This window comes from Sphingomonas sp. AOB5 (assembly GCF_029433115.1).
Lineage (GTDB): Bacteria > Pseudomonadota > Alphaproteobacteria > Sphingomonadales > Sphingomonadaceae > Sphingomonas.
This window is the reverse complement of record NZ_JARNTV010000014.1, coordinates 1-57671: the sequence shown is the minus strand read 5'-3', so window position 1 is coordinate 57671 and position 57671 is coordinate 1. Positions and strand designations below refer to the sequence as shown.

Here is a 57671-nt window from a genome sequence, read left to right as displayed (position 1 = left end):
TTGCGGATGAAACCGCGCACCGCGTCGAGCCCGGCGTCGAGATAGAAGGCGCCGATCAGCGCCTCCATCACATCGCCCAGCACATTGTCGCTGTCATGCGCGCCATCCTCGCGCGCCTGCTTGCCGAGCTTCAGATAGGGAACGACGCCCAGATCGCGCGCGACATCCGCGCACACAGCGCCGGTCACCAGCGCGTTCAGCCGACGCGACAGCGCGCCTTCGGGTTCCTCGGCGAAACGTTCGAACAGCCATTCGGCGATGGCCAGCCCGAGCACCCGGTCGCCGAGAAACTCAAGCCGCTCGTAATTGGCCGCGGCCTGGCTGCCATGGGTCAGCGCGCGCTCATAGGGCCCGAGATTGCCGGGCGCGTGTCCAAAGGTCCGTTCGATCCACCCCCCGAGGGAGGCCGTCAAAACCCTTCCCCGATGCGGTTCCAGCGCGCGGCGCTGAACCAGGTCCATGGCAGGAACCAGTTGGCGCTGCCGTCGGTCGACCAGAAGCTGAGCACCGCCTTGCCCTGCAGATTCTCCATCGGGACATAGCCGATGCCCTGCTGCGAATGCGGGAAGCGGCTGTCGGCGCTGTCGTCGCGATTGTCGCCCATCAGGAACACGCTGCCCGCGGGCACGGTGTAGAGGTCGGTATTGTCGGGGCAGACGCGGGTGGGGATGAAACAGGTCTGCATCCCCTGATCGAGCACTTCATAGCTCTTGCCGTTGGGCAGGGTCTCGCGGAAGCGCGGGATGCGGCAGAGCGTGGGATCGTTCTTGTCGATGAAATCGCCGCACTTCTCGGCTGTGAAATTGGGCGATATCGGCAGCACGAAATCGGCGATCGGCTCCTTCGGGATCGCCTTGCCGTTCAGGATCAACTGGCCATCGCGCATCTGCACCGTGTCGCCGGGCAGGCCGATCACGCGCTTGATCCAGTCGGTATTGTTCTGCGGCGGCGCCTTGAACACCACCACGTCGCCGCGCTCGGGCGTGCCGGGGAACACGCGGCCGGGGATCAGCGGGATGCTGAACGGCAGCGAGTGCTTGGAATAGCCATAGTTCCACTTGGTGATGAACAGATAGTCGCCGATCAGCAGTCGCGGCAGCATCGATTCGGAGGGGATGCTGAAGGGCGAGAAGATGAAGCTGCGGACGATGAAGACCACGATCGCGAGCTTGAGCAGGAACGACGCCAGATCGCGCCATTCGGACTGCGGTTTCTCCGGTGCGAGCGGATCGACGGTATAGCCTTTTTCCATGGCGCGTAGCTCTGCTCGGGCGGACTGTTGGCGTCAAGCGGATCAATCCCTGAACCGGTCTTGTGAAGCGGCGACTGTGCGGCGATAGGACAGGAGCGGTACGACAGGAGTGAGTGAGATGGCGACGCCCGACTGGTCTGCAATCCGAGCATTGGAAGACAAGCCGCTGACGGCGCTGTTCGCGGAGGATCCGGGCCGGCTGGACCGGCTGTCCGCGGAGGTGAGCGGAATCCGCTTCGACTGGTCGAAGACGCACCTGACGGCGGAGGCCGTTGCTGCCTTTGCCGGAATCGCCGAATCGATGGACCTGACGGGCAAGCGCGACGCGCTGTACGCGGGCGAGACGATCAACGTGACCGAAGGCCGCGCCGCCGAACATGGCGCCGAGCGCGGCGAGGGGGCGCCGGAAAGCGTGGTGCAGGCGCGGATGTTCCATGCGCGGATGCGCGGGCTGATCGATGCGATCGAGGCCGAGGCGCTGGGGCCGGTGCGCCACATCCTGCATATCGGCATCGGCGGATCGGCGCTGGGGCCGGACCTGCTGGTCGACGCGCTGGGCCGCGATTACGACCGGTACGACGTCGCGATCGTCTCCAACGTCGATGGCGTGGCGATCGAGGATGCGATGGACCGCTTCGATCCGCAGGCGACCATCGTCGCCATCGCGTCGAAGACCTTCACCACCACCGAGACGCTGCTCAACGCACAGAGCGCGCTGTCCTGGCTTCAGGCCGGCGGGGTCGAGGATCCCTATGGCCGCATGGTCGCGCTGACCGCGGCACCCGACAAGGCGGTCGAATGGGGCATCGACGAGACGCGCGTGCTGCCCTTCAGCGAAAGCGTTGGCGGGCGGTATTCGCTATGGTCGTCGATCGGCTTCCCCGCGGCGCTGGCGCTGGGTTGGGACGCGTTCGAGGAACTGCTCGAAGGTGCGGCCGAGATGGACCGGCACTTCCGCTTCACCGAGCTTTCGAAGAACGCCCCGGTGCTCGCGGCGTTCGCGGACCTCTATTACACCCAGAAGCGCGGCTGCGAGACGCGCGCGGTGTTCGCATACGACCAGCGGCTCAAGCTGCTGCCTTCCTATCTCCAGCAGCTCGAGATGGAATCGAACGGCAAGCGCGTGACGGCGGAAGGCGAGCCGATCGACGGTCCGACCGCACCGATCACCTGGGGCGGCGTCGGCACCGATGCCCAGCATGCCGTGTTCCAGCTGCTCCATCAGGGCACGCATCTGGTGCCGGTCGAATTCGTCGCCTCCATCGAGGCCGGCGATGCGCAGGATCCCGATCATCATCGCCAGTTGCTGGTGAACGCCTTCGCGCAGGGCGCGGCGCTGATGGCCGGGCGTGGCCATGCCGATGCGGCGCGCGCCTATCCGGGCGACCGGCCGTCGAGCACCCTGCTGCTCGACCGCGTCGATCCGCGCACGCTCGGCGCGCTGATCGCATTCTACGAGGCGCGCACCTTCGCCAATGCCGCGATGCTGGGGATCAATCCGTTCGATCAGTTCGGGGTCGAGCTGGGCAAGGAAATGGCCAAGGCGGCGGATCGCGGCGGGCAGGATTTCGACGCCTCGACCAGCGACCTGATCGCCCGCGCGTTCGGCTGAGGCTGGCGCGAAGGCTAGGCCGACCCTATCTGCCGGATCGATACAGACCGGGTCCTCGTGTTCGCGGGGATGACGAATGCGGGGAAATGCGATGGCGACCTACGACTATGATCTCTTCGTCATCGGTGCCGGTTCGGGCGGTGTGCGTGCCTCGCGGGTCTCGGCAGCCTATGGCGCGAAAGTGGCGGTGGCCGAGGAATATCGCGTCGGCGGCACCTGCGTCATCCGCGGCTGCGTCCCCAAGAAGCTGCTCGTCTATGGCGCGCATTTCGCCGAGGATCTGAAGGACGCACGCAAGTTCGGCTGGGACGTGCCCGAATGCGGGTTCGACTGGCCGCTGCTGCGCGACAATGTGCTGGGCGAAGTCGACCGGCTGAACGGCCTGTACAACCAGACGCTGGAGAATAACGGCGTCGAGGTGATCCTCGAGCGTGCCACCGTGACCGGCCCGCACGAAGTGACGCTGGCCTCGGGCAAGACGGTCACCGCCAAATATATCCTGATCGCCACCGGCGCGCATCCGCATGTGCCGGGCTGCCCGGGGCATGAGCTGGGTATCACCTCGAACGAAGTCTTCCATCTGGAGGCCCTGCCCAAGCGCGTGCTGATCGCGGGCGCGGGCTATATCGCCAACGAGTTCGCCGGGATCTTCAACGAGTTCGGATCGAAGGTGACGCTGATCAACCGCAGCGACCAGATCCTGCGCGGCTATGACGAATCGATCCGCGACCGGCTGCTCCAGATCTCGATGACCAAGGGGATCGAGTTCCGCTTCAACGCCGAGTTCAAGGGCATCGAGAAGGTCAAGGGCGGGCTGAAGGTCGAGATGACCAATCACGAGCCGATGGAAGTCGATTGCGTGATGTTCGCCACCGGCCGCGTGCCGAACACCACCGGGCTGGGCCTTGCCGATGCGGGCGTCGAGCTGGACGCGGCGGGCGCGGTGAAGGTCGATGCCGACAACAAGTCGAGCGTCGATTCGATCTATGCGGTGGGCGACGTGACCAACCGGGTCCAGCTGACCCCGGTGGCGATCCGCGAGGGTCAGGCCTTTGCCGACACGATCTTCGGCAAGAAGCCGCACCAGGTGGATTACGAGAATATCCCGAGTGCGGTGTTCAGCCATCCGCCGATGGCCGGGGTCGGCATGACCGAGAGCCAGGCGCGAAACAAGCTGGGCGCATGCAAGGTCTATACGTCGGACTTCCGCGCGATGAAGAATGTGCTGGCGGGCCGCAACGAGCGCGCGCTCTACAAGATGGTGTGCGATCCCCATACGAACCGCGTGGTCGGGCTGCACATGATCGGCCCGGACGCGCCGGAAATCCTTCAGGCGGCGGCGATCGCGGTGAAGGCCGGGCTGACCAAGGACGCGTTCGACCAGACCGTCGCGCTGCACCCGAGCATGGCGGAAGAGCTGGTGCTGCTGAAGTAAGCGGGCCGGCGGTCGAAGCGGCGAATCAGCCCGAAACCGCTTCCGCGTCCACCGCGTCCGGCCCGGCCGTGTCCGCCTCCGGCGCTTCGGCTTCGATTGCCTTGGGCTTCATCGTCTTCCCGCCGGCGGCCTTGCGGACCATCTTCACCAGCGCCCTGGGGTCCTTGAGGATCTCGGACTTCACGAAGAAGCCCATCGCGCCGCGTTCGATTGCGTCCTTCGCCGCTTCGGCGCGGCTGGTCAGCATTATGGCGTTGGTGGTCAGGTGGATCGTGTCGAGCAGGCTGAGGCCGTCCATTCCGGGCATAGCGATATCGAGCGTGGCGACATGCGGGCGCAGCTCGTGCACCATCCGGATCGCCGACATGGCATCGGCCGCCAGCCCGACGATCTGAATGTCGGTCTCGCGTCCCAGCACTTCCTCGAGCATGGCGCGGATCGTGACGGAATCGTCGACGACCAGCACGCGAATCGGCACCATGTTCCACTCCTTCGAGCCTCCGCCTTACGGCGACAACGCACGAGGGGGCAGTTCGGGAAACCCCGGGGCGGACGCTTAAGAGTCTGTTTTGATTACATCCTGCTGCAGCAGCGCATCGGCTTCGCTCATTTCGACCTTGCCCGCACCGCGCTTGAGCCATGCCGTGGTGGCCAGATCCCAGGTCACGTTGCCCACCGTCCGCATGATATCCGGCAACGTTTCGACCGCGACGAGCAGCCCGAGCGGCGACAGCGGCGCGCCGATGGTCGAGGAAACCGGGGCGATGGCGCTGACATAGCTCACCGTGCCCGGCAGGCTCACCGAACCGAGCGAGGTCAGCGTCGCCACGATCGCGCCGATCGCCAGCGTCGCGGGGGTGAGCGGAATGCCGAACCAGGTGGCGACATAGATCGCGACCGCGAAGTTCATCGCCGGCCCCGTCGCGCGGAAGATCGCGACCGCCAGCGGCAAGGTCACGCCCGACACCGCAACCGGCACCTCCAGCTCCGCCGCGCCCTCGATCATCACCGGTAGCGTCGCGAGCGAGGATTGCGTGCTGAGCGCCACGGCCTGGCTGGGCAGGGCGGCGCGGGCATAGCGCACGAACGCAATCCGCCCGCCGAAGATCGCGACCGGATAGGCGAAGAGCGTGACGACGAAGCCGACCCCCGAAACCGTCACGATATAGTGGATCAGCGCGCCGAACGCGCCGGTGCCCGCCTCGGCGCCGACCACCATCGCCAGCGCGAACACGCCGATCGGTCCGACCCACAGCACCCAGTTGATCACCACCAGCATCACGTCCCGGATCGCCTCGAAGAAACCGACCAGCAGCTTGCGCGGCTCGTCCGGCACGCGGGTCATCGCGAAGGCGAAGATCAGCGAGAAGATGATGAGCGACAGGAACGCATTCTCCGCCGCCGCCTTGATGATGTTGGCCGGGATGATCGCCGCGAAGAAATCGCCCAGCGGCGGCATCGGTCCGACCTGTTCGGCGCTCGAAAGGGCCGCGCGCAGGCTCGCCGCCGATTCCTGCGGCAGCGGCCACAGTTCGAGGAACAGGGGCGTGAGGATCGCCGCGGCGACCGCCGACAGGAACAGTACCGTGACATAGAGCGCGATCGCGCGCCCCGCGAGCTTGCCCGCCCGCGCGGCTTCGGCAGTGGCGGTCACGCCGGTGATCAGCAGTGCGACGACCAGCGGCACGATCGTCATCTGCAGCCCGTTCAGCCACGCCTTTCCGACCGGATGCACCCAATCGGCGATCGGCAGGCCGGTGTGCGGCACCACCAGCGCTCCGGCGAGCAGGCCGATGACCAGGCCTAGCAGGATGCGCACCGGCTGCGGCTTGCTCGCGCTGCCCAGGAGCACGCGCACGATCGAATTCAATATGCCCAGCAACAGCGACATGCTCGCCCTCTTCATGTTTCGGCGCTATTCAGTCGCGCGGCCGGGCGTAACAAGGCCGCGAGAGACGGGGCATGGCAAGAAAATATTTCGGTACCGACGGAATCCGGGGCGCGACGAACCTCTCGCCGATGACTGCGGCGATGGCGATGAAGGTCGGCATGGCCGCCGGCGCGCATTTCGTCCGCGGCGATCACAAGCATCGCGTGGTGATCGGCAAGGACACGCGCCTGTCCGGTTACATGATCGAGAATGCGATGGTCGCGGGCTTCACCAGCGTCGGCATGGACGTGGTGCTGGTGGGGCCGATGCCCACCCCGGCGGTGGCGATGCTCACCCGGTCGATGCGTGCCGATATCGGCGTGATGATCTCGGCCAGCCATAACCCCTATGCCGATAACGGCATCAAGCTGTTCGGCCCCGACGGCTATAAACTGAGCGACGAGGACGAACTGGCGATCGAGGCGCTGATCGATGGCGAGGTCGCGCTGGCCGCGTCGGAGAATATCGGCCGGGCACGCCGCGTGGAGGATGCCCGCGGGCGCTATATCCACGCCGCCAAATCGACTTTCCCCGACGATCTGCGGCTCGACGGGCTGAAGATCGTGGTCGATTGCGCCAATGGCGCGGCGTACCAGGTCGCCCCCTCGGCATTGTGGGAACTGGGCGCCGAAGTGGTCGCCATCGGCGTTTCGCCCAACGGCAAGAACATCAATGCCGGGGTCGGTTCGACCGCGCCGGACACGCTGTGCGAGACGGTGGTGGGATCGGGCGCGGCAATCGGGATCGCGCTGGATGGCGATGCCGACCGGCTGATCGTGGTCGATGAGACCGGACGCGTGATCGACGGCGACCAGCTGATGGCGCTGATCGCAGGCGGCTGGGCTCGGCAGGGGCGGCTGACCGGCGGCGGGCTGGTGACGACGGTGATGTCGAACCTGGGGCTGGAGCGCCATCTGGCCGCGCAGGGGCTGGGCATGGTCCGCACTGCGGTGGGCGACCGGCACGTGCTCGAGAAGATGCGCTCGTCGGGCTATAATGTCGGCGGCGAGCAGAGCGGCCATATTATCCTGTCCGATTACGCGACCACCGGCGACGGCCTTGTCGCGGCGCTGCAGGTGCTGGCCGAACTGGTGCGCGCCGGGGCGCCTGCCAGCGAAGTGCTCCACCGCTTCGATCCGCTCCCGCAACTGCTCAAGAATGTCCGCTTCAAGGGCGGCAAGCCGCTGGAGGACGGCGCGGTCAAGGACGTCATCGCTGCCGCCGAAGCCGAGCTGGCAGGCATTGGCCGCCTCGTCATCCGCCCCTCGGGCACCGAACCGGTGATCCGTGTGATGGCCGAGGGTGACGACAAGGCGCAGGTCGAAGCCGTGGTAGACCGCATCTGCGACGCGGTGCGGAAAGCAGCCGCCTGATGCTAGAGATGCGCCCCGATTGCGAACGCTGCGGCACCGATCTTCCGGCCGCACAGGCAGGTGCGTTCATCTGCTCGTTCGAATGCACCTTCTGCGCATTGTGCGCCGATGCGCTGGACGAACGCTGCCCCAATTGCGGCGGCGAACTGCTCGACCGGCCGACCCGGATCGGCGCGGCGCTGGCGCGGCATCCGGCCAGCACGGAACGCAAGTTCGGCGGCGAGTGATGGTTCCGCGCGTCCTGATCATTGCGGGCTCGGACTCCGGCGGCGGGGCGGGTATCCAGGCGGATATCAAGGCCGTCACCATGCTGGGCGGCCATGCGATGACCGCCATCGCCGCGATCACCGCACAGAACACGCTGGGCGTCGACGGCGTCCACGCGATCCCGACCGAAATGGTGATCGCCCAGATCGATGCGGTCGTCCGCGATATCGGCGTCGACGCGGTAAAGATCGGCATGATCGGGTCCGCCCGCACCGCGCTGGCGGTGGCGGAGAAGCTGGAGGAGCTGCGCGGCATCCCGATCGTGTTCGATCCGGTGATGGTCGCCAGCTCCGGCGCGGCGCTGGCAGACGATGCCACCATCGCCGCGTTCGAGCGGCTGATGCGGATCTGCACCGTCTGCACGCCCAATTTGCCCGAGCTGAAGGCGCTGTCGGGCATGTCGGTGATGGACAAGGAGCGCCAGCGCGAGGCTGCTCGCTCGCTGGTCAGCCGCCGCGGTTGCGCGGTGCTGGTCAAGGGTGGCCATGCCAAGGGGCGGCAGGTGACCGACCGGCTGTTCGCGCCCGCCACCAGCGATCATCCGCCCGAGACCGAATGGACCGAAGCGCGGATCGACAGCGAGAGCACCCACGGCACCGGCTGCACGCTGGCAAGCGCGATTGCAACCGAGCTGGCGAAGGACTGGAGCCTGGTCGAAGCCGTCACCCGCGCGCGGCGCTTCGTCCGCATGGCGATGCTCGAAGCGCCGGGGCTGGGCGGCGGCCATGGGCCGATGGGTCAGCAGGCGGTGCGGCTCGATCTCAACCTCAGCCGCTTCTCGCCGATGCTCAATCAGGTGACCGTGCCCGCGACCGACCTGACCGCGAGCGAGCATTTCTATCGCGCGCTGGGCCTGCGCCAGATCGTCCAGTCCAGGCCGCGCTATGCCCGGTTCGAGACCGAGGGCGGGGCGACCTTTTCGGTCGCGACCGACGAAAGCTATACCGGCCCGGTCGTCTATTTCGAATGCGGCGATCTCGACACGACCGTCACCTTCCTCAAGCAGCAGGGTATCGCGTTCGAACGCGAGCCGCAGGACGAGACCTGGGGCTGGCGCGAAGCGCGGCTGCGCGATCCGGCGGGCAATGCGGTGTGCCTCTATCAGGCGGGCGAGATGCGTCGCTTCCCGCCATGGCGGATCGATGATGCCTGATTATTCGCGCGAAGTCCGGCATTCGGGACCAGTCGCGGGCGTGGACGAAGCAGGCCGCGGGCCGCTCGCCGGACCGGTGGTCGCGGCAGCGGTGGTGCTCGATCCCGACTGTATCCCCGAGGGGCTGAACGATTCGAAGCAATTGAGCGCGGCGAAACGCGCGGCGCTCTGTGCCCGGTTGCTCGAATGCGCGAAGGTGGGTGTCGGCATCGCCACGGTTGAGGAGATCGACGAACTCAACATACTCTGGGCGACGATGCTGGCGATGACCCGCGCGGTCGATGCGCTGGGTTTTGCGCCGGCGATGGTGCTGGTCGACGGCAATCGCTGCCCGCGCTGGCATCACAAAAGCGAAGCGGTGATCGGCGGCGACGCGCTATGCCTTTCTATCGCTGCGGCCTCGATTGTCGCCAAGCATCGCCGCGATACGATGATGCTCGAATATGACCTGATCTATCCGGGCTATGGCTGGGCCAGCAACAAGGGCTATGGCGCGAAAGTGCATATGGAGGCGCTGCGGGTGCAGGGCCCGACCCCGCTCCACCGCAAGAGTTTCGCCCCCGTCGCGCAGGCGCTGCTCGACCTTTAAGCGTCGGTCTTCAACGCTTCGCCCAGCCAGCCGGGCACCAGCGCATCGCCGAGCGCTTCCACACGGCGGAATTCCACCATCAGGCCAAGTTCGGGATAGGATGCGCGGGTCCGGTCGCCCGGCTCGCCCAGCGGGGCCACCACCAGCCGGCGATTGACCTTGGCGCGCCAGTTCATCCGCGCGGTATTCTCCTGCCCGACATAGCAACCCTTGGTGAAGCTGACGCCGTTCAGCTCGGCGGCGTTGCATTCCAGCCAGAGCGTCTTGTCCTGCCCCAGCTCGGCAACGCCCTCGGTCACACCGAGCGACAGGCGATGCGCCAGCCAGCCGGTGGCGATTTCCCCTTCGCCCATACCCAGCCAGCGGCGGCCCAGCGCGGCAAGGCGCGGATCGGCCACGCCTTGATCACCGTCCGGCGCCCAATGGACACCGCCCTCGACCGGCTCGATCCGGATCGGGCGGCGCAGTCGGTAGAGGGTCAGCCGCTTCGCCAGCGCCTCGCGCTGATCGGCTTCGCAGTCGATCAGGATATCGTCGCCATCGGCCCACAGGATGAAGTCGAACAGAGCCTTGCCCTGCGCGCTCAGTAGCCCGGCCCATTGCGGCGCGCCCGGCGTCACCGCGTTCAGGTCCTGCGTGAGCAGCCCCTGAAGGAACCCGCGGACATCTTCGCCCGTAATGCGGAGCAGGGCGCGATTCGGCAGCAGGGTGGCATCGGTCATCGCCAAGAGGTAGGAGGCCGCACACTCCAGTGAAAGAGGCAGATATGGCCAGCGTCGATCTCAAGCTGACGGGCGGGACGGTCCATCTTCCGGGCGGTCCTGCGCAAGTCGATGTGGGTGTCTCCGGCGGCAAGATCGTCGCGATCGGCAATGTCGGCGATGCGGGCGAGACGATCGACTGCGCCGGGCTCGACGTGCTGCCCGGCGTGATCGACAGCCAGGTCCATTTCCGCGAGCCCGGACTCGAAGCCAAGGAGGATCTGGAAAGCGGCGCGCGCGCGGCGGTGCTGGGCGGCGTGACCGCGGTGTTCGAAATGCCGAATACCAAGCCCAACACCGATTCGGCCGATGCGGTGAACGACAAGCTGGCCCGCGCCGCCAATCGCATGTGGTGCGATCACGCCTTTTACGTGGGCGCGACCAATCACAATGCCGCGAGCCTTGCAGAGCTGGAGCGGATGCCGGGGACGGCGGGCGTAAAGATCTTCATGGGCGCCTCGACCGGCGACCTGCTGGTGTCGGACGACGACAATCTCGCCCGCGTGCTGGCGAGTGGACACCGCCGCGTCGCAATCCATGCCGAGGACGAGTTCCGCATGCAGGACCGGCTCGGCGAACGGGTGACCGGCGATCCCGCGTCACATCCCGTCTGGCGCGACGACGAAAGCGCGATGTTGGCGACCCAGCGTATCCTGAGGCTGGCGCGCGCGGCCAAGCGGCGCATCCATATCCTGCACGTCACCACGCCTGCCGAGCTGGAACTGATCGGCCAGCACAAGGATATCGCCACCTGCGAGGTTACGCCCCAGCATCTGACACTGGCAGGCGAGGACGCCTATCCGCGCCTCGGCAGTTTCGCCCAGATGAACCCGCCGATCCGATCGGGCGCGCATCGCGACGGGCTGTTCGAATGGCTGCGCCAGGGCGTGCCCGACGTGATCGGATCGGACCACGCGCCGCACACCCGCGACGAGAAGGCCAAGCCCTATCCCGATTCGCCCAGCGGCATGCCCGGCGTGCAGACGCTGCTGCCGCTGATGCTCAACCATGTCGCAGAAGGCCGGCTAACCTTGCAGCGGCTGATCGACATGACCAGCGCGGGGCCGCAGCGCATCTTCGGGATTGCCGGCAAGGGCCGCATCGCGGTCGGTTACGACGCCGATTTCTCGGTCGTCGACCTCAAGGCACGCTGGACCATCGAGGAAAGCTGGCTCGCCTCGCGCTGCGGCTGGTCGCCGTTTACGGGGATGCAGATCACCGGCAAGCCGATCGGCACCATCATCCGCGGCAACCGCGTGATGTGGGAAGCGCAGCTCGCCGACGCCGCCATCGGCCAGCCGGTTCGCTTCGAATCCGTCGATTTCGGCTGATCGAACCGGGATGACCGACGAGACCGGCCGCAAGCGCACGGACACGGCATTCCGCGAGATCGCCGCGACGCCGCGCGCCATCTATGCCGCGCTGACCGATTCGGACGCGATGGCGCAATGGCTCCCGCCCGAGGGCATGACCGGCCGGATCGAAGCGTTCGACCTGCGCACCGGCGGCGCCTATCGCATGGTGCTGACCTATTCCGACGGTCCGGACGATGCGGCCAAGTCGAGCGAGGACAGCGACATTGCCGAGGGCGTGTTCGTCGAACTGGTGCCCGGAGTCCGTATGGTCCAGCGCGTCGAATTCGCCTCTGACGACCCGGCATTCGCGGGCGCGATGACGATCACCTGGCGGCTCGATCCGCTGGAGGACGGCACCCGCGTGACGGTCACCGCCCAGGACGTCCCGGTCGGCATCCGCAAGAAGGACCATCTCGACGGCCTGCGCTCGACGCTGGCGAACCTGGCGGCGTTCGTCTCAGGCTAACCACGCGATCAGCGCCCCTGCCTGCGCTACCGCGATCGCCCACAGCCACCCCGTGAAGGGCTGCTTCCGCGTCTTGTGCCGGAACAGTGTGCGGGCAAGGAACGCGCCGGGAGTCCCGCCGATCAGCGCCAGACCCAGCAGCTCGCGTTCGGGAATGCGCCGCGCGCCCTTCACCGCACGTTGCTTGTCCTGACCGAAACGCAGGATCGTCCAGAGATTGACCGCGGCCAGCGCGATCAGAAGGGCAGCCAGCGGCGCTTCTCGGTGAACTTCATATAGCCGATATTGACGCCGATCCGTGATCCGACGCCCAGCCGCACCGGGATCAGCACGGTATTGCCGCTGCGCAGATAGGCTGCGGAGAAGCCGCCGACCACGAACACGCGGCCCTCGCCTGCCGGGAAGCGTTTGTAGAGTTCCTGACTGTCATAGAGATTATAGACCAGCACGAAGACGTTGCTGGCGTCGCCGCCCACGTCGAAGCCGATCGACGGGCCGGTCCAATAGACTTTCCGCTGGCCCTCGACCTTGTGGAACAGCGTGCCCGAGCCATAGCGCAGGCCCAGCGCGATCGCCCCGCCGGCTTCGCGACCGGCGATATAGGCGTTTGGTTCGCCCTGTTCCTTCAGGATATCCTCGATGATCCCGGCCAGGCCCGATGCGCCCTTGCCGAACACGCCTTCGGCAGCACCGATCAGGTCGTCGCGCTGGAAGGTGCCGGTCGCCTGCGCACGCGCGCCGACGGCAGGCGCGTTCATCGGCTGGGTGGGGGTGGATGGAGCGGCCGGGGCATTGGGATCCTGATAGGGATCGTCCACCGGCGACATGTCCTGCGGGACCTGACGGACCGGCGGGGGCGGGGCGTCGATATCCGAATCGATCTGCGTGTTCGGATCGATTCGCGTCACCTGCGCGGCGGCAGGCACCGCGCTCAATCCGAGCGAAGCAGCAGCTGCCCACAGCATCAGCGAACCCAGTCGCATACCCATCCCCACGCTAAATACCGGTGAAAAGGCTAGGACTCGCCACCTGACGCGGCAATGAACGGGCGACGACCCGAGTCGAAAACGAGCCGGAGCGGGCGTTTCGCGCCCGGAACGTCGCTGGAAGAGCGTACCCTATCGATCTTGCGACCGATCCGCCAGAAAACGACGCGACTCCGGTTGAACGATCGAATTTCGCCTTCTATAGGCCCTTTCTTCTAGCCAGGCCGGAGACGTGGGTGAGTGGCTGAAACCAACGCTTTGCTAAAGCGTCGTACGGGAAACCGTACCGAGGGTTCGAATCCCTCCGTCTCCGCCATCCCCTTTTTGCAGATCCTCGCATAGGCTCGGGCGGCCGTTCGGCCTTGCGAACCCTTGCGGGTTCGGCTCCCATCCTTCGCCGTTCCGTGTGGGTCAGCGCAGCGCGGTGATCATCTCGAGGCTGCCGTCGAGATAGCCGGTCTCGGCGCAGCCCTTCTTCGCGGTGGTGGCGGTCGCCTCATAGGTGTTGTGGGCATAGGCTGCGTCGTCGACCACGAAGCGCACCGGGCCGAAGGTGAGGGCGACGATCCAGGTGTTCGCCACCGGCGTCATGCGCTGAAGCCGGGCGCCCAGCGCCGGGGTGACGTTCGCGTCGGTATGGACGATCGCGAGGTCGCCGATGCGCAGCACGCCGCGCTCGAGCTTCACCGGATCGGCATCGCGCTCGACGAAATTGCACGCGGGCAGCTTCGAATCGGGCGAATAGGCACAGCGATCGGGCAGGTTGAACGGCGTGGTCGCCTTGCCGGGACAGATCAGCGGCATGGCCCGCCCGCCGATGGTCACCGCGTCGGCGCTGGTCCGCATCGTGCCGGCCGTGGCCAGCGCTTCCTCGGCAAGGATCTGGCCATAGGCCTGAATCAGCCGCAGCGCATGGGCGCGGCGGTCCGGCTCGGGCGTATCGTCGGCGCGGTAGAGCGGGACGCCAGCGGCGCCGATGGTGAACAATGCGGGCGCGCCGCCGCTGCGTTCCTCGATGATCCGCGCCGCCGCGCCGGGCACGTCGCCGCTGATCTCGGACTTGATCGCCATCGCGATCACCGGCTCGATCGCATAGTTGAGCAGGAAGGCGATGGGCTGGCCGTCGAGGCTCTCGAACTTGACCACGCCCAGCGTCGAATCGACCGGCTCGGTGCCGGTGCGGTCCACGTCGGAAATGTAGCGGCCATGCGTGGGCGACCAGATATTGCGGTTGCCGATCAGATGCGCGCTGCCCTTGGCGATGCCTGCACGCGCCGGCTGGAGCTTCGCGACCGCTTCGCGCACGGCCTTCACCATTGCCGCGGTCACCTGTTCGACGAATTTCGGCGAGCCGGGCAGGATGATGCCGCGGGTGTTGGGATCGACGCGGATCGCATTATGGGTGTGGGTGGTACCCAGCACGATCTGCTCGCGCGGCACCTTCGCTTCGGCGGCGATGCGGCCGATCAGGTCGGCGGAGACCGGCGCGCTGATGGTCGGCACGTCGGCGATGACGATCACCGCGCGGCGCCCGCCGCTTTCGACCACCACCGCGCGCAGATAGATCGGATCGGCCACCGATGTGAACGGCGCGGGCAGCTCGTCGAGCGGCGGGGTGATCTCGACCCGGGCCGCGCCGACCTTCAGCCCCGAAACGGGTGCGGGCGGCGCGGTGGACACAGTCAGCGCCAGCGTTCCGAACGCCAGCATCAGCAGGCCCAGCGTGCGCTTGATCATCATGCTTCAGCCTTTGGTTCGATCAGCATCATCGCGCCGCCGGTGTGCGAGATCGGCGCGTGATAGACGCTCGACACCACATCGACTGCGCCCGCCACGGCGCCGCGCATCGCGATCCAGGTCATCAGCTCCAGCCCCTGCGCACCGGCCAGATCGACGATCTCGTCATTGGTGTAGCGGGTGAGGGCTTCGGGATCGGCGACGATCTTGTCCATCGTCATCCGGTCGAACGGCTGGTTGATCTTCCCGAACTCGCCCAGCTCGTGCGACAGGCCGCCGCTGCCGACGATCAGCACGCCGATATCCTGTCCGAACGATGCGACGGCACGGCCGATCGCCTGGCCGAGCTTGTAGCAGCGCAGCGGCGTGGGCAGCGGCGGCTGGACCGCGTTGATGACGATGGGGATCACCGCCACCGGCACGTCATGGCCGGGATAGAGCAGGTCGAGCGCGGTGATGCCGGCATGGTCGAACAGCATCTCGCGGCAGACGCTGGGATCGAACTCGTCGGCGACGAGCGACTGGATCAGGTGCCAGGAAAGTTCGGGTGCGCCGCGGAAACTGCGCGGTTCCGGTTCGCCCCAGCCTTCGTCGGCATTGCGATATTCGCCCGCCGCACCGATCGCGAAGGTCGGCATATTGTCGAGCGCGAAATTGAGGCCGTGATCATTGTAGAACACGATCGCCACGTCCGGCTTGCGCTCGCCCAGCCAGCGATGGACCGGAACATAGCCGTCGAAAAAGGGTGCGAACGAGACTTCGGCCTGGGTGCCCGCGGCGATGGTGCGGCCGATCATGGGCACGTGCGAGGTGCCGAGGCCGCCGGTGATGCGCGCCATCAGTTCGCCTCCGCTTTCTTCACCCGGTCGAGCTTGGCCAGGAAATACATATTGCCGCCCAGCGCGAAGAGGCGCGGCTTGTCGCGCGCCTGCACGGCGGCGGACTCTTCATCGGTAAGCCCGAACCGCGCGCAATAGCCCGCTTCGTCGGCCGAAAAGGCGGCGCGGGCATCGGCCCGGTTGAGCGTGTGGCACATCTTGTTGAGCGCATAGCCCCTGAGCGCCGCGTCCAGATTGAACTTGCCCGGCTCGACCTTGACCATCTTCACCTCGACTGGCTGCGCTCCCGCCCGGGGGCTGCGGGCGGGAGCATAGCGGTTCAGAACTTCATCTTGACCCCTGCGGTCCAGTAACGGCCGCGCACATCGTCGCCATAGGCATAGCCGTCGCGAAGACCGGCACGCGTGCCGTTCCCGGTGAAGCCGCCGATCGGCGGCGTCGCGTCGAAGATGTTCTGGACGTTCACATAGAACTCCATCTCGGACTTGGACGGGACGCTCCAGCTCAGATTGATACTGGTCGTGCCGAACGCTTCCATGCGGTTGCTGCCGGCGGCGAAGATGCCTTCGTTCTGCAGCTTCATCGCGTTGCGCCAGCGCTGCATGATGTCGACGGTGAAATTCTCCACCGGCTTCAGCCGGACGAAGCCGGTGAGGCGCACCGTCGGCGTGGCGGCGAAGCCGACCGGACCGAACGCGGCACCCGCCTGATCGCGGCTCGCCACGTTGGGCTGGCGGAACCACAGATGCGGCTGATAGGCGCCGAGCAGGCGGACATTGACCGGCATGCCGAACAGGCGACCATTATAGTTGATCTCCGCATCGACACCCCAGGTCTTGATCTCCGAGATGTTGAACAGGCCGTTGTACACCGCGGTCCACGCATTCGCGGCCGAGGCGTCGGTGAAGCTGCCCGGGCGGCGCTGCAGGTCGCAATAGGGCGAGGTGCCGTTGCTGGCATAGCAGGCCGCCTGGAACGAAGGCTCGCCGCCATTCACGGCCAGGATCGCGTCGGTCACCTGGATCTGATAGCCGTCGATCGCGAAGGTGAGCTGCGGCGTTGCCTTCCACACCACGCCGCCGGTCAGCGTCTTGCCGATTTCCGCCTTCAGGTTCGGATTGCCGCCGTTGATCGACGGGATGATCGGGCTGAGGCCGGTCAGCAGGTCGGTGCCGTTGACGTTCACCACAAAGCGTTCGGCGAACAGCTCGTACAGCGTTGGCGCGCGGATATCGCGCGACCATGTGCCGCGGAAGCGCAGATTGTCGGTCAGGTGCCAGTTGCCGCTGACCTTCCACGTCCAGTAATCGCCGCTGGTGTTGTAGCGGGTGAAGCGCACCGCACCGCTGACATCGACCAGTTTGGCGATCGCCGAATCGCGCAGCAGCGGCACGTTCATTTCGCCGGCCACTTCCCACACCGTCTGGCTGACCTTCGGGTTGGCCGGCAACGTGAGATAATAGACGGTCTGCGTCGCGGCGCAGTTGTAGCGGATGCCCGCGCAGTTCACGAGATTCTCGGACGTCGCGTCCGAACTCGCGATGAACGACACGCGGCGCCACTCGCCCGACAGCGCGACCGTCAGCGGACCCGCCCAGGTATCGAACGGCGATCCCGAGATGCTGCCCGAGATATCGTCCATCGTCGTGACGGCGCGATAATGGGTGGTGCCATAGATGTAATCGAGCGCCGCCTGGCTCTCCGAGGTCGGACCGAACGGGTTGAGCGGCACGCAATTGCCATAGCCCGAGGGATTGGCGATCGATGCCTGGCAGACGATCTGGCCGCTGGTCGGGTGGATCACCGCGTCCAGCGCCGCCGCCAGCCGCTGCTGGTTCATGTTGTTCTCGACGCGGGTGGTCAGCGTCGCGCGGCCATGGACATAGTCGAGGCCCCAGTCGAAGCCGCCGATGCTGCCCGCCAGCCCGGCATTGACCATCCACTGATCCGAATCCGACAGCGAATGCTGGCGCCGGTCGGGCCCGTCGCTCATCGTCTTGCGGAAGCGGAAGGTGGTGCCGCCGCCGGCCAGCGCGGTCTGCTGCGCCAGTGTCAGGAACGGATTGTTGCTGGTCAGCTGGACGTTGTTGAGGCGGAAATATTCCGCGTAATTTTCGTTCTGCTTGAACGTGCCGGAGAACTGCACATAGGCGCGCGTCGTGCTCGAGAAATCATAGTCGAGCCGGGCGAACAACTGGTGCGATTCGAGTGGCTGGAGCAGCGACGAATCCCAGGTGCCGCCATCGCCGCCGACCTGAAGCGCGGCGGTGCCGGTCGCCGTGCCGTTGGTGAAGGGGCTGAGCACGCCGTTGGTCTTGAACACCTGATTGGTCAGCGGACCGGTGGTGATCACGCCGCCCGCGGGATAATCGCGCTGGCGCAGATTGCTGTAGAGCGTGAACGGATTGGCCGTGGTGCCCGCGCCGGCAACGCCGACCAGATTCATCCACGGGCGATCCGAGCGGCGCAGGATGCCGCTGCCGTCATGATATTGGTAGCTGGCCTCGAAATGGGCGTTCTCGCCCAGATTGGTGCCCCATGCGATGCCGGCGTCGATCTGGCGCGCATCGCCATATTCGGAAACGCCCGAGCTGGCCTCGAGCTTCAGCCCGGTGAAGTTGCGGTCGAGCACATAATTGACCACGCCGGTCACCGCGTCCGAGCCATAGACGGCCGAGGCGCCGCCGGTCACCACGTCGACGCGCTGGACCAGCATCTGCGGGATCAGGTCGACGTCGACCGCGCCGTTGAACAGCGTCGGCGGAATGCGCAGCCCGTCCATCAGCACCAGCGTGCGGGTGATGCCCAGGTTGCGCAGGTTGAGCTGGTTGGCCGATCCGTTGCCGCCCGATGCGCTGCCGCCGGTGCTGGGATTGCTGCCAGCACCACGCGAACCGGCGAACACCGGCAGCACGTTGAGCGCATCGGCAAGGTTCGCGCCGGGCTGGGTGGTAAGCAGGTCGCTGGTCTGCACGACGGTGACCGGCGACGGGCTGTTGTTGCCGTTCTTGATGACGCGCGAGCCGGTGACGACCAGTTCGGGTTCGGCCGGCGTATCTGCCTGTTCGGTGTCTGCGGCGGGTGCGTCCTGCGCCTGGGCTGCGCTCGCAAGTCCGAGCATGGATGCGCCGCCGAGCAGCAGAGCGTAACGGATCGAGCTTTTCATATGCCTCCCCTGGTCCGATTATCTGCGACCGATCCGTGCTGCGCCGGTCTTGTGCCGGGGCCGGATCATCGGGGCGGTTCGTGACCGCCCATCATCCCTATGAATGCCCGGTTGCCGAATTGGCGCATTGGATTGTTGCGGTCAGCGATAAACTTTGACGCGGGGGGCAAGCCCGCAATTCTGCTTAATAGCCCGCCAGCTCGCGACCCTGCCCGACGACGCCATAGCTTCGCGTCGGCGCGGACATCAGGAAGCGATATCCCTCGTTGAGCAGCCGCTCGACATTCTTCGCGCCGACATGCGGATTGCCGACCACGACCTTGTGCTTGTGGCAGGTCTCGGCAATGCGGCGCATCGCATCGACCACTTCGGGATGCTCGTACTGGCGCGGATAGCCGAGCGCCTGCGACAGATCGCCTTCGCCGATCAGGCAGAAGCCGATGCCGGGGACATTGGCGAGGATATCGTCGAGATTCTCGATCGCTTCGGGGCTCTCGATCATCAGCCCGACCAGCAACTCGCCATGCGGCGCGAGCGGCCACACATCGGCCTTGGCATAATATTCGCTCTGGGTGAGACCCCAATAACGCGCCGCGGTGGCCGGACCATCGCCGCGTACGCCCTTGGGTTCGTACAGCGCCGCGCCGGTCGGCTTGGCATAGCGGCACGAGGCGACGGCGTTGTACGCCTGTTCGACGGTCGCGACATGTGGGGTGATCACGCCATAGACGCCGCGATCGAGCACCTGCTTGGCGAAGCTCTGGTTCATCTCGACGCCATTGGCCGGGATGCGCGCCAGCGGGGTCACCGCAGGCGCGACCGATCCGCTCTCGGCGATCTTCTTGCGGTTGAGCATATACTGGAGCGCGTCGCCCAAAGCGGCGACGTCGTACGGGTTATGCTCCATCTCATAGACCACGCCATCATAGGGTGCGTCGGTCAGTTCCTGCGCGGTCAGCTTGTCGACCTTGGCGAAGCAGGTGAAGGCCGGCTTGCCCGCTTCCCATGCGCGGATGATACCGTTGAGGCGCTGATCGGTCATTGGTTCTTCGCATCCCAGTACATGAAACCCATTCCTTCGCCGGTGCCCGCGGGCGTCCGCCAGCACGGCACATAATCGACGAGAGTCATTTCCGCGCCCGTCTGCTGGAGCGCCATCATCACGATGCTGTAGATCTTCACCTCGGACGTGCCCGACTGGTAATAGCCGTTCGGGATCGCCGAGAGGCCCTCATAGTCGTACGAGGCCAGCTTCCCCATCACGTCGCGGTCGAATTCCTCGTCATTGACGAAGTGCGACAGGCCGCCCGAAGCGATCACCGCCACGCGCACGTCCTGCGGCCATGCCTCGATCGCGTCGCGCAGCACCCGGCCGAACTCGATGCAGCGCTTCATCGAAGGCTGGGTCGGCGGGTAGAACAGGTTGAACAGCACCGGCACGTGTGGCGGCGGATTGTCGCCCATGATCTGGTGGTAGACGAAGCTGTAGGCGTGCGGGACGACCGGATAATCCGGCCGCATCCCCTGACGCTGTGCCATCCACACATTTTCCGGCCAGGCCTGGAGATCGTTCAGGTCGAAGCCCTGCTCCTGAAACGTGTCGATCAGATAGGTCGCCAGCTCGGGATAGGCCTTGTGCACGACATGGTGATCGGGCGCATAGACCGGGCGCTGGGGCGGGCCGTTATGCACGTCCTCGCCGGTATAGATGGTGATCGAGGGCGACTGGTCGGGCCAGATCTCCTTCTGGTCCTTGCCCAGGATGATCGCGACATCGACATTGGCGCGCTTGTACGCCTCGGCCATCTCGTCGAGCGCCGCGCGGCAGCGGGTGGCGCGTTCGGTGCGCTCCTCGATGGTCAGGAACGGCTCGAACGCCGCGCCGCGCTCGGCTTCCAGCTCGGGATAGGTCCAGGTGCGGTTGCGATACCACAGCTCGGGATTCTTGCGGTCGCGCTCGCCGTTAGTCAGCCAGTCCTCGGGGGCCTGGCCCAGCATGCCGCTGTGCGGCACGGCCATGCCGAATACGATCTTCGCCATTGTTCAGTCCTCAATCGGCAATCTGGGTGACTTTGGGCGACCATTTCGGGCGCAGCAGGCTGACGCAGGCCGCGGCCCCGATCATCAGGAACACCACGATCACCATCATCGGCGCGGTGTAGCTGCCGGTCGTATGAAGCAGCCATCCCGACAGGGTCGCCGCGACGCCGCCGGAAGCGGTGCCCGCCACCTGCTGCACGCCGACCGACAGGCCGATGGCCGGCGGCGGGATCAGCGTGATCTTGCACAAGGCGAGATTGTTCGCTGTGGCGAGGCCCAGGCACGACAGCGAGAACACGTTCCAGAACAGCGCCCATTCCAGGCTGTGTGCGAACGCGCCCAGCAGCACCGTGCAGGCCCCGAAAAAGCCGGCGACGATGAACACCTTGCGGGTGACGATCGGATCGTAGCCGCGCGCGATCAGCCGGTCCGCGGCCCAGCCCGCGACGATCGCGACGATGGCGATCCCGGCAAAGCTGAAAAAGGTGTAGAGGCCCGATTGCTGCAGCGAGAGACCCTGCGCGTCGACCAGATAGGCCGGCATCCAGGTCATGCAGTAGAATGAGAAATAGCCGTAGCAGAAGTTGACGATCATCGCCCCCCAGATGACCGGCGAGGAGATGATGCTGCGGAAGGTCACCGCGCCGGTCTTGCGCTGCGCGGCGCGGATCTCGCCCTTCTTGAGATAGTCGGACTTCACCAGCAGCATCCACGGGATCAGCCAGACCAGCCCGGCGAGACCCGACAGGATGAACATCAGCCGCCAGTCGAAGGTCACGATCAGCCAGGCGGCGATCGGCGCGCCGATGGCGATGCCGATCTTGTTGCCCATGGCAAAGATGCCGACTGCGGTGCCCGCATGGCTCTCCGGCATGTTCAGGCGGATCCAGCGATAGCTGGCGGGGGTCACGATCGCTTCGGTCAGCCCGACGACCAGGCGCATGATGAACAGGCCGATCACGGCGGTCATCAGTCCGGTCGCGGCGGTGGCGAGGCACCACAAGGCGAAGCAGATCGCATAGGTGTATTTCACGCCATAGCGATCGACCAGCCAGCCCATCGGCATCTGCATCGCCATGTACGACCAGAAGAACGCCCCGGCGACGAAGCCGCGATCGGCGTTGGTCATGCCGAAATGCTCGACGAACGGCTTGTCGGCCAGTGCCGAGGAAATGCTCGTCCGGTCGAAATAGGCGATCAGCACGCCGACCGTCAGCAGCGCGAGGATGCCCCACGGCGCGGCCGCAGCCGCGACAGACTTGGTATCGACACTCGCCGGTGGCGCGGCGCCTTCAGCTACAGCACTCATTGCGACCTCTCCTCAGCCAGCGCGCGCGATCCGCGTCTCTGTTGTCAGTTGCGGGTATAGCGTCCGGGCGGTCCCGCCGAAAATCCATTCGCGATCCTCTGCGCTCAGGCAGGCGAGCCGGCCCTGCGCCGTGGCGAGGATCTCGGCCAGCGTGCCGGGCGATGTGGGATAGTTGGAGCCCCAGGCCATGCGCCGCGCGCCGAACGTCTCCGCCAGCTTCGGGAACAAGGTCTCCGGGGTCGCTTCACCCTTCACGCAATCGCCCATGATCCGCGGGGTGAGCTTGAGATAGATCGAACCGATCTCTGCGAGGTCGAACAGGCTCTGCGCCGCGGCATAGGGCGGACCATCGGTAACGTCGGGGCGGCCGAGATGATCGAGGATGATCGGTACAGTGGGAAAGCGCTTCGCCAGCGCGGTGACGGCGGCGAGGCCGACCGGGCCGGTCTGGATGCACATGGTCAGGCCCAGCTCGCCGAGCAGTTCCCACGCCGGATAGGCGCGCGGATCGTCCAGCTCGCTGGCATCGAATTCCTTGGTGCTGCCGCCGGTGAAGACGCGCAGCCCGGCCAGTCCCTTGCCGGTCCAGCTGCGGATCGTGTCGGCCGCATCGGGCGCCAGCACATCGACCGATCCGACCGCGATCAGGCGATCAGGATACGCGTTGCACGCATCGACGACGTAGCTGTTGTCGAAGCCATAGGTGGTCGAGCTGTGCACGACTGCGGCCTGGGCCACGCCGGCATCGTCCATCTGGGCGATCAGCGTCTCGACCGTGCTCGGCCTTTCCTGTGACCAGTCCGAACGCTTGCCGAACAGCGGGGCGGGGGGATAGCGATGCTCATCGTCGGAGATTACATGCGGATGGATATCGACGAACGACGAAGGCAACGTCCTGCTCCTGCTACCGGGCAGGTTGACCCGGCCCTTCTCCGATCCTGCTTCGTCCGGATCGGGTCAGGCGAACAGTTGAAGTTCCGCGCCGGGGGATAAGTTCTGAGCCTGCCGCGCGGCGGCGGCGTCAGCGCTTGCGGGGGAAGCGGCAGCCCGCCAGCAACCGTTCGATATTGCCGTGCGCGAGGGCGTGCTGGAGCTTGCGCGGCAACGGCGCGAAGGCCTGGCGCGCGATCGCGATCAGCCTTTCGATATAAGCCGGGCGTTCGGCGCCGGTGATATCCATCGCGAACATGAAGCGATCCGGATGGCGCTCGATCAGCGCGCGCCACTCGGGCAGCAGCGATCCGTCGGCGGCAAGGATCGTGGTCTCGCGCGGCTGGACGAAGCCCGCCGCGGGATCGAGGCGGATCGAAAGATCGGCATAGAGATTGGGATGCGCGTCGAGCAGCCGCCCGAGCACGTCCGGCCCGGCAGACCAGCCGGCATGGGCAAGGATCAGCTTCATCCGCGGATACTCACGCGCGATCCGGCTGACCGCTGCCTCGACCGCGGGCGTATCGATGGTGACATGGATGTTGAGCGGCAGGGCGCGTGCATTCGCCAGTGCATAGACCGGCAGCCGGTCGGGGTTGAACAGCGCGAGATCGTCGCTCGGCTCGGTCGCGGGCACGACCCGCGTCGGCACTTCGCCCAGCCCGCATACGGCGCCTTCGGCTTCGACCGTCGCCATTGCCGCGGCCGCGTTCGGGGTCAGCCGGATGCCCGCCATTTCGGGCAGGCGCGCGATGCTGAGGAACGGGATCACGAAATCGCCATGGCGGCTACCCAGATCGCGCATCGCCGCCGGATCGGGGTTCATGATGACGACCGCACGCAAACCCGAGGCGCGGAACTTCGCGACTTCCTCGTCGGGCGTCAGGTTCGGAACCAGATGCGAATGCGCGTCGACGAACGGGATCTCGCGCGTGGAGGCACAGCCCGCCAGTGCGAGCGCCACGAGGCAGAGCGAGGCCCGCATCGTCAGAACCTTCCCGGCTTGGTCAGCCAGAGCGCGACATGATCGAAGGTCCGCTTCACCGTGTCGCCATATTCGGGCCTGCACGGGCCGAAGAGATGGGTGGCCCCCTCGACCGCGGCATAGCTTTTGTCGCGCGATCCCAGCCGGTCGAAGATGAGCTCGCCGGGGACGAGCAGATAGTGGCAGCTCATCGTCAGCACGAGCGACGGCACGGTGATGCCCGGCGCATTGCCCGGCGCGGACGAGAAGGCCGAGCTCCAGTCGACGCCGGTGATATCGTCTTCGCCAATCGCGAAGTCCTTCGTCCGGATCGCAGCGGTCGCGAGGAAGATGCGGACGCTGGTGTTGTTGCCCATCAGCTCCATCGTGCGCAGCCCGTCTCGGGTCGCCTTGCCGCCCGGCGCGCGGACCGAAGCGATCACGCCTTCGCTATCGCTGCCGTCGGCGCGCAGCAGCAGGTGCGGCGCGCGGGTGTGCGAGAGCATGCTGGTGTCGGGCTGATAGAGCCGCGCGCCCGCGGCATGATGGCCGATGCCGCGGATCACGAACGGCTCATCATCCTCGAACTGGCCTTGCCCCGCTTCGATGACGCGCAGCCGTTCCTGCGCCTGTGCGATCAGCGCATCGCTGCGCCGTGCTTGCCCTGCGGCGAAGCGGCGGCGGAACTCCGCGGGGTAGGCGGCGCGTCCGCTGGCGTCGTCATAGCCATTGGCCGGCGCGAACATGTCGAGCGATGCGTCACGCGTGTCACTGCCGCCCGCCGGATCGATCGAACTCATCTGGTGGAAGGCGCCCAATGTCGGATCGAGCAGCACCACCCCGTCCGCGGGCGCGAGGTCCTTCACCAGATCGGTGCGGCATGGATAGAGTTTCTCCGGTCCGCTGCACGCGCCCGGCCCATGTTCGGCGACATTCTGGTAGAAGGCTGCCAGCGGACCCCCGCCGCTATGCCCGATCAGCACGACCCGCTCGATGCCGGGCAGCGCGCGCATGTGCCGGATCGCCTCCGAGATCGCCCCGGCAAACGCATCGAGCCGTTCGTCCTCGTCACGATGATTGACCATCATGGTCGCATAGCCGCGCCGCGCCATTTCGCGCCCGACCGCGGTATCGAACGTGTTCCCGCTGGGATGCGCATAGACCAGCGCGATCCGCGACCGCGCGCCTGTGGGCTGGTAGATCAGCCCCTCGTCATGCGCCCCGAACGAGACATAGTCGGTGCGCAGGGCAGGTGCGGTCTGCGCCGAGGCAGGCATTGCCGCGAAGGCCAGCAACAGGGCCGCGAGCCGCTTCATCTTCAGGCCCCCAGCGCCGCGGTCACATCGTCGAACAGCTCGTCGACTTCGATCTTGCGCGGAATGATCTTCTGCTCATGTGCCCAGTCGATCGCGAGCTGGATGCCCTTGCGGTTCGCTTCCAGTCCGATCGGCGGATAGATCGCCGGAACGCCGCCCTCGGTCAGCTCGCGGCTGTCGACGATCATGCGGAAGATCTCGCGGACGATGTCGGGCCGCTCGCGGGTCAGGCTCTCATGCACCACGAACATGTGGTTGATGCACACTACGCCTTCGCGCGCATACCAGTCCTTCGCCGCCTCGAACGGGTTCGGCACCAGATATTCGACGCGCGGGTCCTTGGGCAGGTCGACGCCCTGCAGGGTCGCGGCAAGCTCGCCGTCGAGCATCATCTGGCCGATGTCCGAGCCCTTGGGCAACTGCTCGACATTGGCCGGATCGGTGTACTCAAGGAGGTGACCCTCGCCGACCTTGCACCAGGTCACCTTGTCCAGATCGACGCCATATTCGTGCTGGAGGATACCGCGAATCCATAGCCCCGTGGTCTGCGCATAGCTGCGCACGCCGACGCGCTTACCCTCGATATCCTTCGGATTCAGGTGCCCGAACTCGCGATTGAAGCCGGCGCAATGATGCTGGAAACGGCCATTGACCGGCACCGGCAGCGCGACCCAGGGCTTGCCGTAGATCTTGGCCTGAAGCAGCGTGACGATCGCCAGCTCGCCGCAATCGAACGCGCCTTCGCGGATCATCGCCTTGAAGCCGTTGTGCGCCTGTGGCGGTCCGCAGAAATCGAGCGAGACGATATCGGACGTGACGCGCCCGTCCTTCATCGCCTGCGTCACCGGATAATCGGCCAGATTGGTCTTGAGCGTCGTCACGGCTGTGGTGGCCATCGGCCCCTCCCCCTCAGTATAGTTTCACTTCGATCAGCACCGGACCCTCGGCATCGACCGAGCGGACCATCGCGGCGTGGAAATCCTCTGCGGTCGAGACGCTGACGCCCGGCACGCCCATGCTCTTCGCCATCGCGACCCAGTCGATCGTCGGGCGGTCGATATCGATCATCGCCAGCGCCTGCGGACCCGGTGTGCCCGCGCCCATGTTCGCGTATTCGGCCTTCAGGATGGCGTAGCTGTTGTTGGCGAAGATGATCGTGGTGACGGGCAGCCCTTCGCGCGCCTGCGTCCACAGCGACTGGATGGTGTACATCGCGCTGCCGTCGCCAACCATGCAGAAGGTCCGCCGGTCCGGGCAGGCCAGTGCGGTGCCGGTGGCGACGGGCGTGCCGTATCCGATCGATCCGCCCATATTGTTGATCAGGTCGTGTGGTCGCGCGCCCATGGTGAGGCCCATCGATTCACGGCCGGTGGTCAGCGATTCATCGACCAGGATGGCATGTTCGGGCAGCGCCGCGGCGAGCGCATGCGCAATGCTCTGCGGGTTGAGCGCGCCGCTGGGCGGCGGGGTTTCGATCCGCTCCTGAAGCCGCGGCGCGGTGCCCTTCAGGCCCAGCGCGTCGATCAGCATCTCGAACGCGGCTTCGCTGTCCTCGTCGGCATCGGCCAGATTGTGGACGACGGTGCCGGGAGCCTTCAGCAGGCTCGGCTTGTCGGGATAGGCGAAGAAGGCGACCGGTTCCCTGGTCTCGACCGTGATCAGATGCTTGAAGCCGGACAGGAACGTCTGACCCTGCGGCACGGCATAGGGGATGCGCTCCAGCGGCACGCGCCCCGCGCCGCGTTCGATCCGCGCGGTGAAGAACTGGCTGCCCAGACGGCATCCGGTGCCGGCCGCGACCTTGCCGGCGAGTTCGAGCGCGCGGCCGCGGGTGGATTTGTTGGCGAGGATGATCAGCGCGGGTTCGCCCGAACGCAGCACCTCGGCGATCTTGTCGATCCGGGCGGCGTCGGGGGCTTTGCGCGGGGAAGCGGTCACGGCGGGCAGGCGGGGCTGTCCGGCATCCTGCCACGCCGTGTCGCCGGGCAGGATCAGGGTCGCGATCTGGCCCGGATGCTCGCTTGCCTTGGCCACCGCGGTCGCCGCGTCCCAGGCGATCGATCCCGCCGATTCCGCACGCCGCACCCAATGGCTCAGCGGTCGTGCCAGTCCTTCGATGTCCGAAGTCAGCGGCGGATCATATTTGAGATGGCTCGCCGAATGTTCACCGACGATGTTGACCATGCCCACGCTGGCGCGCTTGGCATTGTGGATATTGGCGAGGCCGTTGGCGAGGCCCGGCCCAAGGTGCAGCAGGGTCGAGGCGGGCTTGTCCGCCATCCGGTAATAGCCGTCAGCGGCACCGGTGCAGACGCCTTCGAACAGGCACAGCACGCTCTTCATCCGCGGATTCTCCAGCGCGGCGAGGAAGTGCATTTCCGAGGTGCCGGGATTGGCGAAACAGATTTCGACGCCCTGATCGGCCAGTGTGTTCACAAGGGCTTCGGCGCCGTTCACATGTCTCTCCTTCGTTATGCGAAGGTCAGACCATTTCCGGTGAGGGCGCTCCAATCGAAACGGGCCGGGAAGCGATAGATTCCCGGCCCGTTGGCGATGTCTGGAAGCTCAGAGTCCGCGCTGTTTGAGCAGCGCATCCAGCCGCGGATAGACCCGCCGCGCATTGCCTTCGAACACCTTGGCCTTGTCCCCGGCGGACAAGGGCAGCTGATCGACATATTTCTTGGTGTCGTCGAAATATTCGCCGGTGTTCGGATCGCGCCCGCGCACCGCGCCGATCATCTCGGAGCCGAACAGGACGTTCTCGACCGGGATCACCTTGGTCAGCAGCTCGACGCCGGGCAGATGATAGACGCAGGTATCGAAGAAGATGTTGTCGAGCAGCCCTTCGAGCGGCCGGTCCATCATCTCGAGCGACATGCCGCGATACCGGCCCCAATGGTACGGCACCGCGCCGCCGCCATGCGGGATCACCAGCCGCAGCGTCGGGAAATCCTTGAACAGGTCCGACTGGAGGATCTGCATGAACACCGATGTATCGGCGTTGATGTAGTGCGCGCCGGTGCCGTGGAAGTTCGGGTTACACGATGCCGCGACATGGACCATGCCGGGCACGTCGAGATCGCACATCGCCTCGAACAGCGGATACCATTCGCGATCGGTGAAGGGCTTGCCGGTCCAGTAGCCGCCGGTCGGGTCAGGGTTCACATTGACGCCGACAAAGCCCAGTTCCTCGACGCAGCGGCGCAGCTCCGGAACGCTGTTTGCGGGCGGCGCGCCGGGCGATTGCGGCAGCTGGCAGACCGGCACGAAATTGTCCGGATACAACTCGGTAACGCGCTTGACGTTGTCGTTGGAGACGCGCGCCCATTCCAGACTGGTCCGCTCGTTACCAAGATGATGGCTCATCAGTCCGGCGATCGGCGAGAACAGCGTCAGGTCGCTGCCGCGCTCCTGCTGCAGGCGGAGCTGGCCGCCCTCGATCCCTTCGCGGATCTGGTCGTCGGTCAGGATCGCGCCTTCCTCGGGCTTCGGCGCGTTCGCCGGATCGTTGGCGGCGTCGACCTGACGGGTGCGCCAGTCGCGGAAGGATTTGGGGACGGTCGTGAAATGGCCGTGGCAATCGATAATCATGTTACGCGTCCTGACGGGCGGGGATCGTGGTGGGATCGACGAACAGCTCGTCCATCGACATGCGGCGCGGGGTCAGCCCCTGTTCGAACGCGGTCTTTTCCAGCGCCTCGATCGTCGGCCGGTTGGCTTCGATGCCATAGGGCAGGGGATCGGCGCCGACGATCTTCTGGAGCTTGCGATACTTGTCCGCGCCCGCGCCGGTCGCCTCGCCCGAATTGAGCTTTGCGACCCACTCGTCCTTGGCGCGGGTGAAGGCGTCGTTGAGCGAACGGGCGATCCACGGATGCTCGGCCAGAACCGAATCCTTCACCACGATGGTGCCGTGCATCGGATAGACGCCGGTGCGCGCGTAATATTCGGCCTCGACCGCTTCGGCATTGGGGATCAGGTCGGGATAATTGGCTTCGACTTCCTGCCAGCCGCCGGTCGGCGCGCCGGTGCGGCCGATGCCTGCCGCCGCCTCGACACCCGCCTGAAGCTCGCCCGCGGCGATCATGTCGGCAAGGCTGCGGCCCTCGGGCGCATGGATCACGTTCGACGGCAGCTTGAGCGCCTGCACATGCTCCTCGTCATCGACCACCCAGGTGACCTTCGAATTGTCGAGGCCATATTCGTCGATGAACACCTGACGGATCCACACGCCGGTGGTCACCGAATAGGCGCGCACGCCGACGCGCTTGCCTTCCAGATCCTTGGGCACTGCGATGCCCGCATCGGGGCGCACCAGCATGCCGGCATGGTGGAACCGGCGCACCACGAAGATCGGCAGCGCCACGAACGGTGCGCCATAGGCGCGGGCGATGATATAGGTGGTCGGTGCCAGCTCGCACACGTCGAACTCGACATCGCGCACCATACGGCGGAACGCGCCGATCTGAGGCTTCACCGTGATGAACTCGGCGTCGACACCCTCGATGGGGATTTCGCCGCTGCGGATCGCCGAGGTGTGCGGATGTTCCGCAACCGCGATCTTGAGGTGAACCTTACCGGCCAATGTCGCTCTCCTGAACTGCGCTGGATTTGGAGCCGCCCCGCGGGCGTCCCTTTGCTTGCCCGCAAAAGCAACCCGGGGGTGCCCAGCGTCAATCGGCGCGCCTCAAATCTTGGGTTCCCCAACCCATTTTCTATCGCCGTTCGCGATTGAATCGCTGCGCGGGGTTATAAGTTTTGCGTAGAATTTGGTGATCAATTCCGCGTTTCCGGGACAATTTCACACCTTCGATGCGGGTCGTGTTGCGGTGGATCAAGGCCGGATCGGCGCTATCTTTGAATCGTACATATATCATTGATTTAACAATGAATATACCGATGAGGCAACCGCGATTGCCCGGCCGGACACGGGCGCTTTCGCTGCTTTCCGGCACCGCTCGCAGCCAGTTTCGAGCGATAAGCGCTGCATCGTGCGGGCATTCTCGAAGCGATAATTTTCGGTTATGAGGCCGCAACGGAGAGGAACCAGAGTGATGGACATGGATGCGGAAACCCGCGCCGAATCCCTCAGCTTTCGCCAGCTCAAGCTGTTCGAAAGCGTCGGCCGGCTCAACAGCGTCAGAAAGGCTTCGGAGGAGTGCAACCTCTCCCAGCCGGCAGTGACCCAATCGCTTGCCAAGCTCGAGCAGCAGATCGGCGTGACCCTGCTCGATCGCCGCGCCAGCGGCAGTTATCTCAACGATCTGGGCGAGATCTTCCATCGCCGCACCGCGCGGCTGTTCGCGCAGATCGAACAGGCGCTGATCGATCTGGGCGTCACTGCCGCCGCGGCGCCGGTCATCGCCAAGCGCATCTCGAAATCGCAGGCGCGCAGCCTGATCGCGATCGTCGAGACCGGCTCGTTCGCGCAGGCCGCCCAGCTGCTCGGCCTGTCGCAAGCCTCGCTCCAACGTGCCGCCCGCGACCTCGAAGGCAATCTGCGCAAGTCGCTCTATTACCGCACGGCCGCCGGCGTGATGGTGACCCCGGCCGGGGTCGAGTTCGGCCGCAAGATCAGGCTAGCCACGCAGGAAATCGAGTGGGGGATCAAGGAGATCGAAGCGGCGCAAGGCAGCTTCAACAGCCAGATCGCAGTCGGCGCCATGCCGTTCGGCGGCAGCGTGCTGCTCGCCTCGGTGCTCGACGAATTCGTCTCGGCGCATCCGCAGGCGGACGTGAAGATCGTCAACGAAAGCGCGCCCGAGATGCTCAAGAGCCTGCGCGCGGGCGCGGTCGATTTCGTGATCGGGCTGGTGCAGGAAACCACTGCCGACGATCTCGCCAATCAGGCGCTGGCCAAGACGCCCTATACCGTCGTCGCCCGGCGCGGGCACAAGCTGCTGCGCCAGGGCAAGGTCACGGTCGAGAACCTGCTCGATTATGACTGGGTGGTCGGCACCCCGGGATCGAGCCGCCGCGCCTGTTTCGAGCGGCTGTTCGCGGGCGGCAAGGGTCCCAAGACCTCGATCGCCACCTGCTCGCTGCCGGTGATCCGTCACCTGCTCGCGCGCAGCGACCGGCTGACGCTGATCACGTCGTACGAGCTGATGCACGAGGACGACACGCTGGCCGCGGTGCCGATCGGCACGATCGAGCCGGCGCCGTCGATAGGCATCACCATGCGTGCGGGCTGGCTGCCGACCCAGCTCCACCTCGATTTCATCGAGCTGCTGCGCAAGCGGATGGATGAACGGACGGTGCTGCCGCTGGTTCGCAAGGCAGGCTGAGCGGCGAATTTATACCCCGGAAACACGATATTGGCGGCGTTTTGCGCGCGCGCGCGTTATGCTCGCGTAACGGACATGATGGCGGGAGGCTCGACTTGAAGCTTGGAATGATCGGTGGCGCGCTGGCGCTGGTTCTGGCGACTTCGGCCTGCAACTCCGCCGCGCCCGGCGGCAATGCCGCAGCGGGCGGCGAAAATCCGCGCGAAGCCAAGTTCAAGCAGATCGCCAAGGCCAACAAGGCGATCAACGAGGAACTGAAGAAGGACGCGCCTTCGGTCGAGACGATCAAGGCCAATGCGACCACGCTCGCGGGCCTGTCCGGCCAGGTGCCGAGCTGGTTCCCCGATGGATCGGGTCCGGAATCGGGCATCGAGACCGAAGCCAAGCCTGAGATCTGGCAGGACAAGCCCGGCTTCGCCACCGCCGCGGCCAATTTCGACAATGCGGTGAAGGCGCTCAAGACCGCGACCGACTCCGGCGATCTAGCGGCGATCCGCCCGGCCGCGACTGCCGTCGGCGCGACGTGCAAGGGCTGCCACGACAAGTTCCGCGCGAAGAAGTGAGCGAGGATGCGGTGACGGACGCGCCCGAGGGCGAGTCCGCGCCACCCCCGGCACCGCCAAAGACGCGGCTGTGGGACCTGCCGGTGCGGCTGGTCCATTGGAGCTTCGCGCTGCTGCTCCCCGCTTTGTGGTGGACGTGGAAATCGGGCGACATGTCGACCCACCGGCTGCTGGGCTATGTGACGCTCGGGCTGCTGCTGTTCCGCATCTATTGGGGCTTTGCAGGCAGCTCGACCGCACGTTTCGCCTCGTTCGTCCGCGGGCCGCGTGCGGTTTTCGCCTATGCCAGGGGGCTGTTCTCGAAATCGAGCGACAAGACCATCGGTCACAACCCGATCGGCGCGCTCAGTGTGCTCGCTCTGCTCGGCGCGATGCTGCTGCAGGTCGCGCTGGGCCTGTTCGCGCAGGATACCGACGGGATCGAATCCGGGCCGCTGTCCGATCTGGTGTCGTACGAACTCTCCGATCTGGCGCGCGACCTGCACGAGCAATTGTTCAACATCATCCTCGCGCTGGTCGCGCTGCACCTGCTGGCGATCCTGTTTTACGCACTGGTGAAGCGCGACAATCTGGTCGGCCCGATGATCACCGGCCGCAAGGCGCTGGACGAGTCCGCCGAACCGCCCCGCTTCGCGCCCTTGTGGCGCGGGCTGGTCGGGGTGGCGCTGGCGGCGGGTGTCAGCGGGTGGGTCGCGCAGGGGCTGCCGCTTCCGGGCGTGAACTGACCCGTTCCACCTTCTCTGGCCGTTAGTTCACAACCGGCCTTTTGATATCCCAGCCGACCTCCCGGCAACGGTCTTGCGCGCACAGGCCGCTGTCGATCACTTTCCGTCGAACCCATTCCGCACGAGCCGTCGGGACGCCGGGCTCAAACGCCACAAAGAGACTGCCCGCGTCCCGAGGACGCGCCGCCCATTGCGAGAGGTACGCCTCCAGAGTCGCGTCCTCTATCGGCGCGCTATTCCATGTCAGGCTACCGTCGTGAGCGACGTTCAATGTGAAGCCATCGAGAAACCCGGTGGAATTGTCGAAGGGAAGCGTCGCGGGCTCGATCTCGCGTTGCCCCGGTTCCATGGTATTCGTGCTGGCGCGGTCGCCACACGCGCACAATGCCAGCGCTGCAATCAGCCCGATCATCTTCGACATGCCATCACGATAGGCAGGCTGGGACTCAAAAGAAAATGCCCCCCGGCGCAGGGCCGGGGGGCGAGGAGGGAAGATTGGATGGTGACCGGGCTCAGAACCGGAAGCGGATGCCCGCGGTCCAGTAGCGCCCGATCGGATCGTCGGTGATCGCGAAGCCGCCGAAACCGCCCGGCGAGGTCGCCGTGCCCGGCGAGTTGGCCGGGGGCGGAGCGGCGTTGAACAGGTTCTGCACGTTCACGAACATCTCGGCCTTGCCCGCAGCCGGGATCGGCAATTCCCATCCGACGTTGAGCGATGCCTGGCCGAACGGCGCGATCGTGCCTTCGCCCGGCGCCCACACTACGGTGGGATCGCCCCACAGCTTCATCCGGTTACGCCAGCGATAGGTCATGCCCAGCTTCAGCTTGTCGGTGACGGCATAGTTGACCATGCCGGTCAGGCGCACCGACGGGCTGGCGGTGAGGCCGGCCGAACCGAACGCCACGCCGCCCTGATCGATGGTCGGCACCGAAGGCTGGATGTAACGGATATGCGGCTGATAGGCGGCGAGGCCGCGGATGTTCAGCGCCTGCCCGAACAGCTGGCCGGAATAGTTGACCTCGAAATCGACGCCATAGGTCTTGATCTGCGCCAGGTTCACCGGGCGGACCAGCCAGGCGGTGACGACGTTCGAGGAATTGCGGACGATCAGGTCGCAATAAAGCGCCACGCCGTTGAGGTTGCAGCCATTCTGGATGTTCGGCTGGAAGCCCTGCACCGTGGTGATCGCGCCGTCGATCTGGATATCGTAATAATCGACCGCGAAGCTGAGGCCCGGCGCGAAGCCCGGCTTGTACACCACGCCCACCGTCTTCGTCTTGCCGATCTCGGCGGTCAGGTTCGGGTTGGGCACATTGACCGAAGGCACCTGATTGGTTGCGCCGGTCAGCAGGTCCTGATTGTTGACGATCACGACCGAGGTCGGTGCGTAGAGATCGTTCAGGGTTGGTGCGCGGATGTCGCGCGACAGCGTCCCTCGGACGCGCAGATCGTCGGTGATCTGCCAGTCGGCGCCGGCCTTCCACGTCCAGTAATCGCCGACCGTGTCGTATTTGGTGTAGCGCACCGCGCCGTTGACGCTGAACGAGCGGGCGATCGCCGAATCCTTGAGCAGCGGCAGATTCACTTCGCCCGCGACTTCCCACACAGACTGGTCGATCTGGTCGGTGGCCGGGAAAGTCTGGCGATACAGGAAGGTGCCGGCACCCGTGGTCACGTTCCGCGGCGTGCAATTGTACCGCAGGTTGGTGCAGTCCGCATACATGGACGGGGTGGCCGCGCTGGTCGATTCGAACGTCTGGCGGCGCCATTCGCCCGAAAGCGCGACGGTGACCGGCGCGGCCCAGGTATCGAAGGGCGATCCGGCAATGTCGGCGGTGATATCGTCCTGATTGGTCTTCGCGACGTACAGCGTGTCGTCGAGGATATAGTCGAGCGCGGCGATGCTCGACGCGGTCGGCCCGAACAGGTTGAGCGGCTGACAATCGGCATAGGCCGCCGCGGTCGCCGCCTGCGTCGCCGCATAGCAGACCGGTGCACCGCCCACGCCCGCCACCACGTCCAGCGCGGCCGACAGCTTCTGGTTGTTCACATTGTTGCGCAGCAGCGTCTCGAGCCGTGACGAGCCGCGGGTATAGGCGACGTTCCAGTCGAACTTGCCCGCGCTGCCGGTCAGTCCCGCCACGAACATGATCTGCCGCGATTCGGGCACTGCGTTGGCGCGCTCGGGCTGGGTCAGCATGCGGTTGAAGCTGAAGGTCGCGGTCGGGATCTGCGCCTGATAGGCGGGCGCGAGGAAGAAGTTGGTGCGGCTCAGCGTGATGTTCTGCAGCTGCACCTCGTCGGTGTAGAACGAGTTGCGCTTGAACGTGCCGCTGCCCAGCACGAACAGGCGGACATTGTCGCTGACTTCGAAATCGAAGCGGCCATAGAATTGGTGCATCCGCTGCTCGGCCTTCATCGTCAGGTCGACATAGCCGCCCGAACCACCCACCTGCGTGTTGGCGGTACCGGCATAGGCAGTACCGTTGACGAGCGGGCTGAGCACGCCGTCGGTCGCGAAATACTGGCCGTTGACGGTGCACGCGCCGGTGCAGGTGATGCGGCCGCCAAACGGCAAATTGGCCAGCGTGGCGTTGGTGATCAGGCGATAGGGCGCGGCGGCGGTGCCGCTGCCGACCACCACCGGGCGGCTGTACCAGTCGCGCGCCGAGCGGCGGTCGACGCCCTGATCGTCGCGATATTCGTAGCTGGCGGTGAAATGGCCGCGGCCGCCGAACAGGTCGGTTCCCACCGCGACGCCTGCCGCCATTTGCCCCGCATCGCCATATTCGGACATGCCGCCCTGCATATAGGCGCGCACGCCCTTGAACTTCCGGTTGGTGATGAAGTTGACCACGCCGGTGACCGCGTCCGAGCCATAGACGGCCGATACGCCGCCGGTGACGGTATCGACGCGCTCGATCAGCAGCTGCGGGATCACGTCGGCATCGACGATGTTGCTGATCGAGGTCGGCGGCACGCGGCGGCCGTCCATCAGCACCAGGTTCCGGTTCGCGCCGATGTTGCGCAGGTTGAGCTGCGCGGCGACGCCGTTGCCGCCGCCCACGCCGCCGGTGGCGGAGGGGTTGCTGACCTGGCTGCGCGATCCGGAGAAGACCGGCAGGATCTGCACCGATTCGGTCAGGCTGGTCGGCCGTGCGTTGATCAGCGTCTCGGTCGGGATGACCGTGACCGGCACCGGGCTGGTATTGCCGTTGGTGATGGTGCGCGAGCCGGTGACGACCAGCTCGTTCGAAGTATCGGCCGGGGCAGTATCTTCTTCCGCCGCGGCCAGTGCGTTCTGCGCGAATGCCGCCGGAGCGAATGTGATGGCGCTCGCTCCGCAGAGCAAAGCGGTGATCAGTCGAACCTTCTTCATAGGACGCTCTCCCTGAATTTCACCGCGCCTGTCTTGTCGGTCTGGCGCCCGGCGCGGCTGCATTTACAACGTTGTCATTCCGGTTCGCCGCACTGGTCTTCGCCAGCGATGGACGACCATACTTCCCTGCGGCTGCTCAATGCATCGACGCGCGGCAAACGCCGTCATTGGTTTCCGGTCGGGCTATATTGATTCTGGATGCCGGTGATTTCGGGCGTCCGGGCGAAGTTATCGTGCGGCACGCCAAACCAATGTGGGGCTTTGCGGCACAGCGGCTACACCTATGCGAAAGGCTGGGACGATAGCGCCCGCCATAATCGCCGGAGAGGTCCATGATCCGCACTGTTTTCGCCACCGCCCTTGCGCTGTCGCTGACAACGCTTCCCGGCGGCGGCAGCGCATCGCTCGCGCCGCCCGTGCCCGCGCCGGTCGAGACCGTTCGCATCGATACCGGGCTGCTGTCGGGCGTGGCGGGCCGCGATCCCGCGATCCGGGTGTTCAAGGGCATTCCCTATGCCGCACCGCCGGTCGGCGAGCTGCGCTGGCGCCCGCCTGCGCCTGCCAAGGCGTGGCGCGGCGTGCGCAAGGCGGACGATTTCGGCAATCTCTGCCCGCAGCATGATCCGCGCGTGAAGGACATGCCGATGAGCGAGGATTGCCTGACCGCGAATGTGTGGACCGGCGCGGCTTCGGCGAAGGAACGGCGCCCGGTCTATGTCTGGATCTATGGCGGCGGCTTCAACGAAGGCTTTGGCGCCAATCCGCAGTTCGATGGCGAGGGGCTGGCGAAGAAGGGGGTGATCGTCGTCACCTTCAACTATCGGCTGGGGCCGCTCGGCTTCCTCGCAACCCCCGAACTGAGCAAGGAGTCCGGCCATAACGCCTCGGGCAATTACGGCCTGATGGACGATATCGCGCTGCTCAAATGGGTGCAGCGGAACATCGCGGCGTTCGGCGGCGATCCGAAGCAGGTGACCATCGGCGGCCAGTCGGCCGGGGCAGGATCGGTCGGCTTCCTGTCGATGTCGCCGCTGGCCAAGGGGCTGTTCCATCAGAGCGTGGCGGAGAGCCAGGTCCGCTATCCGCGCGATCTCGAGCTGCGCTACCTCAACACCTCGACCCGGACGATGAAGGGCGCCGAGACTGCGGGCGTGGCCTATGTCGCCGCACGTGGCACGCGATCGCTCAAGGAACTGCGGGCGATGCCGTGGCAGCAGCTGATGGAGGGCAGCGGCGTCGCCGATCCCGACGTCTATACCGGCAGCCCCTCGCGCCCGCCCTTGTTCCGTCCGGTGGTGGATGGCTGGATCGTGCCGCGCACCTATGGCGAGACGCTGTCGGGCGGCACGCAGAACCATGTCGGCTATGTCGCGGGCAACAACAAGGACGAGAGCGGCGCGGTGCCCGAGACGGCGTTCGAGACGCTGCGCGCCAACCCGCCTATCAACCGGCCGGGCATGCCGCACACCAGCGTGACGCTGTCGGTCTATGTGAACTGGGCGAAGACCAAGTTCGGGCCCATGGCCGGCGAGTTCCTGAAACTCTATCCCGCCACTAATGATCAGGAAGCGGCGCTCGCCAACAACGACGCGGTGCGCGACAATTCGCGCGTCTCGACCTGGATGTGGGCGCGCGAATGGACGAAGACGGTGAGACAGCCGGTCTTCACCTATTTCTGGAGTCATGCTCTGGTGGGGCCGACCCGGCTGACGCGCGGGGCATTTCATGGGTCCGAGATCATGTACATGTTCAACAGCCTCGATGCGAACGACCTGCCCTGGACCGACGAGGATCGCCGGATCGCGGACATCATGTCCTCCTATCTCGCCAACATCGTGAAGCGCGGCGATCCGAACGGCCCGGGCCTGCCGCTCTGGCCCGCATTCGATGCAAGCAAGCCGCAGGTGATGGAGGTGGGCGACCGGTTCGCGCCGATCGCCATCGCGTCGCCCGAAAAGCTCGATTTCTGGCAGCGCTTCTTCGCGACGCAGGACGCATGGTGAGCCTCTCGCGCCGCAGCTTCGCCGCGGGGCTGGCGCATGCCGCGCTCGCCGCGCCCGCTGCCTTCGCCCAGACCGCGCCGGGCCGGATCGTCTATATCGGCACGCAGGCCAGCGAGCCGGGGCAGGGCATCTTCGCCGCGCGGCTCGATACGCGCGCGGGCAAGCTGATCCCCATCGGCGTCGCGTTCGAAAGCAAGCGGCCGACCTGGGTCGAGGCGCATCCGGACCGGCCCTTGCTTTATACGGTGGTCGAGGCCGGCAATGAAAGCGGCGGCGAACTGATCGCGCTTGCCTCTGCGCCGGGCACCGGCGCGCTACGCCTGCTCAATCGCGTGCCTTCGGGTGGCGGCGGGCCGACCCATCTGGCGCTCGATACGCGCTCGAACACTTTGTTCGCCGCGCATTATGGCAGCGGCCATGTGAGCGCGGTGCCGATCGGTCCCGACGGATCGCTCGCACCGCCCGCATCGATGGCGCAGAATCAGGGCACCGGTCCGCACCGGCGTCAGGCGGGTCCGCATGCCCATGCCGTGCTGCTCGATCCGTCACGGCGCTTTGTGCTGTCCGCCGATCTCGGTGCCGACAAGATCTTCGTCTACCGCTTCGACCCGGCAAGCCGCGCGCTGACGCCCGCCGATCCGCCGTCCGAAGCCGTGACGCCGGGCCATGGCCCGCGTCACCTCGCTTTCCGCCCCGACGGCAAATTCCTGTATTTGATCACCGAGCTGGTGCCGGAGGTCCATGCCTATCGCTGGAATGCGGGCCGGCTGGTGCCGGTGCAGACCGTGCCGATTGCCATCGACGAAGCGAAACGCGCGACCAGCAGCGGCGCGGAGATCGCCACCAGCAGCGATGGCCGCTTCCTTTATGTCTCGATCCGCGGCGAGGATGTGATCCTGGCCTATGCCGTCGACAAGCGCACTGGCGCGCTGACCGAGATCCAGCGGATCGGTTCGGGCGGGCAGCGGCCGTGGAGCTTCGCGATCGATCCGAGCGGGCGCTGGATGCTGGTGGCGAACCAGACCTCGAGCAATGTCGCGCTGTTCGCCCGCGATCCCCGCACCGGCAAGCTGCGCGATACCGGCAGCAGTATCGCCGTGCCCAAGCCGACCAGCTTCGCCTTCCCGCGCTAGACCTGAAACCCCTCGGCGCGGCGCAGCGCCGGAAACAGCTTCGCCCAGAGCAGGGCGATGGCGACGGCTCCCGCGCCGCCCGCCACTACCGCGGCGACCGGCCCGATCAGCGCGGCGAGGAAGCCCGATTCCGCTTCGCCCAGTTCGTTCGAAGCCGAGATGAACAGCGTCGAGACCGCCCCCACGCGTCCCCGCATTTCGTTCGGCGTCGAGATCTGGATCAGCGACTGGCGGACATAGACCGAGAACATGTCGGCCGCGCCCAGAACCGCGAGGCAGGCGAGCGACAGCGGAAACCAGCGCGACAGCCCGAAGCCGACCGTCGCCACCCCGAAGACACCGACCGCCGCCAGCATCTTCACGCCCACGCCCTTCGACAGCGGCGCCCATGAGAACCACAAGGCGATCAGCATCGCGCCTACCGCCGGGGCTGCGCGCAGATGGCCGAGACCCGCTGGGCCGACATGCAGTATGTCGCGCGCGAAGATAGGCAGCATCGCGGTCGCGCCGCCCAGCAGCACCGCGAACAGATCGAGCGAGATCGCGCCCAGCACCAGCCGGTTGTGGATCACATAGCTGAGCCCCTCGACCATCTGCCGCCACGGATTGCGCGATCCGTCGATCCCGGTGCGGGCGATGGGGCGGATCATCAGCATGCAGAACAGCGATCCGCCGAGCAGGAACGCCGCGACCATATAAGGCATGTGCGGCGCCCCCGCGTAGAGATAGCCGCCCATCGCCGGCCCCGCGATCCCGCCGACGCGCCCCGCGATCGCCGTGGTCGCCACCGCGCGCGGCAGCAGGGCAGGGGGCACGAGGTTGGGCGCCAGGGCATTCTGCGCAGGCATCGAAAAGGCGCGCGCCACGCCCAGCAGCACCGCGACCGAGAACAGGATGCCCAGCGTCATCGTCCCCCGGAAGCTGAACCAGGCGAGCAAGGCCGCGCAGAACAGCAGCAGCGTCAGGCACAGCCGGGCGATGAAGCGCCGGTCCACCCGGTCCGCGGTCCAGCCGGTGATCAGCACCAGCGCGAACAGCGGCAGGAACTGCGCGAGCCCGATCAGCCCGAGCTGGAGCGCGGCCTGTTTCAGCCCCATCGTCTGCCGCGCAATGTCATAGACCTGCCAGCCGATGACGATCACCATCGCGTTCTGCGCCAGCGTCGAGCACAGCCGCGCCGTCCAGAAATAGCGGAAATCGCGGATCGCCAGGGGGTGCCGGTGCTCGCTCACTTCATTCTCCACCCGTTCGCGTGAGCGGCCTTAGACCCATGCGTGGCACATCGGACGATAAGAAGCGCGGCAGAACTGATCGCCATTTACAGGCTTGTGATTGGACCTTCCGCCCTTCCGCCCGTCACAGATACAACAGCAAAAACCAAGATGGGCGACGCATTGTGCGGCCGCACCACGAGGAGGGATCGATGGACCGCCGCGCGTTTCTGGGCGTAATTCCTGCTGCCGCCGTCATGGCGAGTGCGGCCAAAGCCGCAACTCTCACCGCTGGCCCGAAAAAGAAGGGCGTGATGCTGATGAACCGCATCGCGCCTTCGGTTTCCGAGCTGCGCATCAGCGACGTGGATGGCGCGAACGAGCGCAAGCTGCTGGGCGATACGCGCTTCGAATATAATGCGGGCTTCACGCCCGGCGGCGGGCTGGTCTTCACCTCCGAACGCAATGGCGACGGCCAGTCGGACATCTTTACTGCGCGCGCAGACGGCACGGGCATCGCGCCGCTCGTCACAGGATCGCCGGTGGACGATGCCGGTGTGGTTTCGCCGGACGGACGCTTCCTTGCCTTCGTTTCGACCCGCAAAGGCTATCGCGCGAACATCTGGCTGCTCGACTTGAAGAACGGCCGCACCCGCCAGCTCACCGGGATCGGCGCGGTGCGCGGCAAGGAAGGCAAGCCCGATTGCTATTTCCGCCCGCAATGGTCGCCGGACGGCAAGTGGATCGCCTTCTCCTCGGATCGCAACACCGAATGGACCGGCCATGATGGCGGCGCTGGCTGGGAGCATACCCAGGAGCTTTCCATCTATGTGATCCGCCCCGACGGCACCGGCTTCCGCCAGGTCGCGACCAAGCCCGGCTATTGCCTCGGCTCGCCCAAATGGTCGCCGGACGGCCGCCGCATCGTGTTCTACGAGATGACGGTCGAGGCAACCTGGGGCGCCCGGCGTCCCAACTATGTCGGCAAGGCCTATTCGCAGATCGTCTCGGTCGACGTGGCAACCGGCGAGCGCGTCGAGCACACCACCGGCACCGACCTCAAGCTCCAGCCGCAATATCTGAGCGCCGGCGAGATCGGCTATCTGGTGAAGTACGGCCCGAACGAGGGTCTCGCCTACACCTCCGATCGCCCGGCGCTGAAGCGCAGCTTCATCCGCGCGCCGATCTGGTCGCCTGATGCGAAGTCGGTGATCTACGAGAAGGTCGATTTCAAGCCGGTCCGTCCGCTGTTCAAGCCGCTCTACAGCTGGGACAAGGACTGGGACTATAAGCATGTCGACGTCTTCCCGCTGATGTCGCGCGACGGCTGGGTCGTCTTCACCGAGAAGCAGCTGGGCAACAGCTCGGTGCTGATCATGCGGCCCGATGGCTCGCAGAGGACCAAGGTCTTCGAGAGCAGCGGCCGCGGCCTCGACGAGGCCAAGGTGCGCATGGGTCTGGCCGGCGCGTTCCAGCCGGCCTGGTCGCCCGACAATCAGTGGATCACCTTTGGTCTCGGCTACTGGTTCTTCGAGCGCAACCGCGCCACCGCCGCACTGTGGCGCGTCCGCCGCGACGGCACCGGCGCCGAACAGCTGACCGACGGTTCGATCCATTCGGGCTTCCCCAGCTATTCGGCCGACGGCAAGGAAATCGTCTTCCGCGTGTGGAGCGCCGAGGAGAAGGGCCTGCGCATCCTCAATCTCGAGACGCGCCAGATCCGCAAGCTGACCGAAGGCTATGACAATCTCCCCGGCTGGTCGCCCGACGGGAAGCGCATCGTCTTCACCCGCAAGCGCGCGGAGGACGGCAATTTCGACATCTATACGATCCGGCCCGACGGCACCGGCCTGTTCCGCTGCACCGATCATGAATCGAGCGACGGCCATGCGGTGTGGACTGCCGACGGACGCATCCTGTGGAGCGGATCGCAGCACGGTTTCCGCGACGAGGCCGCGCTCTACGAACAGACCTTCCAGCAATATGGCCAGATCTACGTCATGAATGCCGATGGCACCGGCAAGCGCATCCTGACCGACAGCAAATGGGAAGATTCGATGCCACTATATCTTCCCGCGTAAAGATCATCGCAAAACACAACCGGATTGTTTCATGTCATTACAAGGAAGTGATCCGGTTGTTGTTGCGATTATTTTGACAACGTTGACCAGATAATCACACGCATTCGCGGAATTTATCGGGGATCGTGCGGTTGTGATCATGGGCGCGGCGCGCCTTGCCAATAGAGACAGTGGCAGCCTGAAGAAGCGGTGCGCCGGGGCGTGCCGTTCTTCATGCCCGTTGGGCCGGCGCCGGTGGCGCGTGGCCTTCGTACCAATACCGCCGATCCGTGCAGCAGACCGGACGGCGGCCCGGGATCAGATTGGGGAGGATGACATGAATTCACGCAATCCATCGGCCACGCGCCGTTCGCCGCGGCTCCGTGCCGCGATGCTCGCAGGCTCCTGCATCGCACTGCTCGGCGCCACATCGGCGCTCGCGCAGGACGCACAGGAAGAGTCGCAGGAAGGCAATGCCGAGATCGTCGTCACCGCGCAGAAGCGCGCGCAGAACGCGCAGGACGTGCCGATCGCGATCACCGCGCTGGGCGGTGACGATCTGGCCTCGGCCGGCGTCAGCGATACCGAGGATCTGAAGGCGGCGGTCCCCTCGCTCAACGTCACCACTGCGGTCGGCGGCTTCGGCCTGCCGCGCATCCGCGGCATCGGCGCCACCGGCCAGGGCCCGGGCATCGAGAACCCGGTCGCGATCTATGTCGACGGCGTCTATTATGGCGCGGCGTTCGGCGTGCTCCAGTCGCTGTTCGACGTCGATCAGGTCGCGGTGCTCAAGGGACCGCAGGGTACCTTGTTCGGCCGCAATGCCACTGGCGGCCTGATCCAGATCGCCACTCAGGATCCCAAGTTCGAATGGGGTGGCAAGGCCCAGTTCGGTTACGGCAATTACGAGACGTTGAACGGCGCCTTCTTCGTCACCGGCGGGCTTTCGTCGAACATCGCGATCAGCGTGTCGGGCCAGTATGAAAAGCGCGAGGAAGGGTTCGCGAAGAACCTGTTCACCGGCAACGACGTCGGTCAGGGCGATGGCTGGTCGGGCCGCGCCAAGCTGTTGTGGGAGCCTGGCGCGACCACGCGCGTGGTGTTGAGCGGCGACTTCAACGGCCGCGACGCCGCCGAGCCTGCCTTCCGCCAGTTCAGCCGTAATGCGCTGGGTGTGATGCTTGCCGGATCGGAGCGCGATATCGTCGCCGATGTCGATCCGCTGCTGCGTGCGCGCCAATGGGGCACCAGCCTGACGATCACCCAGGATCTAGGCAGCGCTGAGCTGAAGAGCATCACCGCCTATCGCCGCTCGACCCTGCGCACTTTGTTCGATCCGGACGGCACCACCCAGCCGCGCATCCGCGTCGACAACAACAACTACGACACGCAGTTCACGCAGGAGATCAACCTGGTCTCGCAGGGCGACGGCGCACTGAAATGGGTGATCGGCGCCTTCTACATGGACAATGACGCGGGTCAGGATCCGGGCCGTACCACCGGCCTCTTCACCTTCGGCAACAATGGCTATTCGGACGATATCTATTCGGTCCGGGTGAAGTCGATCTCGGGCTTTGCCGAGCTGACCTATGCACTGGGCGACGCGACCAACGTCATCGCTGGCATCCGCTACACCAGCGACGATCGCTCGTTCGAAAGCTATCAGGTCGATTTCAACGGCAACACCAACACGACGACGCGCAGCGCGACGATCACCGGGCAGAAGACCTTCGGCAACACCAGCTGGCGCCTGTCGGTCGATCACCGTTTCTCGCCCCAGCTGCTCGCCTATGCCAGCTACAATCGCGGCTTCCGCGGCGGCACCTATAATCCGCGCGGCAGCCTGACCTCGATCCTTCAGCCCGAGACGGTCGATGCGTTCGAAGTCGGCTTCAAGTCCGACCTCGCCGATCGCACCCTGCGCCTCAACGTCGCCGCCTATTATTACGATCAGGACGCGGTGCAGGTGCAGCAGGTGATCGCCGGCCGCAACAATGTGTACAATGCGAACGGTGCCGAGATTTACGGCGTCGATGCCGACATCACCTGGCAGCCGACCCGCAATGTCCGCATCTTCGGCGGCGTCGGCTACACCCATGCGCAGTACAAGGATTTCCCGCAGGCGGTGATTTCCTATCCCTATCCGCTGGCCACCGGCTTCGTGATCCCGACCGGCCAGACCTGCCTTGGCACCAACGGCAATCCCTTCACCCAGCTTGGCGGCAACTGCCTGCTGATCGGCGATCGTTCGGGCGCCGAGCTTCAGAACACGCCGAAGCTGACGCTCAGCCTTGGCGGCAATGTCGATATCCCGACGGGCATCGGCACCTTCTCGGTGGCGGGCAATTATTACTATAATGACGGCTTCGTCGGTTCGCCGGACGGCCGGGTACGCCAGCCTTCGTACAATCTGGTCGACGCCTCGCTCACCTGGAAGCCGAACGACGGCAGCATCTATGTCCGCGTGTGGGGCAAGAACCTGACCGACGATTTCTACCGGACCCAGCTGAGCGCCACCAATGCCGGCGACAACGGCACCGCGGGCAATCCGCGTACGTACGGCGCGACCTTCGGCTTCGAGTTCTGATCTCTCCGGAATTGGGGGAGGGTATATTCAATCGGCGTCCGCCGGATTTGAATGACCCTCCCCCTTTTGCGCGCGCCTAGCCTGTCCGCACCCAGTGGAAAGGCGAGAATGACGACGATCACAGGTGCCGAAGCGGCCGTCCGGATGCTCCAGCATCACGGCGTCCGGCACATTTTCGGGCTGTGCGGCGACACCAGCCTGCCCTTTTACGATGCGCTCCACCGGCTCGATCACGGCATGGAGCATATCCTGACCCGCGACGAGCGCAGCGCCGCCTATATGGCCGATGCCTATGCCCGCGTGACCGGCCGCCCCGGCGTGTGCGAGGGGCCGAGCGGGGGCGGGGCGACCTATATCCTGCCCGGCGTGATCGAAGCGAACGAGTCCTCGGTCGCGCTGCTGTCGATCACCTCCGACGTGCCCGTCACCGCGCGCGGCCGCTATCCGCTGACCGAGCTCGACCAGAAGGCGCTGTTCCGCCCGCTGACCAAGTGGAACGCGGTGGCGGATCATGTCGGCCAGATCCCGCATCTGTTCCGCACCGCCTTTCGCGCGATGACCACCGGGCGGCCCGGCGCAGCGCATATCGGGCTGCCCTATGATCTCCAGAAGCAGGACCTCGCAGCGGATCAGATCTGGGCGCAGGCCGAGCATGGCCGCTTCCCCGCTTTCCGCACCGCGCCCGATCCCGCGCTGATCGAGGCTGCCGCCGATGTGCTGCTGGCGGCGAAGCGTCCGGTGTTCGTGGTCGGCGGCGGCGTGATCATCTCGGGCGCCAGTGCGGAGCTGGCCGCGCTCGCCAGCCTGCTCGATGCGCCGGTGGCCTCGACGATCAGCGGGCATGGCGCGATCCCCGACAATCATCCGCTCGCGGTCGGTGTGGTCGGCGCCAATGGCGGGACCGACCAGACGCGCGAGGTGGTTGCCGCTGCCGATACGGTGATCTTTATCGGCTGCCGCGCGGGTTCGACAACGACCGAGCATGGCAGCGTGCCCGGACCCAACGTGCCGATCGTCCATATCGATGTCGATCCGATGGTGGTCGGCGCCAACTACCGGATCGAGGCAGGCCTGGTCGGCGATGCACGTCTTTGTCTGTCCGCACTCGGCGCGGCGATCGCCCACCGGCTGGACGGCGCGCAGCGTGGGGGCGACACCGCAACGCGATTGGAAGCGATGCGCCACGCCAAGCGCGCCCGTTTCGAACAACTCGCCCGTTCCGACGAGCGGCCGATCCGCCCCGAACGCATGCTGGCCGCGATCCAGAAGGCGCTTCCGGCCGATGGCATCGTCGTCGCCGATCCGGGCACGCCCTGCCCCTATTTCTCGGGCTTTTTCGATTTCGAGACCACCGGCCGCCGCTTCATCACCAATCGTGCGCACGGCGCGCTCGGCTTCTCGCTCTCGGCCGCGGTCGGCGCCTGGTATGGCTCGCCGGGATCGAAGGTGGTCGCGGCGATGGGTGACGGCAGCTTCGGCTTCACCGTCGGCGAGCTGGAAACCATCGTCCGCAAGCGCGTGCCGGTGACACTGGTGGTCTTCTCCAACGCGTCGTTCGGCTGGATCAAGGCGAGCCAGAAGGACGGCTATGGCCAGCGCTATTTCTCGGTCGATTTCGACCGGACCGATCATGCCCGCATCGCCGAAGCCTATGGCCTGCGCGCCTGGACGGTCCGCGATCCGGCCGAGATCGACGGCGCGATCCGCGCGGCGATCGCGCATGACGGACCGACTCTGGTCGACGTCATCTCGCAGCCGCTGGAGGAGTCGGCAGTGCCGGTCAGCCGTTGGATGGGGTGACCCGGCGTCAGCGCGCGCGGCCGATTGCGTTGCCGCATGGCACGCGCTCGACTAGAGCGCGACAGATGCGCAAACCCCGCCCGAAATCGCTGCGTCTCCACGGCACCGTGGCCAGGGATATCGGCATCCACATCGTCACCGGCGTGCTGCCCCCGGGCCAGCTGCTCGACGGCGAGATCGCGGCCAGCGAGCGGTTCAAGGTCTCGCGCACCGCCTATCGCGAGGCGATTCGCATCCTTGCCGCCAAGGGGCTGGTCCATTCGCGGCCCAAGATCGGCACCCAGGTGAGCGAGCGCGCCGCATGGCATCTGCTCGATCCCGACGTGCTCGGCTGGATGTTCGCCGAGACCGCGCCCGATCCCCGGCTGATCGAGGCGCTGTTCGAGCTGCGCCGCATCGTCGAGCCGGACGCGGCCCGGCTGGCGGCGCTGCGGCGTACCCCCGAACAGCTCGAACGCATGCGCGCGGGCCTGGACGGCGTGGCAAAACACAGCTTCGCCACCGAGGAAGGCCGCACCTGCGATCATGATTTCCACGCCGCGCTACTCGAAGCGTCGCACAACGATTTCGTGATCTCGCTCACCAACGGCGTGGCGACCGCGATCGAGCTGACCACCGCGTTCAAGCAGGACAAGCTGCCCGCGCCGCACGATGCGCTGCCGGTCCATCTGCGCGTTTTCGAAGCGATCGAGGCGCAGGATGCCCAAGGCGCGCACGATGCGATGGCGGCTCTGGTCGAGCGCGGTCTTTCCGACACCATGGAAGCGCGTGGCTGCTGTTAGGTTTTGCGTCGCGACGGTTGAACGTGGCGCGCCTACGCCCTAAATCCGATAGGCATTCATGTTACCGCTAACTTTTTGCGGACATTCAGGAGGGATCTTGCCATGACGCTGACCGGCGAATTGTTCATCGCATCGGACCGTGTGAAGCGCGAAGGCGCGGGATTCCGCGCGGTTTCGCCTGCTACCGGTGCGGAAATCGAGCCGAGTTTCAGCGTCGCGACGGTCGAGGACGTGGCTGCGGCCACTGCGGCGGCGGAAGCGGCCTTCCCGGTCTATTCGGCGCTTCCGCGCGAAAAACGGGCCGAATTCCTCGATGCGATTGCTGACGAGATCGATGCGCTTGGCGAAACATTGACCGAGCGTGCCATGGCCGAAACCGGCCTGCCGCACGCCCGCCTGACCGGCGAGCGCGGCCGCACCAGCGGCCAGATGCGCCTGTTCGCGCGCGAACTGCGGCTGGGCGAATATCTCCGCCTGCGGATCGATCACGAGATTCCGGACCGCCAGCCGGCGCGCAAGCCCGACCTGCGGCTGCGCATGGTGCCGCTGGGTCCGGTGACCGTGTTCGGCGCCAGCAACTTCCCGCTCGCTTTCTCCACCGCCGGCGGCGACACCGCCTCGGCGCTGGCGGCCGGTTGCCCGGTGGTGGTGAAGGGTCATTCGGCGCATCCCGGCACGGCCGAACTGGTGGCCGGTGCGGTCAGCCGTGCGGCGGAGAAGACCGGCATGCCCAAGGGCGTGTTCAGCCTGATCAACGGTCCGGGCAATTCGGTCGGCGCGGCTCTGGTCACCGATCCGCGGATCAAGGCGGTGGGCTTCACCGGATCGTTCGGCGGCGGCACCCAGCTGATGAAGCTGGCGGCGGCGCGTCCGGTGCCGATCCCGGTCTATGCCGAGATGAGCAGCATCAATCCGGTCCTCCTGCTTCCCGCCGCGCTCGAAGCACGCGCCGAAGCGCTGGCCGCCGGTTTCGTCGGCTCGCTGACGATGGGCGCAGGCCAGTTCTGCACCAATCCCGGCCTGCTCCTCGCGATCGAAGGCCCGGCGCTCGACCGGTTCCTGACCGCGGCAGCGGATGGCGTGGGCGGTGCTGCGGCACAGACCATGCTGACCCCGGGCATCCACAAGGCCTATGAGAACGGCGTGGCGCGGATGGTGTCGGCGTCCGCCTTCAAGCAGCTCGCCGAGGGCGCGGAGCCGGGCGGTCCGCATTGCGGCCGCGCGGCGCTCTTCACCATTTCGGCCAAGGACTTCGTGGCCGATCCCGAGCATGCCGAGGAAGTGTTCGGCTCGGCCAGCATGGTCGTGCGCTGCACCGATATCGGCGAGATGATCGCAGTGCTCGAATATCTCGAAGGCCAGCTGACAGCGACGGTCCATCTCGACGCGGGCGACACCGAACTGGCGGGCAAGCTGCTGCCGGTGCTGGAGCGCAAGGTGGGCCGCATCCTGGCCAATGGCTGGCCGACCGGCGTCGAGGTGACCGACGCGATGGTCCATGGCGGGCCGTTCCCGTCGACCGCCGACGGGCGCAGCACCTCGGTCGGCACGCTGGCGATCGACCGCTTCCTGCGGCCGGTCAGCTATCAGGACATCCCCGACGCGCTGCTCCCCGCAGAACTGCGCGACGGCTATACCGGCGTGCCCCGCCGCGTGGACGGCAAGCCGGTTCTCTGAACCGGATTTCGAAGAGAGTTAGGAAGGGGCCGGGGAGCGATCTCCGGCCCCTTCTTCATCTTCACCCTATCCGAACGCCTCGTCCACGCTCCCGGCGGTGCGGAAGCGGAAGGCGAGGCGGTGTTCGTACCGCTCACCCGGATCCAGCCGCGCCGAGGGAAATTCCGGCCGGTTCGGGCTGTCCGGAAACAGTTGTGGCTCGAGGCACAGGCCCGCGCGTGCCGCATAGGTCCCGCCCGAAGTCCCCGGCGGCCCATCCGCCAGATGGTTGCCCGAATAGAGTTGCAGCCCAGGCTTGGTCGAATGGAGATCGAGCACCCGCCCCGATTCCGGATCGTAGAGCGTCGCGGCACGGCCCGGTGCATCGATCGCCCAGTTGTGATCATAACCCAGGCCGCGGACGAGCTGGGTATCGTCCTGCGCAATGTCGCGCCCGACCGGCTTGGGCGTGCGGAAGTCGAACGGGCTGTTCGCCACCGGCCGCAGCGCGCCGGTCGGGATCAGGTCGGCGTCAACAGGCGTGATATGACTCCCGGCAATGCGCAGCACATGATCGAGGATCGTCCGCCCGCTCGCCTCGCCACCTAGGTTGAAATAGGCATGATTGGTCAGGTTCAGCACCGTTGGCGCATCGGTCTGCGCGCTCAGCGTGATCGCCAGTCCGTCCTCCTCCATCCGGTACAACGCCTCGACGCGCAGCGTGCCGGGAAAGCCATTCTCGCCATCCGGGCTGGTCAGGCCGAAGCGCGCGCTGCTCGCATCGGCATCCTCCAGCGCCCAGTCGCGCTGGTCGAACCCCGGCGCGCCGCTATGGAGGTTGTTCGGCCCGTCATTGGCAGGCAGGCGATACTCGCGCCCGTCCAGCATGAAGCGTGCGCCGCCGATCCGGTTGGCATAGCGGCCGACCGTCGCGCCATAATAGCGCGCGACCCGCCGGTAATCGTCGAGATCGCGGCACCCCAGCACCACATTCGCCACCCGGCCCTCGCGGTCCGGCACCTCGAGGCGGCGCAATGTCGCCCCGAGGGCGAGAAGCTGTGCGCGATAGGGGCCGCGCGCGATCTCGACGGTTTCGGTCATTTGGCTCCCGGACACACCGAATTGTTGGGATCGGACACGATCCGCACATCGGCGATGGTGACGACGAACGGACCGGTCGCCTGAAGGACGAACGGCGCCTCGACCTTGGTCAGGTCGACGCCATTGGCGGTATAGCATTTCAGGAACACCTTGGCAGTCTGCCAGCCGCGCGCCGTGCCGAACAGGCTGGTCGCGTCGATCGCTCCCTTGTTGGTCCCGCCTTCCATCAGCAGCCGCACGGGACCCTTGGGCGCGACGTCGACGCGGTAGCTGATCTGGATCGACAGATCGGCATTGGCTTCGCGGGTGAAGTCCAGCGCGCCGCCGCCGATGCGCACCGTCTCCGCGCCCGCGGGCCAGGTCAGCTGCACCGCGCCTTCCTGCTGGGCCGGGCCCTCGGCGACCGCGCGCTTCACCTGGCTGTCGCTCCAGAAGGAGAAGGGCGCCGGCGTCTGACCGCGCGAGAAGAAGATGGTGGTGTTGGCTAGGCTGGAGTCGAGGCCCGCTTCCTCGCTCAGCGTGCCGACCTTGCCGGGTTTGGCGTAGGTCAGGCCATAGCCGAAGGCGAACAGCGGATCGTAGCCGGTCATGCCGCGGTTGAGCACGAACTGTCCGGCACTCTTGGGCCAGCTGTACGACAGGCGGCCATGGAAATCCTTGCGCGGCTTGCCCGTCCTGTCGCCGATGATGACGTCGGCGATGCCGCCGCCCTCGGTGCCCGGCAGCCATGCCGCGACGAAGGCGTCGGACGCGTTGAGTTCCGGGTTCACCCACATCGGCCGGCCCGAAAGGAACACCGCGACGGTCGGGATGCCCTGCGCGCGCAGCTTGCGCAGCGTGGCTAGCGCCTGCTTGTCGCCGGGCTGGAATTCCAGCGTGCGGATATCGCCGCGCATCTCGGCATAGGGCTGTTCGCCGAACACCACGATCGCGACATCGGGCTTCTTCGCGAAGCTGCCATCGACCGAGAGGGTGGCGCTGCCGCCATCCTGCTTCACCGCCTCGGCGATGCCGGCATAGATGGACTGGCCGTTCGGGAACAGCTCGTTGCCATTGCCGTCGCCCTGCCAGCTCAAGGTCCAGCCGCCGCTCTGCATCCCGATCGAATCCGCGCCGGGTCCCGCGACCAGAATGTTGGCGCTCGATTTCAGCGGCAGCACGCCTTCGTTCTTGAGCAGCACGATCGACTTGCTCACCGCCTCGCGCGCCACCGCGCGATGCTCGGGCGTGCCGAGCAGGTCCTTGCCCTCCAGCGGGCGCGGCGCATCGAACAAGCCGAGGCGGAACTTCACGCGCAGGATACGGCGTACCGCATCGTCGACGCGCGACATCGGGATGGTGCCCTCACGCACATGGCGCACGGTCGATTCGAACAGGCCCTTCCAGCTGTCCGGCGCCATCGCCATGTCGAGGCCCGCGTTGAAGGTTTGCGGGCAATCGGTGGCGGTGCAGCCGGGGATCTGGCCATGGCCGTTCCAGTCGCCGACGACGAAGCCCTGAAAGCCCATCCGCCCCTTCAGTACATCGGTCAGCAGCGACTTGTTGCCGTGCATCTTCACGCCGTTCCAGCTGTTGTACGACGCCATCACCGTCATCGTCCCGGCATTGATCGCGCCGGGATAACCGGCGGCGTGGATGCGGATCAGCGTGGCTTCGTCGACCTGCGTATTGCCCTGATCGATGCCATCGGTGGTGCCGCCATCGCCGAGGAAATGCTTGGCCGATGCCGCGACCTGGCCCTGCTGGATGCGGCCCTGACCGGGCTTGCCCTGCAGCCCCTCGATCATCGCGCCGGCATAGCTGGCGACCAGCGCGGGATCCTCCGAATAGCCTTCATAGGTGCGGCCCCAGCGATCGTTCTGCGGCACCGCAAGCGTGGGTCCGAACGCCCAGTCGGGACCCGCCGCCGCAGTCTCCAGCGCGGTGACATGGCCGATGCGGCGGATCAGGTCGGGATCGTTGGCCGCGCCCAGCCCGATATTGTGCGGGAAGATCGTCGCGCCGATGACGTTGTTGTTCCCGTGCACCGCGTCGACACCGAAGATCAGCGGGATGCGGACATGGCCCGGCCGTTCCTCCATCGCCACCGCGCGGAAGGCGCGGGCGGTTTCCACCCAGTCCTTCTGCGGCGACCGGTCATTGCCCGAAAGCGGCGGGGAGTTGCCGCCCGCCAGGATCGACCCGACCGGATATTTGCGCAGCTCCTCGGGCTTGATGTTGCCGATGTCGGCCTGGATCATCTGGCCGACTTTCTCCTCGACGCTCATCTGCGCGAGCAGTGCGTCGATCCGCTTCTCGGTCGCGGGGTCGATCAGCCCCTGGCTCGCCGCAGCGGGCCATTGGGCGGGATCGGCGACGGTCGGTTCAGACAGCGTTGTCGGCGCTTGCTGCGCAACGACCGGCGCGGCGACAAGGATGGTGGTGACCAGCAAAAGCTTCCGCATCATTCTCTCCCGGGGATTCTGTTATCGTTGTCAGGATAGCGGCCGAAACGAGAAAATCTAGCGCTTCAGCCGCGCCGCCAGCCAGTCTGCCGCCGCGTCGGGGCTGCGCTTGTCGCTGTCGCGGTCGACCATGTAATTGGCCTGGCGCATGTCCTCGACCCGGATCGCGCCGATCAGTGGACGCAGCGCGGCTTGGAAACGGGCATCGTCCGCGCGCTTCGGGGCGAGCAGCAGAATCGCGTCATAGCCGGGGATCGCGCTTTTGGGATCGGTCAGCACCGCAAGGCCGGAAGCCGCGATCCGGCCGTCCGAGGAGAAAGCCGGGATCACGTCCGCCTCGCCGCTGTCCAGCGCCTTGTACATGAAGGTCGGCTGATAGGGGCGGGCGGACTTGAACTTCAGTCCATAGGTGTCGCGCACCGATCGCCATTCGGGCCGCTCGAGAAACTCGACATCGGTGGCGAGGTTCATGGACGGCGCCTGCGCGGCCAGATCGGCGAGTGATACAATGCCGCGCTTGCGCGCATCGTCGCCGCGCATGGCAAAGGCATAGGCATTCTCGAAACCGAGCGACCCCATCGAGAACACATCATGCTTCTCGCGGACCCATTGGCCGACCCCGGCGACGATCGCCTCGCGCCCTGGCACGTCGCTGCGCTGCATCTGGTTGGTCCACAGCGTGCCCGAATAATCGACATAGACGTCGATATCCCCGCCCGCGAGCGCGCTGAACGCCACCGCCGATCCCAGCCCCTCGCGATACTCGACTTTGTAGCCCGCCGCTTCGAGCCGGTCGCCGATCAGCCGGGCGAGGATATATTGCTCGGAAAAGCCCTTGGCGCCGATGACGACCGTGCCCTTGCCGCTGGGCAGCGCCGGGGCCAGCGCGATCAGCGTGGCCAGCAGCAACGTGCCGAGGCTGCCCCAGACCAGCAGCCGCTTGCGGTTGGCGATGCCATATTCGGCCAGCCCCAGCAGCGCGTCGACCGACAGCGCGAGGCCTGCCGCGGCGATGCATCCGGCGAGCACCAGCGCCCAGTTCTGCGTCTGCAGTCCCGCGAAGATCAGGTCGCCCAGGCTCGGCTGGCCCACGGTCGTGGAAAGCGTCGCCGCACCGATGGTCCAGACTGCGGCGGTGCGGATACCCGCCATCAGCACCGGCAGCACCAAGGGCGCCTCGACCAGCCGCAGCTTCTGCCAGCGCGTCATGCCCATCCCGTCCGCGGCCTCCAGCACCGCGGGATCGAGATTGGCGAGGCCGGTGACTGCGTTCCGCAGGATTGGCAGCAACGCATAGAGCATCAATGCGAGCAGCGAGGGCAGGAAGCCCAGCGCCGGTATCCCGCCGCCGACGAAAGTCGAGAGCGACAACAGGATCGGATAGAAAAGCGCGAGCAACGCAAGGCTGGGGATGGTCTGGATCAGGCTGGCAAAGCCCAAAGCGATCCGCCCGACCACACGGTTGCGCGCCGAGAGGATCGCCAGCGGCAGGCTGATGACCAGCCCTAGCAGCAGCGCCGCAAACGCCAGCAACAGGTGCTGGGCAAGCAGTTCGGGGACGCGAGCGAAAGCGGCGATCATGAAAATCCTCCCCCGGAGGGGGAGGAGGACCGCGAAGCGGCGGAGGGGTATTCTCCACGAGCGATGCCGCGCGCGGAGAATACCCCTCCGTCATGCTGCGCATGCCACCTCCCCCTCCGGGGGAGGATTTGAACAGCGGCAATCACGCCTCCAGCTCCGCCAGCCGCTGCGCCTGTTCGCGCGGCACCGCGACCAGCGCCTGCGCTTCGGGGCCGCCTTCGCCCGCCAGCAACTGCTTCGGCGTGGCGTCGGCGACGATCCGTCCGGCGGCCATCACCAGCACCCGGTCCGCCAGCAGCAGCGCTTCGGCCATGTCGTGGGTGACCAGGATCGTGGTGAGGCCCATCGAAACGTGCAGCGCGCGGATCGCCTTGCCCAACCCATCGCGCGTCACCGGATCGAGCGCGCCGAATGGCTCGTCCATCAGCATCAGCCCCGGCCCCGTCGCCAGTGCACGCGCCACCCCGACCCGCTGGCGCTGTCCGCCCGACAGCGCATCGGGCATGCGCGCGGCGAACGCGCCGGGCAGCTCGACCAGTGCCAGCAGCTCGGCGATGCGTGCGGCGCTATCCTTCTCGCCCGCCAGTTTCAGCCCGATCGCGACATTCTCGCCCACGGTCATGTGCGGGAACAGCCCGACATTCTGGAACACATAGCCAATCCGGCGGCGCAACAGCGGGGCGGGCTGGGCGGACACGGCTTCACCGCCGACCAGCACTTCGCCATCGCTCGGTTCGATCAGCCGGTTGACCATCTTGAGCAGGGTCGACTTGCCCGATCCGGAACTGCCCACCAGCGCGACGAAGCTGCCGCCCGCAATCTCCAGCGACACGCCGTCGACCGCAGTTGCAGCAGCATATCGCTTACTGACATTTTTGAAGGTAACGCTGCGCGACAGGTCTGGCATCTTGCGCGGTTGTGCGGGATGGTGGGGCAAAGGACAAGAAGAGGAGAGGGGCATGGCCAAGGCGGCATTCATCACCGGCGGCGCGTCGGGGATCGGGCTGGCGGTGGCGAAGGATCTCGCGGCGGACGGCTGGCTGGTCGGTTTGGCCGACGTCAATACTGCCGCGCTGGCCGAAACCAAGGCTGCGATCCCCTCCGCGGAAACCTATCAGATGGACGTGCGCGACAAGGCGGCGTGGGAAACCACGCTGGCCGCGTTCGGTGAGAAGAGCGGCGGGCGGCTCGATTTCTTCTTCAACAATGCCGGGGTCGCGGTGGGCGGACCGCTCGACGTGATGTCGGAGGACGACATCGATCGCGGGCTTTCGATCAACATCAACGGCATGGTCTATGGCGCCCGCGCGGCGCACGGGCTGCTGAAAGCCACGCCGGGTTCGGCGATGATCGTCACCAGCTCGGCCGCGGGCATTTCGGGCAATGCCGGCATGTCGGTGTACAGCGCAGGCAAGTTCGCGATGCGCGGCTTCGCCGAATCATTGAACGCCGAATGGGCGCCGGAAGGGATTTATGTCGGATCGCTGATGCCCAGCTTTATCGAGACGCCCCTGCTCAACAAGGTGATGCCCGATTCGAACCGCAATGTGCGCGAATCGGTGCGCGGTGCGGGGCTGGAAATCACCCCGGTCAGCGAGGTGGTGAAGACCGTGCGCGGCATGCTCGCCAGCCGCAAGGCGGTCCACACCCGCGTCGGCAAGACTGCGCACCGGCTATGGTTCATGGCACGCTGGATGCCGGGAACGCTGCGCAGGCTCTCCGGAAAATCGTTTAAATAGAGTCTTTGCGTCGGCAACGCGCGGCTCCAGCCCGCTCCCCCACCCGGCCTCCCATTCAGCATATTCTGTGGGAGGCCGGGTGGGGGAGCGGGCTGGGGCCGCTTACAAAATCACAACAACCCGTCGATCGCCTGCGCCATCTGGATATCGCGGGTGGAAAGGCCATCGGCGTCGTGCGTGGTGAGCAGGATGTCCACCCGGTTCCACACATTCGACCATTCGGGGTGATGATCCGCCTTGTCCGCCAGCAGTGCGACGCGGGTCATGAAGCCGAACGCTTCGTTGAAATCCCTGAAGGTGAAGCGCCGGGTGATCGCATCGCGCTCCGGCTCGTGAGTCCATTCGGGCAGCGAGGCGAGCGATTCGGTCCGCAATCCATCGGTCAGCCGCGTCACCATCATCCTCTCCTTGCGAATGGTCGAGCGCACGGCCTATGCCCCATGGCATGAGCGGGCAAGCCCCAGACGCGGCAGCGATCGAGCGGATGGCGCGGGAGGCGTTGTCGCAGATCCCCGAGCCGTTCCAGTCCCATCTCGCGGACGTCGTGCTGATCGTCGAGGAATATGCCGATGACGAGGCGCTCGACGCGCTCGGCATCGAGGATCCGCTGGACCTGACCGGCCTTTATCATGGCCGCCCGATCGGCGAGAAATCCTCGTTCGAAAGCGGCGCGCTGCCCGATCGCATCCATCTCTATCGCCGCCCGATCCTCTTCGAATGGTCGGAAGGCGGCGAGACGCTCGAGCGGCTGGTCTGGCATATCGTCGTGCATGAGGTCGGCCATCATTTCGGGCTGAGCGACGACGATATCCACGCGCTCGAGGACTCGGTCGAGTGAGCCTGCTCGCGTTTCGCGACGTCGGCTGCGTGCGTGGCGGGCGGTTGCTGTTCGAGGGGCTGAGCTTCGCGGTTCCGGAGGGCGGCGGCTGCCTCGTCACCGGGCCGAACGGCGTGGGCAAATCGAGCCTGGTGCGGATCGCGGCCGGGCTGCTCGATCCTGCGGCAGGCGAAGTCGCGTGCGAGGAGCGAGCGCTGCTGGCCGAGGCTTCGGCGCACGATCCCGAATTGCCGCTGGGCAAGGCGCTCGGCTTCTGGGCGGGGATCGATGGCGGGGCGGTGCCGCCTGCGCTGGCGGCGGT

The 57671-nt window shown here is 66.2% G+C and carries 50 protein-coding genes and 1 tRNA gene (1 of these 51 running past the window's edge); 22 read left to right on the top strand and 29 right to left on the bottom strand.

The window, feature by feature from the left end:
• Positions 1-413: the 5' portion of a ribonuclease III gene (gene rnc / locus P1X14_RS08725; RefSeq protein ID WP_277314948.1), read on the bottom strand. It extends 259 nt beyond the left edge of the window; only the first 413 of its 672 coding nucleotides appear in the window; it begins with the start codon at positions 411-413; its stop codon lies off the left edge, out of view.
• Positions 410-1252 carry a signal peptidase I gene (lepB, locus tag P1X14_RS08720; protein WP_277314947.1) on the bottom strand — a complete coding sequence of 281 codons (843 nt, stop codon included), beginning with the start codon at positions 1250-1252 and terminating at the stop codon, positions 410-412. Before lepB ends, rnc begins: the two co-directional genes overlap by 4 nt.
• Before the next feature lie 118 nt (positions 1253-1370).
• Here lepB and pgi point away from each other — a divergent pair, with 118 nt between their 5' ends.
• Complete coding sequence (gene pgi, locus P1X14_RS08715; RefSeq protein WP_277314946.1) at positions 1371-2864, top strand: glucose-6-phosphate isomerase; 1494 nt, start codon at positions 1371-1373, stop codon at positions 2862-2864.
• Between the two features lie 91 nt (positions 2865-2955).
• Positions 2956-4299 (top strand): glutathione-disulfide reductase, encoded by a 1344-nt coding sequence (gene gor, locus P1X14_RS08710; RefSeq protein ID WP_277314945.1) that lies wholly within the window; start codon positions 2956-2958, stop codon positions 4297-4299.
• 25 nt (positions 4300-4324) lie between these two features.
• On the opposite strand, the gene P1X14_RS08705 is transcribed toward gor, so the two are convergent.
• Both P1X14_RS08705 and P1X14_RS08700 read right to left on the bottom strand, forming a co-directional pair.
• On the bottom strand, positions 4325-4780 hold the full coding sequence (locus P1X14_RS08705) for a response regulator (RefSeq protein WP_277314944.1): 456 nt from the start codon (positions 4778-4780) through the stop codon (positions 4325-4327).
• Positions 4781-4855: 75 nt separating this feature from the next.
• A complete protein-coding gene (locus tag P1X14_RS08700) occupies positions 4856-6205 on the bottom strand; it encodes a dicarboxylate/amino acid:cation symporter (RefSeq protein ID WP_277314943.1) in 1350 nt (449 codons plus the stop codon).
• Positions 6206-6261: 56 nt separating this feature from the next.
• Here P1X14_RS08700 and glmM point away from each other — a divergent pair, with 56 nt between their 5' ends.
• The 4 genes from glmM to P1X14_RS08680 are packed head-to-tail and all read left to right on the top strand — an operon-like array spanning position 6262 to position 9611.
• Positions 6262-7602 (top strand): phosphoglucosamine mutase, encoded by a 1341-nt coding sequence (glmM, locus tag P1X14_RS08695; protein ID WP_277314942.1) that lies wholly within the window; start codon positions 6262-6264, stop codon positions 7600-7602.
• Positions 7602-7829 (top strand): DUF1272 domain-containing protein, encoded by a 228-nt coding sequence (locus P1X14_RS08690; RefSeq protein ID WP_277314940.1) that lies wholly within the window; start codon positions 7602-7604, stop codon positions 7827-7829. The genes glmM and P1X14_RS08690 overlap by 1 nt, the downstream gene beginning before the upstream one ends.
• Positions 7829-9022 carry a bifunctional hydroxymethylpyrimidine kinase/phosphomethylpyrimidine kinase gene (thiD, locus tag P1X14_RS08685; RefSeq protein ID WP_277314939.1) on the top strand — a complete coding sequence of 398 codons (1194 nt, stop codon included), beginning with the start codon at positions 7829-7831 and terminating at the stop codon, positions 9020-9022. Before P1X14_RS08690 ends, thiD begins: the two co-directional genes overlap by 1 nt.
• Positions 9015-9611 (top strand): ribonuclease HII, encoded by a 597-nt coding sequence (locus P1X14_RS08680; protein WP_277314938.1) that lies wholly within the window; start codon positions 9015-9017, stop codon positions 9609-9611. The genes thiD and P1X14_RS08680 overlap by 8 nt, the downstream gene beginning before the upstream one ends.
• On the opposite strand, the gene P1X14_RS08675 is transcribed toward P1X14_RS08680, so the two are convergent.
• Positions 9608-10333 (bottom strand): folate-binding protein, encoded by a 726-nt coding sequence (locus tag P1X14_RS08675; protein ID WP_277314937.1) that lies wholly within the window; start codon positions 10331-10333, stop codon positions 9608-9610. The genes P1X14_RS08680 and P1X14_RS08675 overlap by 4 nt on opposite strands.
• Positions 10334-10377: 44 nt before the next feature.
• Here P1X14_RS08675 and P1X14_RS08670 point away from each other — a divergent pair, with 44 nt between their 5' ends.
• Positions 10378-11703, top strand: coding sequence for a dihydroorotase (locus tag P1X14_RS08670; protein ID WP_277314979.1), 1326 nt, complete (start codon positions 10378-10380; stop codon positions 11701-11703).
• 10 nt (positions 11704-11713) lie between these two features.
• Positions 11714-12193 (top strand): SRPBCC domain-containing protein, encoded by a 480-nt coding sequence (locus P1X14_RS08665; protein ID WP_277314936.1) that lies wholly within the window; start codon positions 11714-11716, stop codon positions 12191-12193.
• Here the strand turns inward: P1X14_RS08665 and P1X14_RS08660 are convergent.
• Positions 12185-12400: a DUF1294 domain-containing protein gene (locus P1X14_RS08660; RefSeq protein ID WP_346770448.1), complete on the bottom strand. Its 216-nt coding sequence runs from the start codon at positions 12398-12400 to the stop codon at positions 12185-12187. The two genes, P1X14_RS08665 and P1X14_RS08660, sit on opposite strands and share 9 nt — an antisense overlap.
• 29 nt (positions 12401-12429) lie before the next feature.
• On the bottom strand, positions 12430-13182 hold the full coding sequence (locus tag P1X14_RS08655) for a DUF1134 domain-containing protein (protein WP_277314935.1): 753 nt from the start codon (positions 13180-13182) through the stop codon (positions 12430-12432).
• A 223-nt stretch (positions 13183-13405) separates the two neighbouring features.
• On the opposite strand from P1X14_RS08655, the gene P1X14_RS08650 reads away from it, so the two are divergent.
• Positions 13406-13495: transfer RNA gene (locus P1X14_RS08650), tRNA-Ser, on the top strand.
• Between the two features lie 95 nt (positions 13496-13590).
• Here P1X14_RS08650 and P1X14_RS08645 read toward each other — a convergent pair.
• From P1X14_RS08645 to P1X14_RS08580, 14 genes are all read right to left on the bottom strand, one after another.
• Positions 13591-14919, bottom strand: coding sequence for a neutral/alkaline non-lysosomal ceramidase N-terminal domain-containing protein (locus tag P1X14_RS08645; RefSeq protein ID WP_277314934.1), 1329 nt, complete (start codon positions 14917-14919; stop codon positions 13591-13593).
• Positions 14916-15755, bottom strand: coding sequence for a class III extradiol dioxygenase family protein (locus P1X14_RS08640; protein ID WP_277314933.1), 840 nt, complete (start codon positions 15753-15755; stop codon positions 14916-14918). Before P1X14_RS08640 ends, P1X14_RS08645 begins: the two co-directional genes overlap by 4 nt.
• A complete protein-coding gene (locus tag P1X14_RS08635; protein ID WP_277314977.1) occupies positions 15755-16018 on the bottom strand; it encodes a hypothetical protein in 264 nt (87 codons plus the stop codon). The genes P1X14_RS08640 and P1X14_RS08635 overlap by 1 nt, the downstream gene beginning before the upstream one ends.
• A gap of 56 nt (positions 16019-16074) precedes the next feature.
• Positions 16075-18921 carry a TonB-dependent receptor gene (locus P1X14_RS08630; protein WP_277314932.1) on the bottom strand — a complete coding sequence of 949 codons (2847 nt, stop codon included), beginning with the start codon at positions 18919-18921 and terminating at the stop codon, positions 16075-16077.
• A 184-nt stretch (positions 18922-19105) separates the two neighbouring features.
• Positions 19106-19963 (bottom strand): aldolase/citrate lyase family protein, encoded by an 858-nt coding sequence (locus P1X14_RS08625; protein WP_277314931.1) that lies wholly within the window; start codon positions 19961-19963, stop codon positions 19106-19108.
• On the bottom strand, positions 19960-20961 hold the full coding sequence (locus P1X14_RS08620) for a protocatechuate 3,4-dioxygenase (protein WP_277314930.1): 1002 nt from the start codon (positions 20959-20961) through the stop codon (positions 19960-19962). Before P1X14_RS08620 ends, P1X14_RS08625 begins: the two co-directional genes overlap by 4 nt.
• 10 nt (positions 20962-20971) lie before the next feature.
• Positions 20972-22270 (bottom strand): MFS transporter, encoded by a 1299-nt coding sequence (locus tag P1X14_RS08615; RefSeq protein WP_277314929.1) that lies wholly within the window; start codon positions 22268-22270, stop codon positions 20972-20974.
• A 12-nt stretch (positions 22271-22282) separates the two neighbouring features.
• Positions 22283-23161, bottom strand: coding sequence for an amidohydrolase family protein (locus tag P1X14_RS08610; protein WP_277314928.1), 879 nt, complete (start codon positions 23159-23161; stop codon positions 22283-22285).
• A gap of 130 nt (positions 23162-23291) precedes the next feature.
• The gene (locus tag P1X14_RS08605; RefSeq protein ID WP_277314927.1) at positions 23292-24185 is read right to left on the bottom strand and encodes an amidohydrolase family protein; all 894 of its coding nucleotides are present in this window, start codon (positions 24183-24185) and stop codon (positions 23292-23294) included.
• 2 nt (positions 24186-24187) lie between these two features.
• A complete protein-coding gene (locus P1X14_RS08600; protein ID WP_277314926.1) occupies positions 24188-25480 on the bottom strand; it encodes a hypothetical protein in 1293 nt (430 codons plus the stop codon).
• 2 nt (positions 25481-25482) lie between these two features.
• Entirely contained in the window at positions 25483-26376 is an 894-nt protein-coding gene (locus P1X14_RS08595; protein WP_277314925.1) for a phosphate ABC transporter substrate-binding protein, read from the bottom strand.
• 13 nt (positions 26377-26389) lie between these two features.
• Positions 26390-27937 carry an acetolactate synthase large subunit gene (locus P1X14_RS08590; protein WP_277314924.1) on the bottom strand — a complete coding sequence of 516 codons (1548 nt, stop codon included), beginning with the start codon at positions 27935-27937 and terminating at the stop codon, positions 26390-26392.
• A gap of 108 nt (positions 27938-28045) precedes the next feature.
• Positions 28046-29071 carry an amidohydrolase family protein gene (locus P1X14_RS08585; protein WP_277314923.1) on the bottom strand — a complete coding sequence of 342 codons (1026 nt, stop codon included), beginning with the start codon at positions 29069-29071 and terminating at the stop codon, positions 28046-28048.
• Position 29072: 1 nt separating this feature from the next.
• A complete protein-coding gene (locus P1X14_RS08580; protein WP_277314922.1) occupies positions 29073-30065 on the bottom strand; it encodes a PhnD/SsuA/transferrin family substrate-binding protein in 993 nt (330 codons plus the stop codon).
• A 469-nt stretch (positions 30066-30534) separates the two neighbouring features.
• Here P1X14_RS08580 and P1X14_RS08575 point away from each other — a divergent pair, with 469 nt between their 5' ends.
• From P1X14_RS08575 to P1X14_RS08565, 3 genes are all read left to right on the top strand, one after another.
• Positions 30535-31767, top strand: coding sequence for a LysR family transcriptional regulator (locus P1X14_RS08575; RefSeq protein ID WP_277314921.1), 1233 nt, complete (start codon positions 30535-30537; stop codon positions 31765-31767).
• Positions 31768-31862: 95 nt separating this feature from the next.
• A complete protein-coding gene (locus P1X14_RS08570) occupies positions 31863-32330 on the top strand; it encodes a cytochrome c (RefSeq protein ID WP_277314920.1) in 468 nt (155 codons plus the stop codon).
• On the top strand, positions 32327-33055 hold the full coding sequence (locus P1X14_RS08565) for a cytochrome b/b6 domain-containing protein (RefSeq protein ID WP_277314919.1): 729 nt from the start codon (positions 32327-32329) through the stop codon (positions 33053-33055). Before P1X14_RS08570 ends, P1X14_RS08565 begins: the two co-directional genes overlap by 4 nt.
• Before the next feature lie 22 nt (positions 33056-33077).
• On the opposite strand, the gene P1X14_RS08560 is transcribed toward P1X14_RS08565, so the two are convergent.
• Together P1X14_RS08560 and P1X14_RS08555 are read right to left on the bottom strand one after the other, a co-directional pair.
• Positions 33078-33476 (bottom strand): hypothetical protein, encoded by a 399-nt coding sequence (locus P1X14_RS08560; protein ID WP_277314918.1) that lies wholly within the window; start codon positions 33474-33476, stop codon positions 33078-33080.
• Between the two features lie 91 nt (positions 33477-33567).
• Positions 33568-36435 carry a TonB-dependent receptor gene (locus tag P1X14_RS08555; protein ID WP_277314917.1) on the bottom strand — a complete coding sequence of 956 codons (2868 nt, stop codon included), beginning with the start codon at positions 36433-36435 and terminating at the stop codon, positions 33568-33570.
• 332 nt (positions 36436-36767) lie between these two features.
• Between P1X14_RS08555 and P1X14_RS08550 the strand changes: the two genes are divergently transcribed.
• Together P1X14_RS08550 and P1X14_RS08545 are read left to right on the top strand one after the other, a co-directional pair.
• Positions 36768-38438: a carboxylesterase family protein gene (locus P1X14_RS08550; protein WP_277314916.1), complete on the top strand. Its 1671-nt coding sequence runs from the start codon at positions 36768-36770 to the stop codon at positions 38436-38438.
• Positions 38435-39571, top strand: coding sequence for a lactonase family protein (locus P1X14_RS08545; RefSeq protein WP_277314915.1), 1137 nt, complete (start codon positions 38435-38437; stop codon positions 39569-39571). The genes P1X14_RS08550 and P1X14_RS08545 overlap by 4 nt, the downstream gene beginning before the upstream one ends.
• On the opposite strand, the gene P1X14_RS08540 is transcribed toward P1X14_RS08545, so the two are convergent.
• On the bottom strand, positions 39568-40803 hold the full coding sequence (locus tag P1X14_RS08540; RefSeq protein WP_277314914.1) for an MFS transporter: 1236 nt from the start codon (positions 40801-40803) through the stop codon (positions 39568-39570). The two genes, P1X14_RS08545 and P1X14_RS08540, sit on opposite strands and share 4 nt — an antisense overlap.
• 191 nt (positions 40804-40994) lie before the next feature.
• Here P1X14_RS08540 and P1X14_RS08535 point away from each other — a divergent pair, with 191 nt between their 5' ends.
• From P1X14_RS08535 to P1X14_RS08515, 5 genes are all read left to right on the top strand, one after another.
• Entirely contained in the window at positions 40995-42863 is a 1869-nt protein-coding gene (locus tag P1X14_RS08535; protein WP_277314913.1) for a hypothetical protein, read from the top strand.
• 316 nt (positions 42864-43179) lie between these two features.
• Entirely contained in the window at positions 43180-45429 is a 2250-nt protein-coding gene (locus P1X14_RS08530; protein WP_277314912.1) for a TonB-dependent receptor, read from the top strand.
• 108 nt (positions 45430-45537) lie between these two features.
• Positions 45538-47229 (top strand): thiamine pyrophosphate-binding protein, encoded by a 1692-nt coding sequence (locus tag P1X14_RS08525; RefSeq protein ID WP_277314911.1) that lies wholly within the window; start codon positions 45538-45540, stop codon positions 47227-47229.
• 65 nt (positions 47230-47294) lie between these two features.
• Positions 47295-48011, top strand: coding sequence for a FadR/GntR family transcriptional regulator (locus P1X14_RS08520; protein ID WP_277314910.1), 717 nt, complete (start codon positions 47295-47297; stop codon positions 48009-48011).
• A gap of 102 nt (positions 48012-48113) precedes the next feature.
• On the top strand, positions 48114-49688 hold the full coding sequence (locus tag P1X14_RS08515; protein ID WP_277314909.1) for an aldehyde dehydrogenase (NADP(+)): 1575 nt from the start codon (positions 48114-48116) through the stop codon (positions 49686-49688).
• A gap of 66 nt (positions 49689-49754) precedes the next feature.
• Here the strand turns inward: P1X14_RS08515 and P1X14_RS08510 are convergent, their stop codons facing one another.
• From P1X14_RS08510 to P1X14_RS08495, 4 genes are all read right to left on the bottom strand, one after another.
• Positions 49755-50768 carry an aldose epimerase family protein gene (locus P1X14_RS08510; protein WP_277314908.1) on the bottom strand — a complete coding sequence of 338 codons (1014 nt, stop codon included), beginning with the start codon at positions 50766-50768 and terminating at the stop codon, positions 49755-49757.
• Positions 50765-53212 carry a glycoside hydrolase family 3 protein gene (locus tag P1X14_RS08505; protein WP_277314907.1) on the bottom strand — a complete coding sequence of 816 codons (2448 nt, stop codon included), beginning with the start codon at positions 53210-53212 and terminating at the stop codon, positions 50765-50767. The genes P1X14_RS08510 and P1X14_RS08505 overlap by 4 nt, the downstream gene beginning before the upstream one ends.
• A 57-nt stretch (positions 53213-53269) precedes the next feature.
• Positions 53270-54793 carry an ABC transporter permease/substrate-binding protein gene (locus tag P1X14_RS08500; RefSeq protein ID WP_277314906.1) on the bottom strand — a complete coding sequence of 508 codons (1524 nt, stop codon included), beginning with the start codon at positions 54791-54793 and terminating at the stop codon, positions 53270-53272.
• A 142-nt stretch (positions 54794-54935) separates the two neighbouring features.
• Entirely contained in the window at positions 54936-55700 is a 765-nt protein-coding gene (locus tag P1X14_RS08495) for an ATP-binding cassette domain-containing protein (RefSeq protein ID WP_277314905.1), read from the bottom strand.
• A gap of 52 nt (positions 55701-55752) precedes the next feature.
• On the opposite strand from P1X14_RS08495, the gene P1X14_RS08490 reads away from it, so the two are divergent.
• Positions 55753-56532: an SDR family oxidoreductase gene (locus tag P1X14_RS08490; protein ID WP_277314904.1), complete on the top strand. Its 780-nt coding sequence runs from the start codon at positions 55753-55755 to the stop codon at positions 56530-56532.
• A gap of 110 nt (positions 56533-56642) precedes the next feature.
• Here the strand turns inward: P1X14_RS08490 and P1X14_RS08485 are convergent, their stop codons facing one another.
• Positions 56643-56948, bottom strand: a complete 306-nt coding sequence (locus P1X14_RS08485; RefSeq protein ID WP_277314976.1) for a 4a-hydroxytetrahydrobiopterin dehydratase — start codon at positions 56946-56948, stop codon at positions 56643-56645.
• Between the two features lie 29 nt (positions 56949-56977).
• Here P1X14_RS08485 and P1X14_RS08480 point away from each other — a divergent pair, with 29 nt between their 5' ends.
• Positions 56978-57370, top strand: a complete 393-nt coding sequence (locus P1X14_RS08480) for a metallopeptidase family protein (RefSeq protein WP_277314903.1) — start codon at positions 56978-56980, stop codon at positions 57368-57370.
• Positions 57367-57671, top strand: a 305-nt coding sequence (locus P1X14_RS08475; protein ID WP_277314902.1) for an ATP-binding cassette domain-containing protein, incomplete at its 3' end; no start/stop codon positions are given. The genes P1X14_RS08480 and P1X14_RS08475, both read left to right, overlap by 4 nt.

Excerpts from the sequence above, each read along its gene's own strand:
- P1X14_RS08515 (WP_277314909.1), top strand. The coding sequence starts at position 48,114 with ATGACGCTGACCGGCGAATTGTTCATCGCATCGGACCGTGTGAAGCGC.
- P1X14_RS08705 (WP_277314944.1), bottom strand. The coding sequence starts at position 4,780 with ATGGTGCCGATTCGCGTGCTGGTCGTCGACGATTCCGTCACGATCCGC.
- glmM (WP_277314942.1), top strand. The coding sequence starts at position 6,262 with ATGGCAAGAAAATATTTCGGTACCGACGGAATCCGGGGCGCGACGAAC.
- P1X14_RS08490 (WP_277314904.1), top strand. The coding sequence starts at position 55,753 with ATGGCCAAGGCGGCATTCATCACCGGCGGCGCGTCGGGGATCGGGCTG.
- P1X14_RS08525 (WP_277314911.1), top strand. The coding sequence starts at position 45,538 with ATGACGACGATCACAGGTGCCGAAGCGGCCGTCCGGATGCTCCAGCAT.
- P1X14_RS08620 (WP_277314930.1), bottom strand. The coding sequence starts at position 20,961 with ATGGCGAAGATCGTATTCGGCATGGCCGTGCCGCACAGCGGCATGCTG.
- P1X14_RS08520 (WP_277314910.1), top strand. The coding sequence starts at position 47,295 with ATGCGCAAACCCCGCCCGAAATCGCTGCGTCTCCACGGCACCGTGGCC.
- P1X14_RS08690 (WP_277314940.1), top strand. The coding sequence starts at position 7,602 with ATGCTAGAGATGCGCCCCGATTGCGAACGCTGCGGCACCGATCTTCCG.
- pgi (WP_277314946.1), top strand. The coding sequence starts at position 1,371 with ATGGCGACGCCCGACTGGTCTGCAATCCGAGCATTGGAAGACAAGCCG.
- P1X14_RS08680 (WP_277314938.1), top strand. The coding sequence starts at position 9,015 with ATGCCTGATTATTCGCGCGAAGTCCGGCATTCGGGACCAGTCGCGGGC.
- P1X14_RS08550 (WP_277314916.1), top strand. The coding sequence starts at position 36,768 with ATGATCCGCACTGTTTTCGCCACCGCCCTTGCGCTGTCGCTGACAACG.
- P1X14_RS08530 (WP_277314912.1), top strand. The coding sequence starts at position 43,180 with ATGAATTCACGCAATCCATCGGCCACGCGCCGTTCGCCGCGGCTCCGT.
- P1X14_RS08655 (WP_277314935.1), bottom strand. The coding sequence starts at position 13,182 with ATGGGTATGCGACTGGGTTCGCTGATGCTGTGGGCAGCTGCTGCTTCG.
- P1X14_RS08640 (WP_277314933.1), bottom strand. The coding sequence starts at position 15,755 with ATGGCGCGCATCACCGGCGGCCTCGGCACCTCGCACGTGCCCATGATC.
- P1X14_RS08600 (WP_277314926.1), bottom strand. The coding sequence starts at position 25,480 with ATGAAGCGGCTCGCGGCCCTGTTGCTGGCCTTCGCGGCAATGCCTGCC.
- P1X14_RS08630 (WP_277314932.1), bottom strand. The coding sequence starts at position 18,921 with ATGAAAAGCTCGATCCGTTACGCTCTGCTGCTCGGCGGCGCATCCATG.
- P1X14_RS08665 (WP_277314936.1), top strand. The coding sequence starts at position 11,714 with ATGACCGACGAGACCGGCCGCAAGCGCACGGACACGGCATTCCGCGAG.
- P1X14_RS08675 (WP_277314937.1), bottom strand. The coding sequence starts at position 10,333 with ATGACCGATGCCACCCTGCTGCCGAATCGCGCCCTGCTCCGCATTACG.
- P1X14_RS08560 (WP_277314918.1), bottom strand. The coding sequence starts at position 33,476 with ATGTCGAAGATGATCGGGCTGATTGCAGCGCTGGCATTGTGCGCGTGT.
- P1X14_RS08700 (WP_277314943.1), bottom strand. The coding sequence starts at position 6,205 with ATGAAGAGGGCGAGCATGTCGCTGTTGCTGGGCATATTGAATTCGATC.
- gor (WP_277314945.1), top strand. The coding sequence starts at position 2,956 with ATGGCGACCTACGACTATGATCTCTTCGTCATCGGTGCCGGTTCGGGC.
- P1X14_RS08585 (WP_277314923.1), bottom strand. The coding sequence starts at position 29,071 with ATGATTATCGATTGCCACGGCCATTTCACGACCGTCCCCAAATCCTTC.
- P1X14_RS08555 (WP_277314917.1), bottom strand. The coding sequence starts at position 36,435 with ATGAAGAAGGTTCGACTGATCACCGCTTTGCTCTGCGGAGCGAGCGCC.
- lepB (WP_277314947.1), bottom strand. The coding sequence starts at position 1,252 with ATGGAAAAAGGCTATACCGTCGATCCGCTCGCACCGGAGAAACCGCAG.
- P1X14_RS08615 (WP_277314929.1), bottom strand. The coding sequence starts at position 22,270 with ATGAGTGCTGTAGCTGAAGGCGCCGCGCCACCGGCGAGTGTCGATACC.
- P1X14_RS08605 (WP_277314927.1), bottom strand. The coding sequence starts at position 24,185 with ATGCGGGCCTCGCTCTGCCTCGTGGCGCTCGCACTGGCGGGCTGTGCC.
- P1X14_RS08625 (WP_277314931.1), bottom strand. The coding sequence starts at position 19,963 with ATGACCGATCAGCGCCTCAACGGTATCATCCGCGCATGGGAAGCGGGC.
- P1X14_RS08575 (WP_277314921.1), top strand. The coding sequence starts at position 30,535 with ATGGACATGGATGCGGAAACCCGCGCCGAATCCCTCAGCTTTCGCCAG.
- thiD (WP_277314939.1), top strand. The coding sequence starts at position 7,829 with ATGGTTCCGCGCGTCCTGATCATTGCGGGCTCGGACTCCGGCGGCGGG.
- P1X14_RS08645 (WP_277314934.1), bottom strand. The coding sequence starts at position 14,919 with ATGATGATCAAGCGCACGCTGGGCCTGCTGATGCTGGCGTTCGGAACG.
- P1X14_RS08635 (WP_277314977.1), bottom strand. The coding sequence starts at position 16,018 with ATGGTCAAGGTCGAGCCGGGCAAGTTCAATCTGGACGCGGCGCTCAGG.
- P1X14_RS08595 (WP_277314925.1), bottom strand. The coding sequence starts at position 26,376 with ATGGCCACCACAGCCGTGACGACGCTCAAGACCAATCTGGCCGATTAT.
- P1X14_RS08480 (WP_277314903.1), top strand. The coding sequence starts at position 56,978 with ATGAGCGGGCAAGCCCCAGACGCGGCAGCGATCGAGCGGATGGCGCGG.
- P1X14_RS08535 (WP_277314913.1), top strand. The coding sequence starts at position 40,995 with ATGGACCGCCGCGCGTTTCTGGGCGTAATTCCTGCTGCCGCCGTCATG.
- P1X14_RS08500 (WP_277314906.1), bottom strand. The coding sequence starts at position 54,793 with ATGATCGCCGCTTTCGCTCGCGTCCCCGAACTGCTTGCCCAGCACCTG.
- P1X14_RS08505 (WP_277314907.1), bottom strand. The coding sequence starts at position 53,212 with ATGCGGAAGCTTTTGCTGGTCACCACCATCCTTGTCGCCGCGCCGGTC.
- P1X14_RS08670 (WP_277314979.1), top strand. The coding sequence starts at position 10,378 with ATGGCCAGCGTCGATCTCAAGCTGACGGGCGGGACGGTCCATCTTCCG.
- P1X14_RS08495 (WP_277314905.1), bottom strand. The coding sequence starts at position 55,700 with ATGCCAGACCTGTCGCGCAGCGTTACCTTCAAAAATGTCAGTAAGCGA.
- P1X14_RS08510 (WP_277314908.1), bottom strand. The coding sequence starts at position 50,768 with ATGACCGAAACCGTCGAGATCGCGCGCGGCCCCTATCGCGCACAGCTT.